The 56,930-nt window shown below is 65.1% G+C and carries 53 protein-coding genes and 1 tRNA gene (2 of these 54 only partly in view); 34 read left to right on the top strand and 20 right to left on the bottom strand.

Features of this window, described 5'->3' with window-relative positions:
* The 8 genes from FK527_RS05655 to FK527_RS05620 all read left to right on the top strand — a co-directional run.
* Positions 1-99, top strand: the 3' end of a protein-coding gene (locus FK527_RS05655) for a CcdB family protein (protein ID WP_144730925.1). It extends 219 nt beyond the left edge of the window; only the last 99 of its 318 coding nucleotides appear in the window; its start codon lies beyond the left edge, outside the window; it ends in the stop codon at positions 97-99.
* The gene (gene nudB / locus FK527_RS05650; protein ID WP_425460411.1) at positions 92-562 is read left to right on the top strand and encodes a dihydroneopterin triphosphate diphosphatase; all 471 of its coding nucleotides are present in this window, start codon (positions 92-94) and stop codon (positions 560-562) included. The genes FK527_RS05655 and nudB overlap by 8 nt, the downstream gene beginning before the upstream one ends.
* A 112-nt stretch (positions 563-674) precedes the next feature.
* A complete protein-coding gene (locus FK527_RS05645) occupies positions 675-1,436 on the top strand; it encodes an endonuclease/exonuclease/phosphatase family protein (protein WP_144730921.1) in 762 nt (253 codons plus the stop codon).
* A gap of 6 nt (positions 1,437-1,442) precedes the next feature.
* Positions 1,443-2,663 (top strand): cardiolipin synthase ClsB, encoded by a 1,221-nt coding sequence (gene clsB, locus FK527_RS05640; protein ID WP_144730919.1) that lies wholly within the window; start codon positions 1,443-1,445, stop codon positions 2,661-2,663.
* 105 nt (positions 2,664-2,768) lie between these two features.
* A complete protein-coding gene (gene folE, locus FK527_RS05635; RefSeq protein ID WP_246072681.1) occupies positions 2,769-3,500 on the top strand; it encodes a GTP cyclohydrolase I in 732 nt (243 codons plus the stop codon).
* Between the two features lie 2 nt (positions 3,501-3,502).
* The gene (locus tag FK527_RS05630) at positions 3,503-3,925 is read left to right on the top strand and encodes a BLUF domain-containing protein (protein ID WP_144730917.1); all 423 of its coding nucleotides are present in this window, start codon (positions 3,503-3,505) and stop codon (positions 3,923-3,925) included.
* A gap of 46 nt (positions 3,926-3,971) precedes the next feature.
* On the top strand, positions 3,972-4,688 hold the full coding sequence (locus FK527_RS05625) for a LysE family translocator (protein WP_144730915.1): 717 nt from the start codon (positions 3,972-3,974) through the stop codon (positions 4,686-4,688).
* Between the two features lie 20 nt (positions 4,689-4,708).
* Complete coding sequence (locus FK527_RS05620; RefSeq protein ID WP_144730913.1) at positions 4,709-4,969, top strand: YfhL family 4Fe-4S dicluster ferredoxin; 261 nt, start codon at positions 4,709-4,711, stop codon at positions 4,967-4,969.
* Positions 4,970-5,194: 225 nt separating this feature from the next.
* Here FK527_RS05620 and pth read toward each other — a convergent pair whose 3' ends face one another.
* The 7 genes from pth to FK527_RS05585 all read right to left on the bottom strand — a co-directional run bounded on the left by pth (position 5,195) and on the right by FK527_RS05585 (position 11,176).
* Positions 5,195-5,842: an aminoacyl-tRNA hydrolase gene (gene pth, locus FK527_RS05615; RefSeq protein WP_144730911.1), complete on the bottom strand. Its 648-nt coding sequence runs from the start codon at positions 5,840-5,842 to the stop codon at positions 5,195-5,197.
* A 92-nt stretch (positions 5,843-5,934) separates the two neighbouring features.
* Positions 5,935-6,567, bottom strand: a complete 633-nt coding sequence (locus tag FK527_RS05610; protein WP_144730909.1) for a 50S ribosomal protein L25/general stress protein Ctc — start codon at positions 6,565-6,567, stop codon at positions 5,935-5,937.
* 130 nt (positions 6,568-6,697) lie between these two features.
* Positions 6,698-7,672: a ribose-phosphate pyrophosphokinase gene (locus FK527_RS05605; RefSeq protein ID WP_144730907.1), complete on the bottom strand. Its 975-nt coding sequence runs from the start codon at positions 7,670-7,672 to the stop codon at positions 6,698-6,700.
* Positions 7,673-7,808: 136 nt separating this feature from the next.
* A tRNA-Gln gene (locus tag FK527_RS05600) sits at positions 7,809-7,885 on the bottom strand.
* 25 nt (positions 7,886-7,910) lie between these two features.
* The gene (ispE, locus tag FK527_RS05595) at positions 7,911-8,795 is read right to left on the bottom strand and encodes a 4-(cytidine 5'-diphospho)-2-C-methyl-D-erythritol kinase (protein ID WP_144730905.1); all 885 of its coding nucleotides are present in this window, start codon (positions 8,793-8,795) and stop codon (positions 7,911-7,913) included.
* A gap of 21 nt (positions 8,796-8,816) precedes the next feature.
* Positions 8,817-9,206, bottom strand: coding sequence for an outer membrane lipoprotein LolB (locus tag FK527_RS05590; RefSeq protein ID WP_342778958.1), 390 nt, complete (start codon positions 9,204-9,206; stop codon positions 8,817-8,819).
* Positions 9,207-9,400: 194 nt separating this feature from the next.
* Positions 9,401-11,176 (bottom strand): tetratricopeptide repeat protein, encoded by a 1,776-nt coding sequence (locus tag FK527_RS05585; protein ID WP_144730901.1) that lies wholly within the window; start codon positions 11,174-11,176, stop codon positions 9,401-9,403.
* A 47-nt stretch (positions 11,177-11,223) separates the two neighbouring features.
* Between FK527_RS05585 and mutM the strand changes: the two genes are divergently transcribed.
* The 3 genes from mutM (at position 11,224) to mutY (ending at position 15,171) form a co-directional block, all read left to right on the top strand.
* On the top strand, positions 11,224-12,039 hold the full coding sequence (gene mutM / locus FK527_RS05580; RefSeq protein ID WP_144730899.1) for a bifunctional DNA-formamidopyrimidine glycosylase/DNA-(apurinic or apyrimidinic site) lyase: 816 nt from the start codon (positions 11,224-11,226) through the stop codon (positions 12,037-12,039).
* A 103-nt stretch (positions 12,040-12,142) separates the two neighbouring features.
* A complete protein-coding gene (locus FK527_RS05575; RefSeq protein WP_144730897.1) occupies positions 12,143-14,104 on the top strand; it encodes a dynamin family protein in 1,962 nt (653 codons plus the stop codon).
* Positions 14,101-15,171 (top strand): A/G-specific adenine glycosylase, encoded by a 1,071-nt coding sequence (gene mutY, locus FK527_RS05570; protein WP_144730895.1) that lies wholly within the window; start codon positions 14,101-14,103, stop codon positions 15,169-15,171. Before FK527_RS05575 ends, mutY begins: the two co-directional genes overlap by 4 nt.
* Before the next feature lie 2 nt (positions 15,172-15,173).
* On the opposite strand, the gene rapZ is transcribed toward mutY, so the two are convergent.
* The 12 genes from rapZ to FK527_RS05510 form a co-directional block, all read right to left on the bottom strand.
* The gene (gene rapZ / locus FK527_RS05565; RefSeq protein WP_144730893.1) at positions 15,174-16,040 is read right to left on the bottom strand and encodes an RNase adapter RapZ; all 867 of its coding nucleotides are present in this window, start codon (positions 16,038-16,040) and stop codon (positions 15,174-15,176) included.
* Between the two features lie 121 nt (positions 16,041-16,161).
* Positions 16,162-17,382 carry a CaiB/BaiF CoA transferase family protein gene (locus FK527_RS05560; RefSeq protein WP_144730891.1) on the bottom strand — a complete coding sequence of 407 codons (1,221 nt, stop codon included), beginning with the start codon at positions 17,380-17,382 and terminating at the stop codon, positions 16,162-16,164.
* Between the two features lie 131 nt (positions 17,383-17,513).
* On the bottom strand, positions 17,514-18,680 hold the full coding sequence (locus FK527_RS05555; protein ID WP_144730889.1) for an acyl-CoA dehydrogenase family protein: 1,167 nt from the start codon (positions 18,678-18,680) through the stop codon (positions 17,514-17,516).
* Positions 18,681-18,784: 104 nt separating this feature from the next.
* Complete coding sequence (locus FK527_RS05550; RefSeq protein WP_144730887.1) at positions 18,785-19,588, bottom strand: enoyl-CoA hydratase/isomerase family protein; 804 nt, start codon at positions 19,586-19,588, stop codon at positions 18,785-18,787.
* A 58-nt stretch (positions 19,589-19,646) separates the two neighbouring features.
* Positions 19,647-20,504 (bottom strand): MaoC/PaaZ C-terminal domain-containing protein, encoded by an 858-nt coding sequence (locus tag FK527_RS05545; protein ID WP_144730885.1) that lies wholly within the window; start codon positions 20,502-20,504, stop codon positions 19,647-19,649.
* A gap of 13 nt (positions 20,505-20,517) precedes the next feature.
* The gene (locus FK527_RS05540) at positions 20,518-21,438 is read right to left on the bottom strand and encodes an SDR family NAD(P)-dependent oxidoreductase (RefSeq protein ID WP_144730883.1); all 921 of its coding nucleotides are present in this window, start codon (positions 21,436-21,438) and stop codon (positions 20,518-20,520) included.
* Between the two features lie 27 nt (positions 21,439-21,465).
* On the bottom strand, positions 21,466-22,635 hold the full coding sequence (locus tag FK527_RS05535) for a thiolase (protein WP_144730881.1): 1,170 nt from the start codon (positions 22,633-22,635) through the stop codon (positions 21,466-21,468).
* Positions 22,632-23,048: a Zn-ribbon domain-containing OB-fold protein gene (locus tag FK527_RS05530; protein WP_425460409.1), complete on the bottom strand. Its 417-nt coding sequence runs from the start codon at positions 23,046-23,048 to the stop codon at positions 22,632-22,634. The genes FK527_RS05535 and FK527_RS05530 overlap by 4 nt, the downstream gene beginning before the upstream one ends.
* A complete protein-coding gene (locus FK527_RS05525) occupies positions 23,045-24,220 on the bottom strand; it encodes an acyl-CoA dehydrogenase family protein (RefSeq protein ID WP_144730879.1) in 1,176 nt (391 codons plus the stop codon). Before FK527_RS05525 ends, FK527_RS05530 begins: the two co-directional genes overlap by 4 nt.
* A complete protein-coding gene (locus FK527_RS05520; RefSeq protein ID WP_144730877.1) occupies positions 24,217-25,383 on the bottom strand; it encodes an acyl-CoA dehydrogenase family protein in 1,167 nt (388 codons plus the stop codon). The genes FK527_RS05525 and FK527_RS05520 overlap by 4 nt, the downstream gene beginning before the upstream one ends.
* A 95-nt stretch (positions 25,384-25,478) precedes the next feature.
* Positions 25,479-26,645 (bottom strand): acyl-CoA dehydrogenase family protein, encoded by a 1,167-nt coding sequence (locus FK527_RS05515; protein WP_144730875.1) that lies wholly within the window; start codon positions 26,643-26,645, stop codon positions 25,479-25,481.
* Between the two features lie 19 nt (positions 26,646-26,664).
* A complete protein-coding gene (locus FK527_RS05510; RefSeq protein WP_144730873.1) occupies positions 26,665-28,701 on the bottom strand; it encodes an oxidoreductase in 2,037 nt (678 codons plus the stop codon).
* Positions 28,702-28,861: 160 nt separating this feature from the next.
* Between FK527_RS05510 and FK527_RS05505 the strand changes: the two genes are divergently transcribed.
* The 16 genes from FK527_RS05505 to FK527_RS05430 all read left to right on the top strand — a co-directional run bounded on the left by FK527_RS05505 (position 28,862) and on the right by FK527_RS05430 (position 47,555).
* The gene (locus tag FK527_RS05505; protein ID WP_144730871.1) at positions 28,862-30,025 is read left to right on the top strand and encodes an acyl-CoA dehydrogenase family protein; all 1,164 of its coding nucleotides are present in this window, start codon (positions 28,862-28,864) and stop codon (positions 30,023-30,025) included.
* On the top strand, positions 30,026-30,814 hold the full coding sequence (locus FK527_RS05500) for an enoyl-CoA hydratase/isomerase family protein (RefSeq protein ID WP_144730869.1): 789 nt from the start codon (positions 30,026-30,028) through the stop codon (positions 30,812-30,814).
* Between the two features lie 88 nt (positions 30,815-30,902).
* Positions 30,903-32,510, top strand: a complete 1,608-nt coding sequence (locus FK527_RS05495; protein ID WP_144730867.1) for a carboxyl transferase domain-containing protein — start codon at positions 30,903-30,905, stop codon at positions 32,508-32,510.
* Positions 32,511-32,590: 80 nt separating this feature from the next.
* Positions 32,591-34,597: an acetyl/propionyl/methylcrotonyl-CoA carboxylase subunit alpha gene (locus FK527_RS05490; protein ID WP_144730865.1), complete on the top strand. Its 2,007-nt coding sequence runs from the start codon at positions 32,591-32,593 to the stop codon at positions 34,595-34,597.
* Positions 34,598-34,626: 29 nt separating this feature from the next.
* Complete coding sequence (locus tag FK527_RS05485) at positions 34,627-35,592, top strand: hydroxymethylglutaryl-CoA lyase (protein WP_144730863.1); 966 nt, start codon at positions 34,627-34,629, stop codon at positions 35,590-35,592.
* Between the two features lie 161 nt (positions 35,593-35,753).
* On the top strand, positions 35,754-37,358 hold the full coding sequence (locus tag FK527_RS05480) for a carboxyl transferase domain-containing protein (protein WP_144730860.1): 1,605 nt from the start codon (positions 35,754-35,756) through the stop codon (positions 37,356-37,358).
* 27 nt (positions 37,359-37,385) lie between these two features.
* On the top strand, positions 37,386-38,183 hold the full coding sequence (locus tag FK527_RS05475) for a crotonase/enoyl-CoA hydratase family protein (RefSeq protein ID WP_144730859.1): 798 nt from the start codon (positions 37,386-37,388) through the stop codon (positions 38,181-38,183).
* A gap of 126 nt (positions 38,184-38,309) precedes the next feature.
* On the top strand, positions 38,310-40,379 hold the full coding sequence (locus FK527_RS05470; RefSeq protein ID WP_144730857.1) for an ATP-binding protein: 2,070 nt from the start codon (positions 38,310-38,312) through the stop codon (positions 40,377-40,379).
* Complete coding sequence (locus tag FK527_RS05465) at positions 40,376-41,527, top strand: acyl-CoA dehydrogenase family protein (protein WP_222116132.1); 1,152 nt, start codon at positions 40,376-40,378, stop codon at positions 41,525-41,527. Before FK527_RS05470 ends, FK527_RS05465 begins: the two co-directional genes overlap by 4 nt.
* Positions 41,524-42,603 carry an MBL fold metallo-hydrolase gene (locus tag FK527_RS05460; protein ID WP_144730855.1) on the top strand — a complete coding sequence of 360 codons (1,080 nt, stop codon included), beginning with the start codon at positions 41,524-41,526 and terminating at the stop codon, positions 42,601-42,603. The genes FK527_RS05465 and FK527_RS05460 overlap by 4 nt, the downstream gene beginning before the upstream one ends.
* A gap of 9 nt (positions 42,604-42,612) precedes the next feature.
* On the top strand, positions 42,613-43,095 hold the full coding sequence (locus tag FK527_RS05455) for a PaaI family thioesterase (protein WP_144730853.1): 483 nt from the start codon (positions 42,613-42,615) through the stop codon (positions 43,093-43,095).
* Positions 43,092-43,526, top strand: a complete 435-nt coding sequence (locus FK527_RS05450) for a PaaI family thioesterase (protein ID WP_144730851.1) — start codon at positions 43,092-43,094, stop codon at positions 43,524-43,526. The genes FK527_RS05455 and FK527_RS05450 overlap by 4 nt, the downstream gene beginning before the upstream one ends.
* A 34-nt stretch (positions 43,527-43,560) precedes the next feature.
* Positions 43,561-44,439, top strand: coding sequence for an SDR family oxidoreductase (locus FK527_RS05445; RefSeq protein ID WP_144730849.1), 879 nt, complete (start codon positions 43,561-43,563; stop codon positions 44,437-44,439).
* A 4-nt stretch (positions 44,440-44,443) separates the two neighbouring features.
* Entirely contained in the window at positions 44,444-45,136 is a 693-nt protein-coding gene (locus FK527_RS05440; RefSeq protein ID WP_144730847.1) for a transglutaminase-like domain-containing protein, read from the top strand.
* Positions 45,133-46,002 carry an alpha/beta fold hydrolase gene (locus FK527_RS05435; protein WP_144730845.1) on the top strand — a complete coding sequence of 290 codons (870 nt, stop codon included), beginning with the start codon at positions 45,133-45,135 and terminating at the stop codon, positions 46,000-46,002. The genes FK527_RS05440 and FK527_RS05435 overlap by 4 nt, the downstream gene beginning before the upstream one ends.
* Before the next feature lie 38 nt (positions 46,003-46,040).
* Positions 46,041-47,555: an AMP-binding protein gene (locus tag FK527_RS05430; RefSeq protein ID WP_144730843.1), complete on the top strand. Its 1,515-nt coding sequence runs from the start codon at positions 46,041-46,043 to the stop codon at positions 47,553-47,555.
* 10 nt (positions 47,556-47,565) lie between these two features.
* Here the strand turns inward: FK527_RS05430 and FK527_RS05425 are convergent, their stop codons facing one another.
* Positions 47,566-48,378 carry an SDR family NAD(P)-dependent oxidoreductase gene (locus FK527_RS05425; protein ID WP_186298391.1) on the bottom strand — a complete coding sequence of 271 codons (813 nt, stop codon included), beginning with the start codon at positions 48,376-48,378 and terminating at the stop codon, positions 47,566-47,568.
* 121 nt (positions 48,379-48,499) lie between these two features.
* Here FK527_RS05425 and FK527_RS05420 point away from each other — a divergent pair, with 121 nt between their 5' ends.
* The 7 genes from FK527_RS05420 to FK527_RS05390 all read left to right on the top strand — a co-directional run.
* A complete protein-coding gene (locus FK527_RS05420; protein WP_144730839.1) occupies positions 48,500-48,976 on the top strand; it encodes a MaoC family dehydratase in 477 nt (158 codons plus the stop codon).
* Between the two features lie 62 nt (positions 48,977-49,038).
* Positions 49,039-50,688, top strand: coding sequence for a cyclohexanecarboxylate-CoA ligase (locus tag FK527_RS05415; protein ID WP_144730837.1), 1,650 nt, complete (start codon positions 49,039-49,041; stop codon positions 50,686-50,688).
* Positions 50,689-50,808: 120 nt separating this feature from the next.
* Positions 50,809-52,461 carry a cyclohexanecarboxylate-CoA ligase gene (locus FK527_RS05410; RefSeq protein ID WP_144730835.1) on the top strand — a complete coding sequence of 551 codons (1,653 nt, stop codon included), beginning with the start codon at positions 50,809-50,811 and terminating at the stop codon, positions 52,459-52,461.
* 43 nt (positions 52,462-52,504) lie between these two features.
* Positions 52,505-54,160 carry a cyclohexanecarboxylate-CoA ligase gene (locus FK527_RS05405; RefSeq protein ID WP_144730833.1) on the top strand — a complete coding sequence of 552 codons (1,656 nt, stop codon included), beginning with the start codon at positions 52,505-52,507 and terminating at the stop codon, positions 54,158-54,160.
* Positions 54,161-54,245: 85 nt separating this feature from the next.
* On the top strand, positions 54,246-55,415 hold the full coding sequence (locus FK527_RS05400; protein WP_144730832.1) for an acetyl-CoA acetyltransferase: 1,170 nt from the start codon (positions 54,246-54,248) through the stop codon (positions 55,413-55,415).
* 5 nt (positions 55,416-55,420) lie between these two features.
* On the top strand, positions 55,421-55,822 hold the full coding sequence (locus FK527_RS05395) for a Zn-ribbon domain-containing OB-fold protein (RefSeq protein WP_144730831.1): 402 nt from the start codon (positions 55,421-55,423) through the stop codon (positions 55,820-55,822).
* 15 nt (positions 55,823-55,837) lie between these two features.
* Positions 55,838-56,930 carry the 5' portion of an acyl-CoA dehydrogenase family protein gene (locus tag FK527_RS05390; protein ID WP_144730830.1) on the top strand. Its footprint extends 140 nt past the window's final position, so 1,093 of the gene's 1,233 nt are visible here — the first part of the coding sequence; it begins with the start codon at positions 55,838-55,840; its stop codon lies beyond the right edge, outside the window.

The following is a 56,930-nucleotide window of genomic DNA, read 5'->3' as shown; positions in this document are numbered from 1 at the left end:
CCTGTCTCGGCACGACTGCTGCGCAATCCCGTGGTTTCGCTGCCGCACAGCGCCAGTGCGGTAAGCGCCGCAATGGATGCCGTACTCAGTGGTGTCTGAACCCCGCGCCTACAAAATCCCGGAGTCCGTGCTCGTGGTCATCCACACGCCGGCGCTCGAGGTGCTCTTGCTGCGGCGTGCCGACGCCGAGCTGTTCTGGCAGTCGGTCACGGGCAGCAAAGACCATCCGCACGAGAGCTTTTACGACACTGCCGTGCGCGAGGTGCGCGAGGAAACGGGCATCGATGCGCTCGCGCCCGGCTGTGTGCTGCGCGACTGGCAGCTCGAGAATGTCTATGCGATCTATCCGCAATGGCAGCACCGCTATGCGCCCGGCGTGTGGCGCAACACCGAGCACCTCTTCAGCCTGCAGGTGCCCGAAGGCACGCCTGTGGTATTGAATCCGCGTGAGCACACCGCATTTGCATGGTTGCCCTGGCGCGAGGCCGCCGAGCGCTGCTTTTCGCCGTCGAACGCCGAAGCGATCCTGATGCTTCCGCGCTTTGTCGGCCAGTCGTCGTGATTGCTATATGTTGCATAGTAAAAATACCGTCGCCGAATCGCCATCAAGCGCTCATTCAACAAGCGCAAGCAGCTCATTTTTTGATAGATAAATTCCAAAATTACGGGCAGCGATGCACAAACACAGCCACGACAGCGACCGCATTCTGCGCGTCGCCACCTACAACATCCACAAGGGCGTGCAGGGCTTGGGGCCGGCGCGACGGCTCGAAATCCACAACCTCGGGCAGGCGGTGCAGCAACTCGACGCCGACCTCGTCTTTTTGCAGGAAGTGCGCAAGCTGCATCGGCGCTATGCGCAGCATTTTCCACACTGGCCCGAACTGCCGCAGGCCGATTTTCTCGCGCCCGAGGGCTACCACGCGGTGTACCGCACCAACGCCATCACGCGCCACGGCGAGCATGGCAACGCGCTGCTTTCGCGCTGGCCCGTGCTGGGGCACCAGCACCAGGACATTTCCGACCACAGGTTCGAGCAGCGCGGGCTTTTGCACGTCGAGGTGCACGCGCATGGGCGTCGCCTGCACGCCATCGTGGTGCACCTGGGGTTGATTCCGGGCAGCCGCATCCGCCAGACGCAGCAACTACAGGAATTCATCGCGCGCGAGGTGCCCGCGGGCGATCCGCTGGTGGTGGCGGGGGACTTCAACGACTGGGGCGTGCAGACCAGGCACATGCTCGCGGAGTTCGGCCTCACCGAGCTCGACGCGCCGCGCGCCTACACCTACCCCGCGCGCCTGCCGCTGGTGCAGCTCGACCACATCTACGCGCGCGGCCTGCAGCCGCTGGGTCTGCTGGTGCCGCGCGGGCGCCTCTGGTGGCGCATGTCCGACCACCTGCCGCTGATCGCCGAATTCCGGCTCGATCCGCCCTGAGCAGCCATGGCGCCCACGGCCACTTTTGCAAAAGACCATCACTTGCGTCTGCTGCAAGGTGCGCAAGAGCTGTTTCCGGCGCTGGTGCGGGCGATGGACGCGGCGCTGTCGGACATCCAGCTCGAAACCTACATCTTCGACTTCACGGGCGGCGCAGTCGCGGTGGCCGAGGCGCTCGAGCGCGCGGCGCGCCGCGGCGTGCGCACGCATGTGGTGGTCGATGGCGTAGGCACGGGCCGCCCGCCGCGCGATTGGGCGCGGCGCTTCAAAGAGGCGGGCGTGCAGTGGCGCGTCTATGCGCCGCCGGGGCGCTTGGGCCTGCTCTCGCCGCGCCATTGGCGGCGCCTGCACCGCAAGCTCTGTGTGGTCGATGGCTGGCTGCTGTTTTGTGGCGGCATCAACATCCTCGACGATTTTCATGACCCCAACCACGGGCCGCTCGCTGCGCCGCGGCTGGATTTCGCCGTGGAGGTCGCGGGCAGCTTAGTCGCGCAGGCGAGCGAGGCGATGGAGCAGCTCTGGTGGCGCCTCGAAGCGGTGCGCGACCTGCGCCGACGCGACCTGCCCGAGGCTGTGCGCGCGCTGCGTGCGGCCAGCGCGGCGCGGCATGCGGCGCGCTTGCACCAGCGCGGCGCCACGGGCGTGCGCGCCGCGCTGGTGCTGCGCGACAACCTGCGCCACCGCCGGCGCATCGAACAACACTACCTGCGCGCGATCGCCATGGCGCGGCAGGAGATCGTCATCGCCAACGCCTACTTCATCCCGGGCCGCAAGCTGCGCCGTGCGCTCGTGCTCGCCGCGGGGCGCGGAGTGCGCGTGCGTCTGCTGCTGCAGGGGCGCTACGAATACTTCATGCAGTACCACGCGGCCAAGCCTGTCTATGGCGTGCTGCTCGAAGCCGGCGTCGAAATCCATGAATATGCACCGAGCTTTTTGCACGCCAAGGTGGCCGTGATCGACGCGCTGGGCGACAAACCCTGGGCCACGGTGGGTTCGTCCAACCTCGAACCCTTGAGCCTGCTGCTCGCGCGCGAGGCCAATGTGGTGGTGGAGGACGGTACGTTTGCGAGCGATTTGCGCGCGCGCCTCGTGCATGCCATGGAGCACGCCGGGCAGCAGGTCGATCCTGCGCGCTACCTGCAAAGGCCCTTGCGCGAGCGCGTGCTCGACTGGCTCGCCTACGGCCTGATGCGCCTTGCCTTGTGGGTGACGGGCAAGCGCTATTGACGTTGCTTGCTATTTATTGAGTAGCTGTTTGTGCCCACTAGGTATGCGTGAGAGCCGAAAAACCTTTGTAATCAGGGGGTTGCGATCACTGTTAACATCCCTGCCATGCTCAGACCCCTCGCCGCCACCATGACATCGCCGCCGCCAACCGAAGACGAAGGTACGCCTGTTTCTGTCAAGATCCGCGAGCGCCTCCTTGCAGCGCGCAAGCGTTTCCATGCCAACGACAACATCGCCGAATTCATCGAACCCGGCGAGCTCGAAAAACTGCTCGATGAAGTCGAACTCAAGATGCAGGGTGTGCTAGACAGCCTGGTCATAGACACCGACGGCGATCACAACACGCGCGATACCGCGCGCCGCGTCGCCAAAATGTACCTCAATGAGGTGTTCAAGGGCCGCTACGCGTCGCAACCAGCGCTCACCGAATTTCCCAACGCCGAGCACCTCAACGAGCTCATGATCGTCGGCCCGCTCACCGTGCGCAGCGCTTGCAGCCACCACCTGTGCCCGGTGATCGGCAAAATCTGGATCGGCATCCTGCCCAACGAGCACACCAACGTCATCGGCCTGTCGAAATACGCGCGTTTGGTCGATTGGGTCATGGGCCGCCCGCAGATCCAGGAAGAAGCCGTGGTGCAGCTTGCCGACCTCATCATCGAAAAAACCCAGCCCGACGGCTTGGCCATCGTCATGGAGGCGAGCCACTTTTGCATGTCCTGGCGCGGCGTGCGCGAGACGGACAGCAAGATGCTCAACTCCGTCATGCGCGGCGTGTTCCTCAAAGATGCGAACCTGCGCCGTGAGTTTCTCTCGCTCATCCCTGGCAGGAGCTGAACATGCTGGTGCGCCTGGTGTACGCGAGCCGCGCGGTCGATCCTTCCCCCGATGCCATCGAGGCGATCCTGGCCGAATCGCGCAGCCACAACCCCGCGAGCGGCATCACGGGCATCCTGTGCTATGGCGGCGGCATTTTCTTGCAGGCCATAGAGGGCGGCCGATCTGCGGTCAACAAGCTCTACAGCCACATCCTGCACGATGCGCGCCACCGCCAGATCGAGCTGCTGGCTTACGAAGAAATCTGCGAGCGGCGCTTCGGCGGCTGGACCATGGGGCAGGCCAACCTTGCCAAGATCAACCATTCCATCCTGCTCAAATACTCCGAAAAGCCCGAGCTCGATCCCTACGCAATGTCGGGCAAGGTGGCGCTCGCACTGCTCGAGGAGCTCATGGCCACGGCGTCCATCATCGGGCGCGCCTGAAAGGCTGCGGGCCAGCGTTTCTCCGCGTTTTCTTTTCTCGCCTTCTATGCCCAGCCTGCATACCTTGAGCACGTTTTTCGGCTTGGCCGTGCTGCTTGCACTCACGCCCGGCCCCGACAACCTGTTCGTGCTGCTGCAGTCCGCGCAACGCGGCTGGCGCGCAGGCATGGCCGTGGTGCTGGGCTTGTGCCTGGGGCTGGTGGTGCACACGGCGGCCGTGGCGCTCGGGCTGGCGGCGCTGTTCGCGGCCTCGCCCACTGCCTTCACAGTGCTCAAATTCTGCGGTGCGGCCTACCTCGCCTGGCTCGCCTGGCAGGCGCTGCGCGCACCCGCGGGCGCGGGGCAGGATGAAGGGCAGCAGGATGAAGGGCAGGATGCGGCCGAGGCTGGCAGTGCAGGCGATGCGGCGCGCGGCGAGCAAGAGCAGACCGCCGCGGCGCAAGCCGTGCCGGCCGTCGCGCCTGGCCTCCTGCGCATGGTCGGGCGCGGCATGCTCATGAATCTCACCAACCCCAAGGTGCTGATTTTCTTCCTGGCCTTTTTGCCGCAGTTCACCGATCCGGCGCGCGGCAGCGTGGCCGCGCAGACCATGGTGCTGGGGCTGGCGTTCATGCTTGCGACCTTGCTCGTGTTCGGCGCCATCGCTTGCTTTTCAGGCGCGTTCGGCGCCTTGCTGCAGCGTTCGGCACGCGCGCGCACGGCGCTCAACCGCGTCGCGGGGCTGGTGTTTCTGGGGCTCGCCGTGCGGCTGGCCAGCAGTTGAGTCTCTGAGCGAGGACGAGCATGGCGCTGATGATCACGCACGAGTGCATCAACTGCGACGTCTGCGAGCCCGAGTGCCCGAACGAGGCGATCTCGCTCGGGCCCGAGGTCTATGTGATCGACCCGGCACGCTGCACCGAATGCGTGGGCCACTTCGACGAGCCGCAATGCGCGCTGCTGTGCCCCGTCTCCTGCATTCCCGTGGACCCCGCGCACGTCGAAAGCCGCGAAGCCTTGTGGCAGAAATACCTGCGTCTGCACACGACGAAGCTCGAAAATTGATGGTGTTTTTGGCCTCTAGGAGCCTGTCGGACTTTGGAATCGTCGGCTGCGAATGCGCCGCAGCGGCCCATTTTTTACCGTCTTCTTGCCCCATAGTCCCGCTATGGGGCGGCGAATCCGGCAAAAACTGGCCTCGCCGGGGCGCATTCTCGCTTTCAACGCCCAAAGTCCGACAGGCTCCTAGCGCTTGATGGATAAGCGCGATAAGCTATCAAAATAGAATTTTCAAACGCCGGGCTCGGGCGCTGCTGCGGGGCCTGGATTGGGGCCTTGCTGCGGGCGCTGGGGTTTGCGGCGCGGCGCGGCGGTGGTGTGGACCTGCTGCGTGGCTTTTTCCATGTCGCCACTCAGCAGCGCGGGCATGGCCTGCAAACTGTGCGCGATGGCGGCTTCGATCAGCCGGCGCTGCTCCGGCGAGGGCTTTTGCAGCACCCAGTGGATCACCTCCGATTTCACGCCCGGGTGTCCTATGCCTATGCGCAGGCGCCAGTAGTCGGGCGAGCCCAGTTGCGCATGGATGTCGCGCAGGCCGTTGTGGCCCGCATGGCCGCCACCGCGCTTGAGCTTGACCTGGCCCGCGGGCAGGTCGAGCTCGTCGTGCGCGACGAGGACTTCTTCTGGCGCGATCTTGTAAAAGCGCGCGAGCGCAGCCACCGACTGGCCCGAGCGGTTCATGAAGGTCTGTGGTTCGAGCAGCCACACGCTGCGCCCCTCTACGCTGGTGCGCGCGACGAGCCCGTGGTAGCTGCGCTCTGGCACCAGCCGCACGCCCAGTGCCTGCGCCACCGCGTCCAGCCACCAAAAGCCCGCGTTGTGGCGCGTGCCCTCGTATTGCGGGCCGGGGTTGCCCAGGCCGACGAAGAGTTTGATCATGCAAAGATTATCGGGACAAAAACGACGGCGGCCCACGCTGTGGTGGGCCGCTTCGGGGAGAAGGGTAGCCTCTCGGCCGCCGTCAAAAAGGATTACTTCTTGCCCTTGCCTTTGCCCTTGGTTTCGGCAGCAGGTGCGGCCTCAGCCGGGGTCTCGATTTCGGCCGCGGGCGGCACGACCGACACCAACACCGGATTGCGATCACTACCACGCACCATGGCCGTCACGCCCTTGGGCAGTTTCACGTCCTTGAGATGCAAGGAGCCGCCTTTTTGCAGCGTGGAAAGATCGACAGCGATGAATTCGGGCAGGTCTGCGGGCATGCACGTGACTTCGATTTCAGTCACGATGGGCGTGACCATGCACTTGTCCACTTTCACGGCGGGCGATTCTTCGGCGCCGCTGAAGTGCAGTGGCACCTTCATGTGCACGCGGGTTTTCTCATCGACGCGCTGGAAGTCGATGTGCAAGACCAGCTGCTTGAAAGGGTGGTACTGCACGTCGCGCAGCAGCACCTTGCTGGTCTGGCCGTTGAGCTCCATGTCGAGCACGCTCGAATGGAAGGCTTCTTTTTTGAGCGCGTGCCACAGGGCGTTGTGGTCGAGCTCGATCATTTGCGGCTCGGCTGAACCGCCATAGACGATGCCGGGCGTCTTGCCCGAGTTGCGCAGGCGGCGGCTCGCACCCGTACCTTGCTTGCTGCGCTCGAAAGCGACGAATTGCATGACTGACTCCTGAAAAATGGGTGGGCCGCGACCAACCTCACCCCGTTACTGAAAAACCTGCAGCATTGCAGGCTTGCGTGCCGTTCTCGCATCCGCCTGCCAGCCCGAACGAACGGGCAGACAGTGAAAATCAGAAAAGATTTTCCTGGTCGGAGAACAAACTCATGACCGACTCGCCCGTGGCGATGCGCTGTATCGTCTCGGCGATCAGCTGCGCGACGGAGAGCTGGCGAATCTTGGAACATTCCTTGGCCGCGTCGCTCAAGGGAATGGTGTTGGTGACCACGACTTCGTCGAGCGCCCGCCCCTGGCTGAGGCGCTCTATGGCCGGGCCGGAGAAGATCGGGTGCGTGCAGTAGGCATAGACGTTTTTCGCGCCGCGCTCCTTGAGCACTTCGGCGGCTTTGACCAGCGTGCCGGCCGTGTCGATCATGTCGTCCATGATGACGCAGTTGCGCCCGTCGATCTCGCCGATTACATGCATGACCTCGGACACGTTGGCCTTGGGGCGGCGCTTGTCGATGATGGCGAGGTCGCAGTTGAGCTGTTTGGCGAGAGCGCGCGCACGCACCACGCCGCCCACGTCGGGCGACACGACGATGAGGTCGTCGTAGCTTTTCTGGCGCAAGTCGCGCAGCAGCACCGGCGAGGCGTAGATGTTGTCCACCGGAATGTCGAAAAATCCCTGGATCTGGTCGGCGTGCAAGTCCATGGTCAGCACACGCGCCACGCCCACGGCTTGCAGCATGTTGGCCACGACCTTGGCAGAAATCGGTACGCGCGAGGAGCGCGGGCGGCGATCCTGGCGCGCATAGCCGAAGTAGGGGATCACGGCGCTGATGCGCTCGGCCGAGGCGCGCTTGAGCGCATCGACCATGATCAGCAGCTCCATGAGGTTTTCGTTCGTGGGCGCGCAGGTGGACTGCACCACGAAGACGTCACGCGCACGCACGTTTTGCTTGATTTCGACGGCCACCTCGCCGTCAGAAAACCGCCCCACATCGGCTGCGCCCAGGCGCGTGCCCAGGTGGTGCACGATTTCAGCGGCCAAGCCGGGGTTGGCATTGCCCGTGAAAACCATGAAATCGGGTTGATTGGCTTGCATGTGCGTCCCAGCGATCGGAGAGAGGGCCCGCGCGTAGATCACAGCTGGTGCAACGCTGGGCGCACTTGCAGCGCGAAGCCCGTTGCTACAAGCGGATCAGACATGGTTGCGTGTGCTCTACAGGTTTTGGAAGATTTGGCAGGGGAGGAAGGACTCGAACCCTCGCATGCCGGAATCAAAATCCGGTGCCTTGACCAACTTGGCGACTCCCCTACACAGGTCAACTGCCGAAGGCAGCTCACCGCAAACTTTCATCGGACGCCCAGTCCACCAGCGGATGGAGCATCAGATTTTCACATACTTTGACTTTCCACCCTTTTGGGGCCTGGGCGACGTCCAAAAAGACGTCGCCAGGGTCTGGCGTATGGGCCCATTGCGCAAACACCGCACTGCCAGAGCCTGTCATCCTGGCCTGCAAGCCCCGCGATTGTAGCCATGCAATGGCTTGGTTTATCTCGGGACACAGTGCCTGGGCAACCGGTTGCAGGTCATTGCGACCATAGCTGTAGGGTGCTGCAGCAAAGCCCAAGATTGTAGCAGCTTCGCAGTTACGTTGAAGGCTGGGCGAGGAAAAAATTACGCGCGTGTCCAGCCCCACCGTGGGCTTGACGACTACGAAGCGGGCGCGCGGCAGTTGCACCGTGGGCGCGAGCGGCGTGATCTGCTCGCCTATGCCTTCGACCCAGGCGTTGCGCCCGCGCAGGAAAAACGGCACGTCCGCGCCCAGCGCCAGCCCAATGCGCTCGAGCGCCGCGCGCGGCAGGCGCAAGTCCCACAGCCGGTTGAGCGCCAGCAGCGTGGTGGCGGCGTCCGAGGAGCCGCCGCCCATGCCGGCCTGAGCCGGGATGCGCTTGAGCACGCTGATCTGTACGCCCGCGCTGCAGCCCGTAGCAGCCTGCAGGGCCTGCGCGGCGCGCACGCTGAGGTCGAGCGCGGGCAGCGGCTCACCGAGATCGGTGCGCGCGATACGGCCGTCGGTGCGGCGCTCGAAATGCAGCGTGTCGCACCAGTCGATCAGCATGAAAACGGACTGCAGCAGGTGGTAGCCATCGTCCCGGCGGCCCGTGATGTGCAAAAAGAGGTTGAGCTTGGCAGGGGCAGGTACGTCGTACAGGGCTTGCATGGCAGGGCAGCTTAGAACAGGTTAGCGCGAGAGCGCGATGCGCAGCGTCGCGGGTGGCGGCGGGGCGCTGCGCTGCGCGAGCACGCGGCCCTCTGGCAGGGCCGAGAGATCGACCTGCCAGCCCGCCGCCGGCGTGTTAATGCCTTGCAGCCAGTCGAACAGGGCCGCCACGGGGATGCGGCTGCCAGCAGCGTCTTGCAGCAAGGCGTCTAGCGATGTGGCCTGCCGCGTTTGTTGGCCCGTTTGCAGCGCGGCTTCGCCAGGCTGCCAGCGCAGCACGGCGAGGGTGCTGCCGAGCGGGCTCGAGAGCACGAGTTCGCCATGCTCAGGTGAGCCGCGCAGCTCGAACAGCGCGGAAAAAGACTGTGCTTCGTCACCTTGCACCTGCAGCGCCAGACGCCCGGTCCACACGGATGAGGCCCCTGGCGGTGCGCTGGCGCGAGGTGGCTGCGCGCAGCCTGCGAAGGCAAGCAGCAGACCCAGGCAAAGCGCCCACATTCCCATGCGCAAGGAGATGGTGCGCCCAGGCAGATGTGGGCCTTGGCTCGCCGTTTGAAGCATGTATGGCGGACGGCGCGCGGCTCACGCGGCCTCAGAACAGGCTCTCACAGGCGCACGCCCAGGCGCTTGAGGGTCGATTGCAAAGTCTCATTGTCGGGGTTCAGGCGCCGCGCTTCTTTCCAGATGCTCAAGGCGCGGTGGCGCTCGCCCATGCTCCAGAGGACTTCACCGAGGTGCGCGGCGATTTCCGCGTCGGGGCGGGTTTTGTAGGCTGACTCGAGCAGGCGCAGCGCCTCGGCATGGTTGCCGAGGCGGAACTCCACCCAGCCCAGGCTGTCGGTGATGAAGGGGTCGCCAGGCGCAAATTCGAGCGCTTTGCTGATCAGGCGCTTGGCCTCTTCGAGCTGCACGCCTCTATCGGCGAGCGAATAGCCGAGCGCGTTGTAGGCATGAAAGTAGTTGGGGCGGCGCGCGATGAGTTCGCGCAGCAGCTTTTCCATGAGCTCCGGGTTGCCGGCCTTTTCGGCGAGCACGGCCTGGTCATAGACGAGGTCATCGTCCTGCGGGTAGAGCGCCACCAGTTGGCTTTGCACCTCGAAGGCTTCGCGGTACATGCGCATTTCTTGCAGCAGCTGCACCTCGGCTTGGAGCTTCAGGCGCGCGGCCTGCGGCGTCGCGCCGGGCAGGTTTTGCAAGAGTGCGCGCGCCTGCTCGATCTTGCCCTGGTGTGCGAGCACGGATGCACGCTGGCGCTGCACGCTGAACATCTCGTCGGCGTTGTCTATGCGTTTGAGCCAGGATTCCGCGGCAGCATAGTCGTGCTTTTTCTCGGCAATTTGCGCTTGCATCAAATAAGCCTGGGTCAGGCCGCGCTGCCGGGTCTGTGGGTCGAGGTCGGCGCTGGGGACGAGCTCCAGAAAGCGCTGTAGGGATTTTTCTGCGTCGCCCAGCTGGTTTCTTTGCAGCTGCAGCGCCGCGAGCAGCAGCCAGGTGTCGGGAAAGTCCGGCTTGGCGCGGGTTACGGCCCGCAACTCTTTTTCCGCATCCGCATTGCGCTGTAAGTTCAGCAACACTCCGGCATACGCCAGACGCAACTCGGGCTTGGGCTGGCCGGCCAGGTAGTGGTTGACCAAGGCTTGCGCCTGGGTTTGCCCGGATTCGAGCAATTCCAGCGCGAGCAGCATGGCGCCGTCGTTCGTGGGGGCGAGCGCTTGCGCGCGCTGTGCGGCCTCTAGCGCACCGGCGCTGTCCCTGGCGGCGAGCCGCATGCGCCCCACCGTCACCCACGCAGCCGGCGCGACCGCAGGATCGGCGAGCATGTCTGCGAGTGCCTGCTCCACCACCTGCGCGGCCAGGGTTTTGTCGCTGGCACGCGCATAAAGTTGCGGCACCATGGTGAGCAGCGCAGTTTTGTCCTGCGCCGCGGCCTGCGCGAGCTCCTGGCGCAGCAGTTGCGGAGTTTCGTCGATCCGATTGAGCGCCACCAGAATCTGCAGCAGGTAGCGGTTGGCCTCGCGCGAGTCTGGATGCGCCTCCTTCCAGGCCTGCACGGCCTGGAGCGCGTAGTCGCCCGAGCGCGCCTGCAGGGCGATGTCAGCCGCGCGGCGGTAAAGCTGCTCGTCACCACTGCGCCGCGCGGCTTCGAGCATGAGCGCGTAAGCGGCACCCGGGTCGCCGGTGCGCAGGTTCAATTCGCCCAGGAAGACTTCGTAAAAAAGCTCGGCGTCCAGCGCCGCCTGCGCGTCGGCGGCGCTGGACGCCGCGACGCGTTTGTCTTGCTTTTCCGCGGCTGCATGGGCATGGTTGGTCAAGCCCGCAAAAGCAGCCAGCGCGAAGGCTGCGGCAATGGCGGTGGTGCGCAAGCGAAGGGATCGAATCATCGGGCCATAATAATCGAAGCATCCCCACTGAACCTGAATGCCCCCGCATGCCTGAGTTGCCCGAAGTCGAGGCCACGCGCCGCAGTTTTGCCGATGCCATCGTGGGCGCACGGGTGCAGGGGCTATGGCTGGGCAAGCCCCTGCGCTGGCCGCTCGGGTGTGTGCCGCAGGCGCTCGTGGGGCTGCGGGTGTTGGGGGTGCGCCGCCGCGGCAAGTACCTTCTCATCGATCTTGAGCGGGGGCTGCTGCTGCTGCATCTGGGCATGTCGGGCAGTCTGCGCTTTGCCATGAACCTGCCGCCGCCAGGAGGCCACGACCACTTCGACCTTGTGACTTCGCGCGGCACTCTTCGCCTGCACGATCCACGGCGCTTCGGGGCGGTGGTGTATGCGCCGAGCGAGCAGCATCCTGCAGCGCAAAAGCTGCTCGCAGGGCTCGGTGTCGAGCCTCTGTCCGAAGCCTTCACGGTGGAGCAGTTTGCTTGCGGGCTGCGAAAGAGCAGAGCGCCGATCAAGCAGGTTTTGCTCGCGGGGCGGCTGGTGGTGGGCGTAGGCAATATCTATGCGAACGAGGCCTTGTTCCTGGCAGGGATACGGCCCACCACGCCAGCGATGCGGCTGGGGCTCGCGCGCGTGCGCAAGCTCCATGCTGCGATCCGCGAGGTGCTGGCGCAGGCCATCGCGCTGGGCGGTACCACCTTGCGCAACTTTTCCAATGCGGCGGGGGCAGCTGGGCATTTTCAGCATGCGACACAGGTCTATGGCCGCGCGGATGCGCCGTGCCGGGTGTGCGGTGCGCCGATCCGCTGGCTTCAGCAAGGCCAGCGCAGCAGTTATTTCTGTCCGCGTTGTCAGCGTGCTTGAGATTCTGCGTTCGGCCGCGCGAGGAAAGGGCAGGATGCTATATATTGCGTTGACTATTGCGTTAACCTCCGCATAGGCGGCATTCATCCAAGTCGGGAGCAACGTGGGGCCATCCTTCAACGAACAGTTCGACCAGCATGGGGTGTGGCGGCGCGGCTTCGCGCAGCAGTTGCGCGCCTTGTCCACCTGGCTGTTGGACCATGAGCTCATGGATGCGGCCATCGAAGAGCAGCTGCAGCAGCTCGAGGCGCAGGTGCGCAGCGACCAGGTGATGGTGGCCTTCGTCGCGGAGTTTTCGCGCGGCAAGTCCGAACTCATCAATGCGATTTTTTTTGCCGGTTATGGGCGCCGTATCATGCCCGCCAGCGCCGGGCGCACCACCATGTGCCCTACGGAGCTGGCCTACGATCCTGCAGCGCCTGCGAGTTTGCGTCTGCTGCCGATCGAAACCCGCCTGCAGCCGCAGGGGCTGACGGAGTGGCGCCAGCGGCCCGCGCACTGGACCGAGCTGCCCCTCGATCCGAACGACGCGAACCAGATGGCCCAGGCCATTGCCAAGGTGGCGCAGGTGCGCAAGGTCACGCAGAGCGAGGCCCGGGCCCTGGGGTTCTGGCACGATGACTTGCCCGAAGAAAACCCTTTGCCCGACGCGCAGGGCCTGGTTGAAGTGCCCATGTGGCGCCATGCGTTGATCAATTTTCCGCACCCTCTGCTCAAGCAGGGGCTGGTCATCCTCGACACGCCCGGCCTGAACGCCGTCGGGGCCGAGCCCGAGTTGACCGTGGGCCTGATTCCCCAAGCCCACGCGGTGGTTTTCATCCTCGGGGCGGATACCGGCGTGACGCGTTCGGACTTGGCGATCTGGCGTGAGCATCTGGCGCCGGCGGCCGACAGTGCAGCGGCACGGCTGGCCGTGCTGAACAAGATAGACACTCTGTGGGACAGCCTCGATTCCCCTGCCCAGGTGCAGGCACAGCTGGAGCGCCAATGTGAAACCGTGGCGCAGGTGCTCGATGTGCCGCGCACCCAGGTGGTGCCCATCTCGGCGCAAAAAGGCCTGATGGCCAAGATTGCCTGCGATGACCTGTTGCTCGAATCCAGCGGTCTGCCGGTGCTCGAGGATGCCCTGGCGCGAGGAATCATGGGCCAGCGCCAGGCCATTTTGCGTGCCGCCGTGGCCGCGGGAGTGGCCAAGCTGCAGGCCCAGGCGGTGCGCCTCCTCCATATCCGCCAGCGCGACCTCGATGATCAAATGGCCGAACTGCGCAGCCTGCGCGGCAAAAACGCCTCGGTCATAGGCGTCATGCGCAAGCGCATCGAGCAGGAGCAGCATGAATTCGATCAGAGTGCGGCCAAGATTCAGGCCGTGCGTTCCGTGCACCTCAAATTGCTGCGCGACATGTTCCAGCAACTTGGCACGAAAGCGCTCAAAGCAGAATTGGCCGAATTGACGCAAGCGCTGCAACAAAAAGGGGTCAAGCTTGGCGTGCGCAAAATTTACGCGCATACCTTCGAGCGCTTGCGCGCCACGCTCGACAAGGTGCAGGCCGGCGCGGCGGAAATCCAGGCCATGCTCGAAGGCACGTTCCGCCAGTTGAACGCCGAATTTGGTTTTTCGCTGCAGGTGCCGCCGACGCCGCAACTCAGCGCCTTTGCCCAGGAGCTTGCGCGCATCGAACAAAGCCACGTGCAGTATCTGGGTGTGGGCAATGTGCTCAGGCTGGCGCAGGGCGCGTTTGCCGAGCGGCTGGTGCGCGCACTGGGTATGCGCTTGCGCACGGTTTATGAATCCGCGGCGAACGAGCTCGAGCTTTGGAGCAAGTCGGCCACGGCGCAGCTCGACGCCCAGTTGCGTGAGCGCCGGCGCAGCTTCGCACGGCGCCTGGAGGCCGTGGAGCGCATCCAGCAGGCCGCGAGTGGGCTTGTGGAGCGCATCGCCGAGATCGAGGCCAGCGAGCAGGAGTTGATTGACCTGGAGCGCGAACTTGCCCAGCGTGTGGCGCTGCTCACCGCCTTGGGTACTCCCGGGCAAGCCGCGGAAGGTGCGCGTTTCTCGCTGGCATGAATTCCGCCCACAGCGAATTTGCCGAGCGCATGCTGCACTGGCAGCTCGCGCATGGCCGCCAGCACCTGCCCTGGCAGCAAACCCGCGATCCGTACCGCGTCTGGCTCTCCGAGATCATGCTGCAGCAGACCCAGGTGACGACCGTGCTGGGTTATTACGCGCGCTTTCTCGAGCGTTTCCCCGATGTGCAGGCGCTGGCCGAGGCGCATCCGGACGAGGTCATGGCGCTGTGGAGCGGGCTCGGTTACTACAGCCGCGCACGCAACCTGCATCGGTGCGCGCAGCAGGTGGTGGCTCAGCACGGGGGCGCATTTCCGCGCACGGCCGAGGAGTTGGCGCGCCTGCCCGGCATAGGGCGCTCCACCGCGGGGGCCATCGCGGCCTTTTGCCATGGACAGCGCGTACCCATTCTGGATGCCAACGTGCGCCGTGTGCTGACGCGGCTGCTCGGCTTTGGCGCAGACCTGTCGAGTACGAGCAATGAACGTATTTTGTGGATGCACGCCGAGGCATTGCTGCCGCATACCGATTTGCAAACCACCATGCCGCGCTACACCCAGGCCTTGATGGACCTGGGGGCGAGTCTGTGCGCGCCGCGCAATCCTTCTTGTAGCCAATGTCCGGTGCAGGACTTGTGTGTGGGCCGGCAGGAGGGCGCGCCCGAGCGCTACCCGGTGAAGACGCGCAACTTCCTGCGGCGGGCGCAGTCCTGGTGGTTGCTGGTGCTGCGCGATGCAGGCGGGCGCATCTGGCTGCAACGGCGACCGGCGCGTGGCATTTGGGCCGGTTTGCACTGCGTGCCGGTGTTTTCTTCGCGCGCCGAGCTGATGGTGGCTTTGCGCGAACATGCCTCGCATGCCGCGCCACGGGAGCTTGCGCCTTTTGTGCATGTGCTTACACACAGAGAATTGCACCTGCACCCCGTGCTCGCGGTCGTGGACGAGCCGCAGTTGCAGCGCGAGGTGCATGCAGCCAAGGGCGACGCAGGAGCATGGTTCACCGTGCAGCAAAGTAGCGCATTGGGCTTGCCGGCGCCGGTGCGCAGGTTGCTCTATGGACTGGTGTAAAGCTACTTTGCTCCGTCCAACTCGCGGTGGCGCCGCAGCACCTTCCAGCGTGTGCTGAAGGTTCGGGCGAGCTGCTCCACCAGGTACACCGAGCGGTGCTGGCCGCCCGTGCAACCAATGGCCACAGTGACGTAGCTGCGTTGGCCGCTGGCAAGTGCATCGAGCCACTGGCTCAGAAACTGCGTGATGTGCTCCTGCATCTGTGCCACATCGTCATGTTCGCGCAGGAATTCGATCACCGGCGCATCGAGGCCCGTGAGTTCGCGCAGCGATGGCTCATAAAAAGGGTTGGGCAGCATGCGCACGTCGAACACGTAATCGGCATCAAGCGGAATACCGCGTTTGAAGGCAAAGGACTGAAACACCAGCAACAGCGCACTGGGCGCGACGGCCATCAGACTCTTCACGTAACGTTGCAACTGTGCGGTGCGTATGGTGCTGGTGTCGATGACATGGGCCTGCTCGCGCAGAGGGGCCAGCAACTCGCGTTCGCGCTCGATGATCTGCACGAGCGCCCCCCTGCCGAGTGGGGAGTTTTCGTTGGACAAGGGATGACGCCGGCGCGTCTCGGAAAAGCGGCGTACCAGCGTGTCGGTGGAGGCGTCAAGGAAAAGTGACTGCACAGGAATGCCCTGGGCACGCAGTTTTTGCAGCTGCTGTGGCAATTGCGGCAGTGAGGAGGCGCTGCGCACGTCCATGGCGATCGCGACGCGGTTGCCATGGTGTTTGTGTTCGAGGGCGACAAAGGCGCCGAGCAATTCCGGCGGCAGGTTGTCCACGCAGTAGTAGCCCGCATCCTCGAGCGCATTGAGGGCCACCGATTTTCCGGATCCGGACATGCCGGTGATCAGGACGATTTCTAGTGTCATGGAGCCGGCCTTTGGGGATAAAAAAAGGGGGAAACCAGACTCTAACAAGGTGGCGAGACGACAAGAATTTCCTTGCGCACAGCGGTGCCATCCGCTGTCGCCGCGGGTTTCGCGTCGGGCTCTACGCGGCGGGCGATCCATCCATGACCGTGCCTTGCGCCAGCAGGGCATCGATGGCGGCTGCATCGAAGCCGTATTCTGCGAGCAATGCACGGGTGTGTTGCCCGAAGCGGGGCGGCGCACTGAGGGCCTGGCCTGGCGTGCGCGATAGTTTGATGGGGATGCCTATGGCGCGCTTGCCCTCGACCTCGACGACCATTTTGCGGTGCAGGGTGTGTGCGTCGGTGAGCACTTGGGGGATCGGGCGCACCGCGCCGGCCGGAATGCCCGCGGCCAGCAGATTGCGGCACAGCTCCTCGCCATCGACCTGCTGCAAATGGCCTTCGAGCAGGGTGCGCAGTTGCGGGCGATGGCGAAAGCGCTCGGCGTTGGTGACGAAGCGCGGGTCTTCGGCCAGTTCAGGGTGGCCGAGAAACTCGCAGAGCTTTTTCCATTGCCCGTTGTTGCCTATGCCGAGGAACACCTCGCAGGTCCTGGTCGGGAATTTGTCGTAGGGCACGATGTTGGAGTGGGCATTGCCGCTGAGCTGCGGCGTCTTGCCCGATTCGAGCCAGTTGGCGCTTTGCGGGTGCAGCAATGCCACGGTGCTGTCGTAGAGCGTGGCTTCGACGAACTGGCCGCGACCAGAGCGTTGGCGTTCGATCACGGCGAGCAAAACGCCGATGACGGCGGAAAGCCCCGTGGTCATGTCTACCACGGGTACGCCGACGCGCAGTGGGCCGGTTTCGGGGGTGCCGTTGACGCTCATGAGGCCGCCCAGCGCCTGCGCCACGGCGTCGTAGCCAGGCGCACCGCCGAGCGGGCCGTCGGCGCCGAAGCCGCTCACGCGGCAATGGATGAGGCGCGGAAAGCGCTCGCGCAGCAGCTGTTCATAACCCATGCCCCAACGCTCGAGCGTGCCGATCTTGAAGTTTTCGATCAGCACGTCGCAGTCTTCCAGGATCTTGAGAACGATCTCCCGCCCTGCTGGCTGGGACAGGTCGATCACGATGTCGCGCTTGTTGCGGTTGAGCCCATTGAAGTAGGCCGCCGTGCCGTCCGCGGCAAAAGGCGGCCCCCAGGAGCGGGTTTCATCACCTGCGGGCGGCTCGACCTTGATGACCTCGGCGCCGTGGTCGGCCAGGATCTGCCCGCAATACGGGCCGCCGAGAACGCGCGACAAGTCCAGCACCTTCAGGCCCGCAAGGGCGCCAAAGCTCGGCAGGGGAGGGAAAGAACTCATGGATATGCGAAAAAAGAAGCGCGCTGGATGCAGACCGGGCCCGCACAAGGTGTCCGCGCGGTAGCGCAACACCTTGGCGAAGCCGGGTGCATCGTTGTTGGCGTAAGTCCCAGAAAGAAAACCGTGCAGACTCAGTATGAGCGTGGCAAACCGAGCACGTGCTCGCCAATGTAGTTGAGCACCATCTCGCGGTTCAGCGGTGCCGTGCGCAGCAGACGCACGAGGCCGTGCAGATCGTAGATGCCATACTCTTTGGTGAAGCCATTGCCGCCGTGTGTCTGTATGGCGGCATCGACTGCGTGGATGCCGGCTTCGGCGCCCGCGTACTTGGCGATGTTGGCGTATTCGCCGCAGGGCAGGTTCTGGTCGAAGGCCCAGGCGGCCTTGCGTGCCATGAGCGAAGCCATTTCGATTTCGCTGTAGGCAATCGCCAGCGGATGCTGCACGCCCTGGTGCGCGCCAATCGGGGTGTTGTTGAACACCTTGCGGTCGTTGGCATAGGCCACAGCTTTTTTGAGTGCGAAACGACCGACGCCGGTGCACAGGCCTGACAAGATGATGCGTTCGGGGTTCAGGGTGTCGAACAGAATCCCGAAGCCCTTGCCGACTTCGCCGAGCACGTCGTCCTCGGTCAGTTGCACGTCGTCGAAGAATAGTTGCCACTGCGTTTCGGGCACGGGGAAGGCCACGGGGATCAGCGTCTTGCTGATGCCTTTTTTCTTCATGTCGACCATGAAGATCGTGAAGCCGTCGGTCTTTTTCTTGACTTCGGCGCGCGGCGTGGTGCGCGTAATCACCATGGCATAGTCGGCACGGTTCGCGTCGGTGATGAACACCTTTTGTCCCGTGAGACGAAAACCGCCCTTGCCATCGGGCTTGGCGATGGACGTGATTTCCATCGAGTTCGAGCCGGCGTTGGGTTCGGTGATGGCGAAGCAGAATTTGATTTCATTCGCGCAGCCGCCGGGCAGCAGGCGGCGCTTCATGTCTTCGCTTGCGTGCTTGGCGATCAGGCCCATGGTCATGGTGGGGCCGACCACGAGGTTGAGCAGCGGGATGCCATTGTTCGAGAGGCCTTCCATGAACAGCAGCATTTCCGTCATGCCCTGGCCGGCACCGCCGTAGGCTTCGGGCACCATGATGCCCAGGAAGCCGTCATCGGCAATCTGCTTATAGAGTTCAGCCGGGGGTTCGTTCTTTTCGGCGTAGGTGCGCCAGTAGCTGTGGTCGAACTGCTGCGAGATACGGTCGCCGTACTCGTAGATCATCCGCTGTTCTTGGGTGAGTTGAAAGTCCATGGTGGTCTTTCCTTGGTGGGGTTATTGGGGTAGGGCTGAGAAAAAAGGCCTCGTCCGGCAATACACCGAGAGAAGCCTTTTGCTTTTGTGCGGCAGGGCTGGATTCAATCCTGTGCCGAGGGGAACTTGGGCGCGCGCTTCTCGCGCACCGAGGCCACGCCTTCCTTGGCGTCTTCGCCGAGGAAGCACAGCATCTCCATGGCGAGCGAGCTCTCGAAGATCGGGCGTGCAACGTTCATCCAGCCGTTCAAGGAGCGCTTGGTGAAGCGGATGGCTTGCTGGCTACCGGTGGCGAGCTTGTTGGCCACTTCCAGGGCTTTTTCCATGAGTTGCGCGCGCGGCACACACAGGCTCACGAGGCCGATGCGCTCGGCCTCTTTGCCCGAGACGAACTCGGCCGTCATGAGGTAATACTTGGCCTTGGCCATGCCGCACAGCAGCGGCCAGCAGATTGCGGCATGGTCGCCTGCGGCGACGCCGAGCTTGACGTGACCGTCAGTGATCTTGGCTTCTTCGGCCATGATGCTGATGTCGGCCATCATGGCCACGGCCAATCCTGCACCCACGGCCACGCCGTTGATCGCGGAGATCACGGGCTTGTCGCAGGCCATGACGTTATAGACGATGTCCGAGGCCTCGTTCATCACGTTGTTGATGGTCTTGGGGTTGCCGACCATGTCGGTGATCCAGCTCAGGTCGCCCCCCGCCGAAAAAGCCTTGTCGCCGGCGCCCGTGATGACCGCGACGCGGGTCTTGGGATCGTCGTTCACGACGCCCCAGATTTTGGTCAGCTCCCAGTGCAGCCGGCCATTGGTGGCGTTCATGACCTCGGGGCGATTGATGGTGATGACCAGCACGCCATTGGGCTTGTTTTCGAACTTGAGGAATTGGAAGTCAGAGTAGTTCATCGAAGTCTCCTTGGAGAGAGGGCAAAACGAGGGGATAGGTTGAAAAAAGAAGGCGCTCTCAGCGCAACTCGGCGCGGCCGTTGTTGAGCACCACGACATTGCGCTCCACGGCGAGCGCACGGAAAGAAACCGCCTTGCCATCGATCCACATTTCGGTGCGGATGGTCTCGCCCGGATAGACGGGCGAGGAAAAGCGCACATCGATGGAGCCTATGGCATGTGGATCGCCACCACACACGGTCTTGACGATGGCCCAGCCTGCGATCGCGTAAGTGGCGAGGCCGTGCAGGATGGGACGTTCGAAGCCCGCAGCGCGCGCCACGGCGGGCTCGGCGTGCAGTGGGTTGTAGTCTCCCGAGAGGCGGTAGATCAGCGCCGCGCGCGGCTGCGTGGCGAAGTCGCAGCTGTGGTCTATGGCGCGCGTCGGCAGTTCATGCACGCTCTTGACCGGCCCCGAAGGGCCGCCAAAACCGCCGTTGGCGCGGCAGAAGGTGGTCGAGCTCAAGGTGGCGAGCAAGTCCCCGCTCGCGGCATCGACGACGCTGCGCTCGGTATAGATCAGCGCGCCCTTGCCCGGCCCTTTGTCGATGATGCCGGTCACGCGCGTGCGGCCTATCACTTCTCCCTCGGCCGGGATGGGTCGGTGCAGCTTCAGCCCTTGCTCGCCATGCACCAGCCGCACCCAATCGACGCCTGTTTCAGGGTTTTTGAGCCACATGCCGGGGTAGCCCAGCACCACAGGCAGCGTGGGCAGGGCGAGCAGGTTTTTCTCGTAGACGAAACGCAGCTCGGTCTCGTCACACGGGTCGGTACCGAGACCGACGCCGAGCGCATAGAGCATGGTGTCGCGCTGCGTGTAGCGGTGCCGCACGTCCTCGAAAGGCCATGCCATCAGTTTTTCGTAATTGATTGCCATGGCGGCCTCCGCGTCAGACCGGATCCCACGAGAACACGATGTTCGAAGTCTCGAGCGGGAAGAAGTTGGGCTTCATCGCGGGCAGCACGCGCTCGGCGATGGTTTCGGGCGTCCAGCCTTCAGAGGTGTGCATGCCGCGGATCGGGCGCGGCTGGCTCATGAGGAAAATCTCGTTGCCGCGCACCGCGAAAATCTGCGCCGTGCACTCGGCTGCCGCGTCGCTCGCAAGGAAGGCGGCCATGGGTGCGATCTGTGCCGTGCCGAGCTTTTGCAGCTTGGCCACGCGCGCCTGCTGCTCGGGCGTGTCGGTCGGGATGGAGCCAATCATGCGGCTCCAGGCGAAAGGCGAAATGCAGTTGGAGCGCACGTTGTAGCGCTTCATGTCGCCGGCGATGGAGCGCGACAGCGCGACGATGCCGAGCTTGGCTGCGCCGTAGTTCGCTTGCCCGAGGTTGCCGATCAGCCCCGAAGTCGAGGTCATGTGCACGTAAGCGCCCGACTGCTGCGACTTGAAGTGCGGTGCCGCCGCGCGCGAAACGTAAAAGCTGCCGTTCAGGTGTACGTCGATCACGGCTTTCCATTCCTCGGGCGACATCGCAAAAAACATGCGGTCGCGCAGGATACCGGCGTTGTTCACGACGATGTCGATGCGGCCGAAGTTGTCGAGCGCGCACTGGATGATGCGGTTGGCCGAGTTCCACTCGGACACGCTGTCGGTGGAGAGCGCCGCCTGGCCGCCCATGGCCTTGATCTCATCGACCACTTGCTGGCCGGGGCTGGCGTCGCTGCCTTCGCCGGTGACGGAGGCGCCGATGTCGTTGACCACCACCTTGGCGCCTTGCGCCGCCATTTCGAGCGCGATGTCTCGCCCGATCCCGCGGCCCGAGCCGGTGACGACCGCGACCTTGTCCTGCAGCATGATGCCTTTGTGCATGTGTGAACTCCTGGTTGTTGAGAAAAATCAGACGGTGGCTGCTGTGCCCAGCAGCGCCGTCACCTGGCTGGAAAGAACGCCGCCATTGCCATGGCACAGCGCGACTTGCGCATCGGCCACCTGGCGCGCGCCGGCTTCGCCGCGCAGCTGCTGCACGGCCTCGATGAGCAGGAACATGCCGTACATGCCTGGGTGGCAGCAGGAAAGTCCGCCGCCGTTGGTGTTGACCGGCAGTTCGCCGCCCGGTGCGATGCGCCCGCCGCGCACGAAGGCGCCACCCTCGCCCTTGGCGCAAAAGCCCAGGTCTTCGAGGAACAGCAGGGTGTTGATGGTGAAGGCGTCGTACAGCTCCACGACGTCCACATCGTTGGGCTTGAGGCCCGCCATGGCGAAGGCGCGCGGGCCGGATTCGGCGGCGGCCGTCACCGTGAGGTCGGGCATGGAGGCGATCTGGCGGTGCCAGGTGGCGGCTGCCGCGCCCAGCACATACACCGGCGGTTTGGGGAAGTCTTTGGCGCGCTCGCTGCGCACCAGCACCAGCGCGCCACCGCCATCGGTGACGAGGCAGCAGTCGAGCACCGAGAGCGGATCGCTCACCATGCGCGCGGCCAGCACCTGCTCGACGCTCAGCGGATCGCGTGCGTAGGCCAGCGGGTTGCGCTGCGCCCATTGGCGCGCCGCCACCGCGATGTGCGCGAGGTCTTCGCGCGTAGTGCCGTACTGGTGCATGTGGCGTGCTGCCGCAAAGGCATAGCTCGAGATCGGGTAGCGCGGCGCGTAGGGGGCCTCGTAGGGGGGCGTCTCGGCCATGGACTTGAGCTTGCCATGGCCCGAACCCTGGTTGCTGCCGTAGCACACCAATGCCACCTCACACTGCCCAGTGTGCAGCGCCATCGCCGCGGTGAGCAGGTGGCCGACGTAGGACGAGCCACCGACCATCGTGGCCTCGCAGAATTTGGGGTGTAGGCCCAGGTATTCCGCCACCGACAAGCCAGCGAGAAAGTGGTAGGCCGAGCCCGTGAACAGGCCATCGACGTCTGAGAGCTTGAGGCCGGCGTCTGCCAGGGCACCGTGCACGGCTTCGGCCAATATCTCGAGCGGGCTGCGCCCCGGCGCCATGGGCACGCCGCCCAGACCGGCGCCTACGATCGCAGCCCTGCCGCGCAGCAAGGAGTTGCCAGAAGATGTTGCGCTCATGGTTTGGCTTCCGCTGCGGTTTGCGGCACGAAGACGAGCAGCTTGCCCTGGGCCGGATCGTCTATGACCTGCGCTTGCACGGGCATGCCGATGCGCACCTGCGCGGGGGCAATGCCATCGACGCGCGACATCAGCCGCGGGCCTTCGGCCAGGTCGATCAGTGCCACGTTGTAGTCGCCGCCCGCCTCGGGCTTGCGCCGCACCACGGTACTCGAATAGACCACACCCGCCCCGCTGGGCTGCACCCAGTCGAGCTGGGCCGAGCCGCAGTGCGTGCACAGCGCGCGCGGGTAAAACACATGCTCGCCGCATGCGGCACAGCGCTGGATTTCAAAGCGCCCTTGCGCCAGCGCCGCGGCAAAGCGCGCATCCGGGCCGGGGCCGGTGAAGGGGTTGGTCTGCACGGCGGTCACGCGGGCAGCTTGAGCACGTTGGCCGCGAGGATGTTGCGCTGGATTTCGTTGCTGCCGCCGTAAATCGTGGCCGGGCGGGCGTTGTAGAACGAAGTCAGCGCATCCACCGGGCCGCCAGGCAGTTCGATCGATCCCGGCGTGCCGCCGTTGGCGCCCAGGATGTCCACGAGCAGGTCGGCCAGGCGTGAATAGGTTTCGGTGCCGAAGATTTTGAGCATGGACACATCCGGCCCCAGGGCTTCGCCGCGCTTGACCTGCTCGATGAAGCGGCCGTAGAGCGTACCGAGGTCGGCCACGTCGAGCGCGAGCTTGGTGTAGCGATCGACGAAGCCGGCGTCGTCGAACAGGCCCAGGCGTTCGGCGGCCTCTTGCACGCGCGCCAAGGCGTATTGGCTTTGCTTGGGGCTGCCGAGGAAGATGCGCTCGAAGCCGAGCAGGGCCTTGGCGATCGTCCAGCCTTTGTTGAGCGCCCCCACGATGTTGGCGCGCGGCACGCGCACATTTTCGAGGAACACCTCGCAGAAGTCCTCACCGCCGGCGATGTTGCGGATGGGACGCACGCGGATGCCGGGGATGCTCATGTCGGCCAGCAGAAAGCTGATGCCTTCCTGCTTCTTGGCGGACTTGTCGGTGCGCACGAGCAGGAAGATATGCGTCGCGTCCTGCGCGAGCGTGGTCCAGATCTTTTGCCCGTTGACGATGAAGTCGTCGCCGTCCACCACGGCCTCGGTGCGCAGGCTTGCGAGGTCGGAGCCTGAGTTGGGCTCGGAATAGCCCTGGCACCAGATGTTCTCACCCGTGAGGATTTTGGGCAGGTAGTGCGCACGCTGCTCCTCGGTGCCGTACTGGATCAGCAGCGGGCCGACCATGGTAATGCCCATGTCGGGCGCGCGGCCCACGCCCCAGCGCTCCTGCTCTTCGATGAAGATGATGAGCTTTTCGGGCGACAGGCCCATGCCGCCGTACTGCGTGGGCCAGCTCGGCGCCACCCAGCCTTTTTGCGACAGTTTGAGGAACCAGGGCTTGATCTCGGCCCAGCGCAGGCGGCGCTTGGGGTAGCGCAGTTCGCTCGGGTATTCGGCTTCGAAAAATGCGCGCACCATGGCGCGGAAGCTCTCGTTGTCCAGGGCGTTCCAGTCGGTGCTGGAAGCTGCTGCGGTCGCGGTGTTCATGCGTGTTCCTGCTCGGTGAGGTTGCGGGTGAGGGCGGCGTAGCGGCGGCGCTGCTGCGTGCCGTTGCCCAGCCAGGCCGAGAGCACCAGGGCGCGCTGCAGGTACAGGCCCAGGTCGTACTCGTCGGTAACGCCGATCGCGCCATGCAGTTGCACGGACTCGCGCGCCACTTGCAGGCCGGCGTCGGAGGCGCGCGCCTTGACGCGGCTTGCCATGGCCGAGCGCGCCGTGGCCGAGGTGTTGGGGTCGTCGAGCAGGGTCAGGGCCTGCGCGAGCACGCTTGCCGTCAGCTCCTGCTGGATCAGCAGGTCGGCAGCGCGGTGCTGCAGCGCCTGGAAGCTGCCGATCGGCTTGCCGAACTGCACGCGCGAACGCAGGTATTCGAGCGTCATGGCCAACATGCTGCGCACCAGGGCCAGCAGTTCGGCGCTCGTGAGCACCAGGGTTTCGTCGTAGGCGCGCGTCAGCGCGGCAACCGCGGCAGGGCCTTCGGCCAAAAGGTTTTGCGCCGGCACACGCAGGTTGGCGAGTTCGATTTCGGCGGCATAGCTGCCGTCGGCCAGGGGCCGGCTGTGCAGGCTGAGCCCTGCGGCATCGGCGGGCACCCAGACCAGCGCCAGGCCCTGCGCACCATGGGCGCTGACGATGAAGCCGTCGGCGCCCGCGCCGGGGCGCACATGGCGCTTGCGGCCCTGCAATTGCAGGCCATCGGCCGTGCGCTCGAGCCGCGTGCTGGCGTGCTCGGGCTGGTCTTTTGCCCCGGTGAGGTCTTCTTGCCAGGCTACCGCGGGCAGCAGCGTGCCGGCAGCCATGTCGGACAGCAACTTGCTGGCGAGCGCGCCTGGGCCAGCGTGCGCAAGCAGGCGGCCAGCGAATACGAGCACCGGCACGACGGGCTCGGGCGCTACCTGCGCTGCGAGTGCGCCGGCAACCTCGGCCATTTCGGTCAGGCCCTGCGCGTAGCCACCTTGCGCCTCGGGCACCAGCAAGCCCGTCCAGCCTTGTTCGGCGAGTGCGGCCCAGAAATTACGGTCGAACCCTGGCGGCTGCTGGCGCAGCGCACGCGCACGCGTGAGCGGAGATTCTTTGCTGGCGAAACTGAGGGCACTTTCGCGCAAGAGGGAGAGTTGTTCAGCGCGATCGCTGTCGGCGGAAATGCTCATGGTCGGATTGGTTTGGACATGGATGAAAAAAGCTGCGAAGGGCTGTCATGGTGGGACAGCAGCAAGCAGTGGGACGCAGAAAGCGTTCGCATCGGTCAGTAGGATTTCGGCAGCCCGAGCACCTTTTCGGCGATGAAGCACATGATGAGCTGCGGGCTGATGGGGGCAATGCGCGGGATCATGATTTCGCGCAGGTAGCGCTCGACATGGTATTCCTTGGCGTAGCCGAAGCCGCCCAGCGTGGCCATGGCGCGCTGGCAGGCGTTGAAGCCGGCTTCGGCGGCGAGGTACTTGGCGGCGTTCGCATCGGCGCCGCATTCGAGTTTGTGGTCGTACTTCCAGGCGGCGCGCATGGCCACGAGCTCGGCGGCTTCGAGTTCCATCCACGACTGCGCGAGCGGGTGCTGAATGCCCTGGTTTTTGCCGATCGGGCGGTCGAACACCTCACGCTCCTTTGCATACTGCACCGCGACTTCGAGCGCCTTGCGGCCCAGGCCGATGGCTTCGCCCGCGATCAGCACGCGCTCGGGGTTCATGCCGTGCAGGATGTATTCGAAGCCGCGGCCTTCTTCGCCGATGCGGTCTTCGACGGGCACGCGCAGGCCGTCGATGAAAACCTGGTTCGAATCGACGGCCTTGCGGCCCATTTTGTCGATCTCGCGCACCTCGACGAAACGGCGGTCGAGGTCGGTGTAAAACAGGCTCAGGCCGAAGGTGGGCTTTTTGCACTCCTCGATCGGCGTGGTGCGCGCGAGGATGAGCATTTTGTCGGCCACCTGCGCGGTCGAGATCCAGACCTTCTGGCCGCTCAGGATGTAATGGTCGCCGGCGCGCTCGGCGCGTGTCTTGAGGCGCGTGGTGTTGAGGCCGGTGTTGGGTTCGGTGACGGCGAAGCAGGCCTTTTCCTTGCCCTGGATCAGCGGCGGCAGCATGCGGCGCTTTTGCTCTTCGGTGCCGAAGACCGCGACGGGCTGCAGGCCGAAGATGTTCATATGCACGGCCGAAGCGCCCGAGAGGCCCGCGCCCGACTGGGCGATGGCCTGCATCATCACCGTGGCCTCGGTGATGCCCAGACCGCCGCCGCCGTATTCGGGCGGCAGGCAGATGCCCAGCCAGCCGCCATCGGCGAGCGCGCGGTGCAGCTCGTGCGGAAAGCCGCCGACGCGGTCACGCTCGAGCCAGTAGGCATCGTCGAAGCGGGCGCAAACTTTGCCTATGGCTTCGCGGATGGCTTCGTGCTCTTTCGATGCAGAAAAATCCATGGGATGCGCTCCTGAGAGGTCAAGTGATGCTGTCAGCCAGGCGCATGCCCTGGTCGATCGCTCGCAGCGCATCGAGCTCGGCGGCCACCTCGGCGCCGCCGATGACGTCGGCGGCCATGCCTTGTGCGCGCAGCGCCGTGGCCAGGGCGTTCTCACTCTCTTGGCCTGCGCATAGCACGATGGTGTCCACGGCGAGTGTTTGCGGCGCGCCATGGACGCTCAGGTGCAGACCTTCGTCGTCGATGCGCTCATAGCTGCAGCCCGAAAGCGTGCGCAGCTTGCGCTGCGCGAGTTCGGCCTTGAGCGCCCAGCCCGTCGTGAGACCCAGGGAGCGGCCGGGCTTTTCAGGTTTGCGCTGCAGCAGCGTGACTTCGCGCGGCGCTTTGACGGGAGCTGGCGGCTTGAGCCCCCCCGGGGAGTTGGGCGAGGTGTCCACGCCCCATTCGGCGAAAAAGGCTTGCACGCTCTGCTGTGCCTCTTGTGCGTCGTGCAACAAAAAGGCCGCGACGTCGAACCCTATGCCACCCGCACCTATGATGGCCACGCGCCGCCCCGCTTGCGCCTTGCCCGAGAGGATGTCGGCATAGCCCACGACCTTGGGGTGGGTTATGCCAGGGATTTGCGGAACGCGTGGGCGCACGCCCGTGGCCACGATGATGCGCTCGTAGCCGCCCGCGGCCAAAGTGGCGGCGTCGGCGCGCGATTGCAGGCGCAGATCGATGCCATGGCGTTCGATGCTGTGCGCAAAGTAGCGCAGCAGTTCGTCGAACTCATTCTTGCCGGGTACGGCTTTGGCCAGGTTCAGCTGGCCGCCAATTGACGAGCTTGCTTCATAGAGCGTCACCGCGTGGCCGCGCTCTGCTGCCGTGATCGCGCAGGCCAAGCCCGCTGCGCCGGCGCCTACGACGGCGACCTTGCGCCGCGCTTTGGGCTGCGGCATTTGTGCAAACTCGATTTCATGGCAGGCGCGCGGGTTCACGAGGCAGGTCGCCGGACGCTCGGCGAAGATGTAGTCGAGGCAGGCCTGGTTGCAGGCGATGCAGGGCGCGATCTCGTCGGCGCGGCCTTGCGCAGCCTTGCTCACGAAGTGGGCGTCGGCAAGGAAAGGGCGCGCCATCGACACCATGTCGGCGTCACCGCTCGCGAGGATTTCTTCGGCCAGCGCGGGCGTGTTGATGCGGTTCGAGACGATGACCGGGATGTTGACCGCTTTCTTGATGCGCGCCGCGGCAAAGCGCCAGGCTGCGCGCGGCACCACGTAGGCGATCGTGGGGATGCGCGCCTCGTGCCAGCCTATGCCAGTATTGAGCAGGTCGGCACCCGCGGCCTGGATGGATTGGGCGAGGTGCAGGATTTCATCGGCAGGCGCGCCGCCCTCGACGAGGTCGAGCGCCGAGATGCGGTACATGAGCAAAAAGCCCGGCCCCACGCGCGCGCGGGTGCGGCGCACGATCTCTACGGGCAGGCGGTGGCGGTTTTCCATGCTGCCGCCGAATTCGTCCGTGCGGTCGTTGGTGCGTGTGACCGTGAACTGGTTGATCAGGTAGCCCTCGGAGCCCATGATCTCCACGCCGTCGAAGCCTGCGCGCTGGGCGAGTTCAGCGCAGCGCGCGTAGTCGTCTATGGTCTGCCAGACTTCTTGTGTGCTCAGGGCGCGCGGTGCGCGGGGATTGATCGGCGAGGGGATCGCGGAGGCCCCCACGGGGCGGGCGATTTTGGCGTAGCGCCCCGTGTGCAGCACCTGCAAAAGAATCTTGCCGCCCGCGGCGTGCACGGCGTCGGTGATGGGCTTGAGCTCGTCGGCCTGTTCGGGCGACACGAGCATCGGCCCATTTTCGTCGAGCCGACCATCTGCGCATGGCGCATAACCGCCCGTGACGATCAGGCCGGCGCCGCCGCGCGCACGCTCGGCGTAGAACGCGGCCAGGCGTTCGATGGGGCGATCGAGCGATTCGAGCCGCGTGTGCATGGAGCCCATCAGGGTACGGTTGCGCAGCACATGGGCACCAGCCTGCAGCGGGGACAGCAGCGTTGGAAAGGCGGTGGCGTTTTGCATTGCGAAAGTCTCCTGGGGCGATGTCTAACTAACAACTGTTCGATGATATTATAGAGCTTAGCTTTGCGCTCCAGCGCGGCGCCCGTGCTGTGAATGTTGCATGCCGGGCGGCTGGGTGGCCGCAGGTGGTTTCAGCAACACTTCTCCAGGAGACCCTACGATGATCTTGACCGAAGACCAGATTGCGCTGCGTGACGTGGCGCGCCGCTTTGCCCGCGAAAAACTGCGCCCTGACTACCAAAAGCGGGAATCCGAACCGGGCATAGACCGGGCCCTGTTCCGCGAAATGGGTTCGCTGGGCCTCATCGGCGTCGATCTGCCGCAGGAATATGGTGGCCTGGGTGAAAGCGGCGTTACTGCGGGTGTGATCATCGAGGAAATCGCCTACGCCGACTTCAATGTGAGCTATCTGCAGCTGCTCGGCTCCTTGATGGGCGCGATCATCCACGCCAATGCCTCGCCCGAACTCGCGCGGACCTGGAACAGCCGCCTGGTGGCAGGCGAGGCCATCGTGGCGCTGGGCCTGACCGAGCCGCGTGGCGGCTCCGACGCAGCCAACCTGCAGCTCAAGGCGCGCCGCGACGGCGATGAATACATCCTCTCGGGTGAGAAAACCTCGATCACCCTGGCCGACCAGGCCGATGCCATCATCCTTTTTGCCCGCACTGGCAAGCCTGAGGACGGCGCACGCGGTATCAGCGCCTTCCTCGTCGACTTGAACCAAAAGGGTGTGCAGCGCACGCGCTTCAATGACCTGGGCAGCAAGATCATCGGCCGCGGTTCGGTCTTTTTCGATGACGTGCGCGTGCCCACGGCCAACCGCCTCGGCGCCGAAGGCAAGGGCTTCACACAGGTGATGCAGGGCTTCGACTTCAGCCGTGTGCTGATCGCGCTGCAGTGCATTGCCGCCGCGCAGGCCTCGATCGACGAAGCCTGGGAATACACCAAGGAGCGCCACGCCATGGGCGCCCCGCTGGCGCAGTACCAGGGCGTGAGCTTTCCGCTCGTCGAGTTCGAGACGCAGATCGCCGCCTGCCGCCAGCTCTGCTACCACGCGCTCGCCCTGCGCGACGCAGGCATGCCGCACACGGCCGAGGCCGCGATGGTCAAGTGGATGGGCCCGAAAACGGCGTTCGACACCATCCACCAGTGCCTGCTGACTTTCGGTCACTACGGCTGGTCCATGGACTTGCCGCACCAGCAGCGCCTGCGCGATGTGATGGGTCTGGAGATCGGCGACGGCACGGCGCAGGTCATGAAGCTCATCGTGGCGCGCGAGCGTGTGGGCCGTGCGGCGGTGCAATACGCGAAGGAGAACAAATAAATGAGCGAAGCCCCCCCGGTGATCGTCAGCCGCAGCGGCGCGGTGGGTGTGATCGAGCTCGCGCGGCCGGACAAGTTCAATTGCCTGTCGCTGGCCGTGCACGCCGCGCTCGAAGCCGCCATCGATGACTTCGAAAAGCCCGACTCCGGCGTGCGCGCCGTGTTGATCCGTGCGCAGGGCAAGCATTTTTGCACCGGCGCCGACCTCGACGAGGTCAAGTCGCTGCGCAGCGACCAGGCCAAGATCGAGCACTTCATCCGCTACGGCCACAGCGTGCTGCGCCGGCTCGAAGCCAGCCCCTTGCCCATCGTGGCCGCCTGCCAGGGACTGGTGCTGGCCGGTGGCACCGAATTGATGCTCGCGTGCGACGTGGTCTTTGCCGCCAAGGACGCGCGTTTCGGCGACCAGCATGCGCAGTTCGGCCTGGTGCCGGGCTGGGGCGGCAGCCAGCGTTTCCCACGCATCGTGGGCCTGCGTCGTGGGCTGGATCTGTTCTTTACCGCGCGCTGGATAGACGCCGACATGGCGCTGCAGTGGGGTGTGGTGAACTACGTGGTCGAGTCAGAAAAACTCGCGGAAGCCGCGCTCGAATACTGCACCAAGATCACCACCCGCAGCCGCGCCGGCATCGCCACCATGAAGCGCCTGGCGCGCGAAGGGCTCGAGGGCTCGCTCGCTGACGGGCTCAAGCTCGAGCAAGACATCGTCACGGGCGCTTTGCTCAGCGACGATGTCAGTGAAGGGCTTGCGGCCTTCGAAGGGCGCCGCGCGCCTGTTTTCAAGTCCTGATCAGGACGCCCAGTCGAGCGCTCATGGTGTCCCCGGCCTGCGCCGCGTGCCATGCGCGCTTTGATACCGTGCTTTTTGACACCCCACCATGACCATTCTTTCTTCGCGCATTTCCACGTCGGACGAGGAGTTCCGGCGCAACCAAGAGGCCTACGAGGCGGTGATCGCCGACCTGCAGGCGCGGCGCCAGCGTGCGCTCGCGGGCGGGCCGCCCAAGGCGCGCGAAAAACACCTTGCGCGCAACAAAATCCTGCCGCGCGAGCGCGTGGAGGTGCTGCTCGACCCGGGCTCGCCGTTTCTCGAAGTCGGCATGCTCGCGGGTGAAGACATGTACGAGGGCGTGCCGCCCGGCGCGAGCATCATCACCGGCATAGGCCTGGTGCAGGGGCGCCCCTGCATGATCATCGCCAACGATGCCACCGTCAAAGGCGGCACCTACTACGGCATGACCTGCAAAAAGCACGTGCGCGCGCAGCAGATCGCCTGGCAGCACCGGCTGCCGTGCATCACGCTGGTGGACAGCGGCGGCGCCTTCTTGCCCGACATGGCCAACATCTTCCCGGACGTCGGGCAGTTCGGCAGCATCTTCAACAACCAGGTACGCATGTCGGCCGAGGGCATACAGCAGATCGCCGTGGTGCTGGGGCCTTGCACGGCCGGCGGGGCCTACATTCCGGCGCTGTGCGACGAGGTCGTGATCGTCAAGGAGCAGGGCTACATGTACCTCGGCGGCCCCGAGCTCACGTTTGCCGCCACGGGCGAGACCGTGGATGCCGAGTCGCTCGGCGGCGCCAAGATGCACTGCAGCGTGAGCGGCGTGACCGACCACATCGCCGAGGACGACCGCCACGCGCTCGCGATCACGCGCGAGATCGTGCGCGATCTGGGCGAGGTGCCCAAGCCGCGCTGGACGCGCCAGCCCTCGCTGCCGCCGCGCTACGACCCGCGCGAAATCTACGGCATCATCAGCCGCGACCCCAAATTCCCCACCGACACGCGCGAAATCCTCGCGCGCTTCGTCGACGACAGCCGCTTTCAGGAGTTCAAGCCCATGTACGGCGACACCCTGCTCACGGGCTTTGCGCGCATCCATGGGCACGAAATCGGCATCCTCGCGAACCAGGGCGTGCTGTTCCCCGAAAGCGCGATGAAAGCGGCGCATTTCATCGACCTGTGCTGCCAGCGCGACATCCCGCTGCTGTTCATGGCCGACGTCACGGGCTTCATGGTCGGGCGCGCAGCCGAGCAGGCTGGCATCGCCAAGGCCGGCGCGAAGATGATCACGGCCATGGCCTCGGCCAATGTGCCCAAATACACCATCATCATCGGCGCCTCGTATGGCGCGGGGTATCTCGCCATGTGCGGGCGCCCGTTCAATCCCACGGCCATGTTCGCCTGGCCCACGGGCCGCGCCGCAATCATGGGGCCCGAGCAGGCCGCGACCGTGATGGCGCTGGTGCGCCGGCAGATCAACAAGAGCGAGGGCAAGGAGTGGACGCCCGAGGAAGAAGAGGCTTTCAAGGCGCCCGTGCGCAAGATTTACGAGGACTTCCAGCCCGCGAAGAACTTTTCTTCCAACTTGTGGGCGGACGGCATTCTCGATCCGGTCGAAACCCGCGACGCGATGGGCCTGCTGCTCGACCTGGCCTCGCGCACTGCGGCCAAGCCGACGCCGTTCGGTGTCTTCCGTTTCTGAGTTTTGCTTACGGGCAGCGCCGACGCATCGGAAATGCATGCCGCAGCGTCGGTTCTCTTCGATCCACAGAGTTTCACGAGATGATCAAAAAAGTCCTCATTGCCAACCGCGGCGAAATCGCGTGCCGCATCGCGCGCACCTGCCGCAAGCTGGGCCTCGAAGTGGCCACCGTGCATTCGAGCGCAGAGCGTTTTGCGCGCCACGTGCGCGAGATCGGTGAGTCGGTCGAGATCGGCGGCGCTGCGCCCGCCGAGAGTTATCTGCGCATAGACGCGATCGTGGCGGCCGCGCGCCGCGTCGGCGCCGACGCGGTGCACCCGGGCTACGGCTTTTTGTCCGAAAACGCCGACTTTGTGCGCGCGCTCGACGCCGCGGGGCTGACCTTCATAGGCCCGCGCGCCGAAACCATGGAGCGCATAGGCGGCAAAGCCAGTGCCAAGATCGAGGCGCAGCGCGCCGGCGTGCCGGTGATTCCCGGCAGCCCCGGCGGCATGAAAGACCCGGCCGAGGTGTTGCGCCTGGTGCAAAGCATGCCGCTGCCCGTGCTGCTCAAGGCCGTGGCCGGGGGCGGTGGCCGCGGCATGGCCGTGGTCGAAACGCTGGACGGCCTCGAAGGCCGCATCGAGAGCGCGATGCGCGAGGCCGAAAAGGCTTTCGGCAATGGCGAGCTGATCGTCGAGCGCTACCTGCCGCGCGTGCGCCACATCGAGGTGCAGGTTGCTGGCGACGGCCAGGGCCAGGCGATCCATTTGTTCGAGCGCGAGTGCACGCTGCAGCGCCGCCACCAGAAGGTCATCGAGGAGGCGCCCTCGGCCGGTTTGCCCGAGCCGCTGCGCCAGGCGATCCTGGCCGACGCGGTCAAACTGGCCGCGAGCGTCGAATACCGCGGCCTGGGCACGGTGGAGTTCGTCGTCGCGGGTGACGAATATTTCTTCCTTGAAGTGAATCCGCGTCTGCAGGTCGAACACCCGGTGACCGAAGAAGTCACGGGGCTCGATCTGGTCGCGCTGCAGCTGCAGATCGCCGACAGCGGCGCCTTGCCGCTCAGCCAGGCCGAGGTGCGCTGCACGGGCCATGCGTTCGAGGCACGGCTGTGTGCCGAAGACCCGGCGGCTGGCTTTTTGCCGGCCACGGGGCGTTTGCAGCTCGTGGATTTTTCGCGCGCCGGGGTGCGCATCGAGTCGGGCGTGGAAAGCGGCGATGAGATCTCGCCGCACTACGACTCGATGATCGCCAAGCTGATCGCGCACGGCCCCGACCGCGACGCCGCGCGCCGCGCTTTGCTCGCCGGCCTGCGTGGGAGCACGGTGATCGGCCTGCCGACGAACCTGCAATTTTTGCAAGAGCTGCTCGAATGGCCGCAGACGCGCGACGCGAGCTTTCACACGCGCCTGATCGACGAGCGCTACGCGCCCGCTGGGGCTGCAGCGGGCGCCGCCGCTACGGGAGTCGTGCCCATCGAACATCTCGCGGCTGCGGCGCTGTATTGGCTTGCGCAATGGCGCGCGCAAACGCCCGAGCTTGGTTGCTGGACGCTGGGCGAGCTTACGGGCTGGCGCGTGAACACGGGTGCCTTGGTGCCCGCGCCGCAGCCGGCGCTGCTGCTCAAGCAGGGCGCGAACGAGTGGCCCGTGCGCTTTTCGGGCCTCTCTGCGCAGGGCAGTTACCGGCTGCGCATCGCCGAGGAAGAAATCGAGGCCACCCAGCGCCAGATCGGCGCGGGCCGCTATCTTTTGCTGTGCAAGGAGCATGCGCTGGAGCTTACGATCTGCAGCGCCTCTGAGCAGATCGAGCTCGCGAGCGCGCTGGGCACGGCGGTGCTCTCGGCCACGTCCTACCTCGGCGGCGTGGCGAGCGACGCCGCAGCCGGCGGGCAATTGCTCGCGCCCATGATGGGCAAGGTCGTGGCCGTGAAGGCGCAGGCCGGCGACGCCGTCGTCACTGGGCAGACCGTGGTCGTGCTCGAATCGATGAAGATGGAGCTGCACGTCACGGCGCCTTTCAACGGCAACGTGAGCAGCCTGCGTTGCCAGGTGGGCGACATGGTCGAGCGCCACCAGGTGCTGGCCGAGGTCAGCCCGGTCTGAAGCTGAAAAAATCACCGAAGGAGACGACCATGAGCGACTTGCCCCGTTCCGTAGAGTTCCACGAAGAAGGCCCGCGCGAGGGTTTTCAAATGGAAAAGCAAACCTTTCCACTGTCCGACCGCGCGGCGCTGATCAACGCCTTGTCGGCGGCGGGTCTCAAGCAGATCCAGGTGGCTTCGTTCGTGAGCCCGCGCGCGGTGCCGCAGATGGCCGACGCGCCCGAGTTGTTCGCCGCGATCACCAAGCGCCCCGGCACGCGCTACACGGCGCTGTGGCTCAACGACAATGGCTTCGAGCGCGCACGCGCCTGCGAACAGGTGGACCTCGACGGCAAGCTGATGTTCTACACCACCGAGCCGTTTTCGCAGCGCAACAACAACTGCAGCGTGGCCGAGGGGCGCGAGCGCCAGCTCGGCTGGCTGGACCGCTACATCGCGCTGGGGATTCCGGTCGAAAAGGCCTACGTGATCACGGCCTTCGGCTGCAACCTCGGCGGCCCGGTGCCCGTGTCGGCCGTGACCGAGCACATCCGTTGGCTCATCGACGCCTGCGCCGACCGCGGCGTGCCGCTGCCTGCGATCTACCTGGCCGACACCATGGGCTGGGGCAACCCCGAAGAGATCAAGCGCCGCATCGGTGCGGTGCGTGAGCTCGTGCCCGATGCCGCCATCGGCCTGCACCTGCACGACACGCGCGGTGCGGGCGGCGCCAATGTTTACGCGGCGCTGCAGATGGGCGTGCGCCTGTTCGACAGCTCGGTCGCAGGCCTGGGTGGCTGCCCGTTCGCGGGGCACAAGCACGGCGGCGCGGCGGGCAACATCTGCACCGAAGACATGGTGTTCATGTGCGAGGAAATGGGCATAGAAACCGGCATAGACCTCGAGGCGCTGATCGAAGCCGCGCGCCTGGCCGAGCGCATCATCGGCCGTCCGCTCTCCGGGCACATCATGCACAGCGGCTCGCTCAAGGAGTTCCGTGCAGCCGCAACGCATTGATTCCAAGGTTTTTACTCTCAAATGAGAAGCTGCTAGCGCTTTTTTATCAAGCGCAAGAGGCCAATTTTATGCATCTGTTTTTGCAATGAAAAATATAGCAAATGCCGGCGCCCGGCAGCGTGCATCGCAGCGCCGGGCATGCAGCCCGAAAGGTGGTGACCATGGCCGTGCTTGAATCGCACATCGACGTGCGCGGCGCAGGCTTCGCCGAGAATCTGCGCTTTCACCGCGAAGAAATTGCCCTTTTGCAAGAGCGCTTGCGCGAAGCCGCGACGGGCGGGCGCGACGCGCACATCGGGCGCCACCGCGCGCGCGGCAAGTGGCTGGTGCGCGAGCGTATCGATTTCATCGTCGATGACGGCACGCCTTTTCTGGAGCTTTCGCCGCTCGCGGCCTGGGGGCAGTACGGCAACGAGGTGCCGGGCGCGGGCATCGTCACCGGCGTCGGCATCGTGGCCGGACGGCCCTGCATGTTCATCGCCAACGACGCGACCGTGAAGGGCGGCTCGTTCTTCCACGAAACCGTGAAAAAACACCGGCGCGCGCAGGAAGTCGCCTGGCGTCTGCGCCTGCCCTGTCTGTACCTCGTCGATTGCGGCGGCGCTTTCCTGCCCGAGCAGGACCGCGTCTTCCCCGACCGCGACCACTTTGGCAACAACTTCTTCCAGCAGTGCCGCATGTCGCAGGACGGCATCCCGCAGCTTTCCGCCGTGTTCGGCGGCTGCACGGCGGGCGGCGCGTACATTCCGGCGCTCTCCGACGAAGTGATCATGGTGCGCGGCAACGCGCGCATCCACCTGGGCGGCCCCTCGATCGTGAAGATCGCGATCAACGAGACGGTCGATGGCGAAACCCTGGGCGGCGCCGAGATGCACACGCGCGTCTCGGGCGTGAATGACTACCTCGCCGAGGACGAGGCGCAGGCGCTCGCGCTGCTGCGCCAGGTGGTGGACAAGCTGCCGCCCGAGCCGGGCGCGTTGTCGCTCATGCCGCCGCTGCCACCGCGCCCGCCGCGCTACGACCCGGCCGAGCTCGACGGCATCGTGCCCGCCGACCCCAAGCAGCCCTACGATGCACGCGAGATCATCGCGCGCCTGCTCGACGGCAGCGAGTTCCACGAATTCAAGCCGCAGTGGGGCGAGACGCTGGTCACGGGTTTCGGCGCGCTGCACGGCCAGCCCGTGGCCGTGCTCGCGAACAATGGCGCGCTCGTCGCCGAGGCCGCGCTCAAGGGCGCGCACTTCATCGAATTGGCCAACCAGCGCGGCGTGCCGCTGCTTTTTTTGCACAACATCGCGGGCTTCATGGTCGGCACCGAAGCCGAGCGCGCCGGCATCGCCAAACACAGCGCAAACATGGTCTATGCGCAGTCGTGCGCGCGCGTGCCCAAGCTTTCGCTGGTCGTGGGCGGTTCGTACGGCGCGGGCAACTACGGCATGTGCGGGCGCGGCTTCGAGCCCGAATTTTTGTTTGCTTGGCCGAGTGCGCGCGTGGCCACCATGAGCGCAGACATCGCGAGCAACGTCATGACCGAACTCGCACGCTCCAACCTGCGCGGCCCGGCCGACGAGGCGCATGTGGCCGAAGTCGAGCGCCAGGTGCGCGAGCAATACGCGCGCCAGAGCGACCCGTACTACGCCACCTCGCGCCTGTGGGACGACGGGCTCATCCAGCCCTCGGCCTCGCGCGACGTGCTGGGCCTGGCGCTCGCGCTCGCGGTGCGCCGCAGCGTGCCGCAGACGGCCACGCCCGTGTACCGCATGTAAGCAAAAACAGAAAAGAAAGTCCGATCCATGAGCATTCCGCATTTCGAAACCCTGCTGCTCGACATTGACGCGCGCGGCATCGCCCGCCTCACGCTGAACCGCCCCGACACGCACAACGCGCTCAACGCCACGCTGATCCACGAATTGCGCAGCGCCGCCGAATGGCTGGGCCGCGCTGACGGACTGCGCGCCGTGGTGCTCACAGGCGCAGGCAAAACCTTCTGCGCCGGCGGCGACCTCGGCTGGATGCAGGAAAACACGAAAAAAACGCGCGCCCAGCGCGTCAGCGAAAGCGGCGACCTCGCGCGCATGCTGCGCGCCCTGAACGAGCTGCCGCTGCCGCTGATCGGGCGCATCAACGGCCCCGCGTATGGCGGCGGCGTGGGCATGATCTCGGTGTGCGACATCGCCATCGGCGTCGATACGGGGATTTATTCCTTGAGCGAAACGCGCCTGGGCCTGCTGCCCGCGAACATCGCCCCCTACGTGGTCGCGCGCATGGGCGAGGCGAACGCGCGCCGCACCTTCCTCACGGCGCGGCGCATGAGCGGGGCCGAGGCGCGCAGCCTGGGCCTGCTCTCCGACGTGGTGAGCGCAGACGAGCTCGACGCTGCTGTCGAGCGCGAAATCGCCGACCTGCTGCAATGCGCGCCTGGCGCCGTCGCCGCGACCAAAAAGCTCATCGCCTACGTTGATGCGCACGACCTCGACACCAACATGATTTACACCGCCGACAAGCTCGCCGACGCCTGGGAAACCGACGAAGGCCGCGAAGGCATCACGGCATTCTTTGCCAAACGCGCGCCGTTCTGGCGCAGGGGCTGAGCATGTTCGGCACCTTGTTGATCGCCAACCGCGGTGACCAGCCGGCCTTGGCCGGCGCAGCAGTGCAGCCAGATTGCCTGGCGCGCATGGCGCGTGGGGCAGGCGAATGCACCGCGGGAGCTCACCTTGTTTGATACCTTGTTGATCGCCAACCGCGGTGAAATCGCTTGCCGCATCGCGCGCACTGCGCGGCGCATGGGGCTGCGTACGGTGGCGGTGTATTCCGACGCCGACCGCGACGCGCTGCACGTGCACGCCTGCGACACGGCCGTGCGCATAGGCCCGCCCGAGGCCGCGCGCAGCTACCTCGACGCTGCAGCCATCGTCGCCGCGGCGCGCGCGAGTGGGGCGCAGGCCATCCACCCTGGCTACGGTTTTCTCTCCGAAAGTCTCGCGCTGATCGAGGCTTGTGAAGCCGCGGGCATCACCTTCGTCGGGCCTTCGCGCGAAGCGATCCGGCGCATGGGCTCCAAGATCGAGTCCAAGCGCATCGCACTCGAAGCCGGCGTGCCCGTGGTGCCGGGCTACCACGGCGACGCGCAGGACGAGGCCACGCTGGTCGAAGCGGCTGCGGCCATAGGCTACCCCGTGCTCATCAAGGCCTCGGCGGGCGGCGGCGGCAAGGGCATGCGCGTGGTGCGCAGCCCGGCCGAGTTCGCGCCGGCGCTCGCCACCGTGCGGCGCGAGGCGCAAGCCGCGTTCGGCGACGACCGCGTGCTGCTCGAACGCTACCTCACGCTGCCGCGCCACCTCGAGGTGCAGCTGCTCGGCGACAAGCACGGGCATTTGGTGCATTTGTTCGAGCGCGAATGCTCGATCCAGCGCAACCACCAGAAGGTCATCGAGGAGGCCCCCGCGCCGCACCTCGCACCTGAATTGCGCGACGCGCTGCTGCAGCACGCGCTGACCATGGGCCGCGCCATAGGCTACGACAGCACGGGCACGATCGAGTTCATCCACGACAGCCACAGCGGCGAGAGCTTCTTCCTCGAAATGAACACGCGGCTGCAGGTCGAGCACCCCGTGACCGAGCTCACCGTGGGCATAGACCTGGTCGAATGGCAGCTGCGCGTGGCCGCGGGCGAGGCGCTCGCATTCACGCAAGCGGACATTGCACAAAACGGCTGCGCGATCGAGGCGCGCGTGTGCGCCGAAAACCCCGCCGCCGGTTTCGCGCCCGAAATCGGCCGCCTGATCCGCTACGAGGAGCCCCGCGGCCCCGGCATCCGCGTGGACAGCGGCGTGCGCACGGGCAGCGAGGTTTCGCTGTTTTACGACTCCATGCTAGCGAAAGTAATAGCGCATGCCGCAGACAGGACGGGCGCTGCGCGCCGATTGGTGCATGCACTCGAGCGCACCGTGGTGCAAGGTGTGCACAGCAATCTGGAGTTCCTCGCCGACCTGGTGCGCCACCCGCACTTTGCGCAGGTGCTCTCGACCAACTACATCGCAAACGCTTTCCCGCAGGGCTGGGTGCCGCAGCCCGAAGGCGATTTGATGCGCGTTGCCGCGGCGCTGCACGGCGTGCTCGCGCGCCAGGCGGCGGCCAGCCCATCGCCGTGGCAGACGCTGGGCGCCTGGCGCCTGCCCACTGCCGCCAAGCCCACGGGCACCCGCGTGCTGCTGCAAGACGCCGCAGGCCAGATGGTGCAGGCCCAGGTGTGGCCCGAGGATGCGCATTGGTGCGTGCGGCTCGATCCGACGGACGCGACTGAAAAATCGTCCGAAGAGGGCGCAGGCGCAGAAAAAGAGGGCGGTGCCACCTACCGCGTGCAGGCGCGCTGGACGCCCGATGCGCTCGAGCTGCGCAGCGATGACGCGTTCGTGCGCTATGTGGTGACGCAGCAAAAAGGGGAGCAAGGCGAGCAGCTCTGGCTCACCGCAGAGGGCGCGACGCGCGCCTGGCATTGCGTCGATCGCTGGCAGCGCGCGCTGCATGGCGCTGCGGGGCAGCAAGAGCACAGCGGCAGCCACCTGCGCGCGCCCATGCCGGGCATGGTCACGCAGGTGCCCGTGCAGGTCGGCGCGCAAGTGCAGGCCGGCGAGGTGCTGGTGCAGATGGAAGCCATGAAAATGGTGCACACGCTGAGCGCGCCCGCGCCCGGACGTGTCGCCGAGCTGCGCTGCCGCGCGGGCGACGCCGTGCGCGGTGGCGACGTGCTGGTGGTATTGGAAACAACAGAGGAAAACCCATGATGAACAACGACCCGATTTATTTCGACGAGCCGCATCGGCAGTTCCGCGACAACCTGCGCCGCTTCGTCGAGCAGGAAATCGTGCCCAAGGCCCTGCCCTGGGAAGATGCAGGCATGGTGCCGCGCGAGGTGTTGCGCACCATGGGCGAGCTCGGCTACCTGGGCATACGCTACCCCGAGCAATACGGCGGCTCCGCCCTCGACACCGTCTATAGCGCGATCCTGGCCGAGGAGCTGGGGCGCTCGACCTTCGGCGGCTTTGCCGTCACGGTGCTCGTGCACACCGACATGGCCTCGCCGCACCTGGCCAACTACGGAAACCCCGAACAGCTCGCGCGCCACCTGCCGGGCGTCACGCGCGGCGAAAAGATCTGCGCCGTGGCCGTGACCGAGCCTGACGCCGGCTCTGACGTGGCCGGCATACGCACGCGCGCCGTGCGCGATGGCGACCACTGGGTGCTCAACGGCAGCAAGATATTCATCACCAACGGCGTGCATGCCGACCTGTATTTCGTCGGCGCCAAGACCGACACCACGGCCAAGGGCTCGCGCGGCATTTCGATCTTCATCGTCGAAAAGGGCACGCCGGGCTTTCGCGTCGGGCGCAAGCTCAACAAGAGCGGCTGGCTTTGCAGCGACACGGCCGAGCTCGTGTTCGAAAACTGCCGCATCCCTGCCGCGAACCTGCTGGGGCAGGAGAACAAGGGCTTTTACCAGATCATGCGCAACTTCCAGAACGAGCGCATCGTGCTCGGCGCGCAGGCCGTGGGCGAGGCCACGCGCGGCATCGAGCTGACGCTCGATTACGTGCGCCAGCGCAAGGCTTTCGGCGCCACGCTGTGGGACAAGCAGGCGATTCGCCAGCGCCTGGCGATGCGCGCCTCGCAAGTCGCCGCGGCGCGCCAGCTCGTCTACCACGCGGCCTGGCTTGATGCGCAGGGGCGTGAATGCATCAAGGAAGTCTCCATGGTCAAGTCCTTGTGCGGCGAGCTCGTGAATGACGTGCTCTACGACTGCCAGCAGTTCCACGGCGGCTTCGGCTACATGCGCGAGGCCGCGATCGAGCGCATGGTGCGCGACGCCCGTGTCCAGGCCATCGGCGGCGGCGCCACCGAGGTGATGCTCGAAGAAGTGGCGAAAAGGCTATGAACGCCCCCGCTGCTCCTGCCGCCGTCGCAGGTGCCGCTGCCGACGACGCAGCGCCTGCCAACACCGTCGCAGGTCTGCCGCTGCGCGAGGTCTTGCCTGGCATTTTGATGTTCACCCTGCCGGTCGAGTACGGCATAGACCATGTCAACGTCTATCTGATTCAGGACGGCAAGGGCTGGTGCCTGTTCGATACCGGCTCGGACTGCGCTGCGGCGCGCAAGCTCTGGGAGCAGGCGCTCGCCGGGCCGCTGCAGGCCGGTTTGACGCGCATCGTCGTCTCGCACCACCACCCCGACCACATGGGGCTGGCCGTGTGGCTGCACGAGCGCACGGGCGCGCCGATTTGGATGCGGCCCGAAGAAGCGCACGTGGCCGAGCAGATGCACGTGAGCCGCGTTGAGGATCAGGCCGAGTGCGTGCGCTTCATTTGCCGCCATGGTCTTGGCGAGGCGGATGCCAAGGCCGTGGTGCACGACGTGCTGCAGGCGAGCATGGCCTGCGCCGTCCCCGACCATATTGAAACCATAGCGCCGAATGCAAAGATCGCCATCGGCACACAGGTGTTCGAGGCCCTGGTGCTCGGCGGCCACAGCGTCGCACAGGTGTGCCTGTACGAACCGAACCTCAAGCTGCTGCTCACGGGCGACCAATTGCTCGAACGCATTACGCCCAACATCGGCGTCTGGCCCTACGGCGAGACCGATCCACTGCCGCGCTACCTCGACAGCCTGCGCACCATCGCCCGGCTCGACATTGCCCATGTGCTGCCCGCGCACCACCGCGTGTACCAGGCCGGCGTGCAGCGTGCCCACGCGCTCGTGGCGCACCACGAGCGCGCCTTGCGCAAATTCATGGCCAAGCTCGGCCCGCAAGGCATGACCGCGGCCGAACTCGGTCTGGCCGTCTATGGCGACCAGCACGAGGTCTTGCATGCCTACTTGGCCATGGGCGAGACGCTTGCGCACCTGCTCTGGCTCGAACGCCAGGGGCACGTGCGGCGGGAAGAAACACCCGCCCTCATACGCTGGTATCCGGGCCCCAAGGCGGCAGAATTGCCTACCCTCACACTTTCTTGAAGGATTGCGATGACAGACACGACGGCAACGTCCGCTGAACAAGACTTGGTGGCGCGGTGGCAGAAATACATCCACGCCTCTCCCTACAACCGCGAGCTTGGCGTGCTCCCGCAGGCTGCGCAGCCCGATTGGTTCGTGCTCAAGGTCGATTACAAAGATTTTTTGGTCGGCGACCCGAAAACAGGCGTGATCCATGGCGGCGTCATCACGGCATTGCTCGACGCCGCCTGCGGCTTTTCCATCTTCATGAAGTTGCCGGAACTCAAACCCATGGCGACGCTGGACTTGCGCATGGACTACCTCAAGCCTGCAACGCCGGGGCGCACGATCCTCGGCGGGGCGGTGTGCTACAAGCTCACGTCCGAGCTCGCCTTCGTGCGCGGCGCGGCCTACCACGAGACGCCCGACGAACCCATTGCCATGGCAGTGGGCATTTACATGTTCACCTCGGGGCGCCCGGTGATCACGCAGAAAGTGGAGGGCGTGCAATGAGCTGGGCCGAACGTATCAACCAAGCCTGCGCCAACAACGACTGGCGCCCGCTGATCGACGCCGTGCCGTTTGCGCGTTTTCTGGACCTGCGCATAGACGTCAAGGGCGAAGAGTTCACCTGCATCCTGCCGTTCCAAGAAAAACTCATCGGCAACCCCATCCTGCCGGCCTTGCACGGCGGCGCTACGGGCGGTTTTCTCGAATGCGCAGGGATTTTTTACCTGCTGTGGCACATGGACAGCCAAGAGCTGCCCAAGACCATAGACTTCAGCATCGACTACCTGCGCTCGGGCCGGCCCAAAGACACCTACGCCAATGTCTTCATGGTCAAACAGGGCCAGCGCGTCGCCAACCTGCGTATCCAGGCCTGGCAGGAAAGCCCCGACAAACCCATCGCCCTCGGCCACGGCAATTTCATGCTGCGTGGCTGAGCGCCCACTACAAGTCCAAACCCAGGAGATTTTCATGGCACAAGCCACTTATCGTTCCGTCTTCCGCCCCGGCCTTTTTGCCGGCCAGACCGTGATCGTGACCGGCGGCGGCAGCGGCATAGGCCGCTGCACCGCGCACGAGCTCGCTAACCTCGGCGCCACCGTGGCGCTGGTGGGGCGCAGCATGGACAAACTGCAGAACGTGCAGGCCGAGATCGAGGGCGCTGGCGGCAAGGTCAGCATCCACTCGTGCGACATCCGCGACGAGGCCGGCGTCAAGGCCATGGTGGCCGACGTGCTCGCGCGCCACGGCAAGATCGACGGCTTGGTGAACAACGCGGGCGGCCAATACCCGCAGCCGGCCAAGGACATCAGCTTCAAAGGCTGGGAGGCCGTAGTGCGCAACAACCTCACGGGCGGTTTTCTCGTTGCGCGCGAAGTGTTCAACCAGTGCATGGAGCAGCACGGCGGCGCCATCGTGAACATCATCGCCGACATCTGGGGCGGCATGCCCACCATGGCGCACAGCGGCGCGGCGCGCGCGGGCATGCTGTCGTTCACGGAAACGGCGGCCTGCGAATGGTCGTCTTCGGCAGTGCGTGTGAATGCGGTCGCGCCCGGCTGGATCGCAAGCAGCGGTTTCGACACCTACAGCCCCGAGATGCAGGCCAACTTGCGCTCGCTCAAGACCAAGGTGCCGCTGCAGCGCTACGGCACCGAGGCGGAAATTTCCGCCGCCATCGTGTTCCTGCTCAGCGAGGCTGCGGCGTTCATCACGGGCTCTTGCATCCGTGTCGATGGTGGCGTGCCCAACGCGCGTCCCACCTGGACGCTGCAGCCGCACGACCGCTCCAAACCCTTCGAAGGCTTTTTGCTCGCCAAGCCGCCCAAGTGCTTGAGCGTCAAGGATTGATGCCATGGAAACACAAACATCGCAAGACCTTTCGGCCTATCTGGCGCCAGGAAAATTCGTCGATAGCGACCACCCAGACGTCGTCGCCTTTGCGCGCCGTGTGGCCGACCCTGCCATGTCGCCGCGCGAGATCGCCGTCAAGCTCTACTACGCAGTGCGCGACGAATTCATCTACGACCCGTATTACTTCGACGTTTCCGAGCAGGGACTCAAGGCCAGCCATGTGATCGAGGCCGGGCGCGGCTTTTGCGTCCCCAAGGCCGCCTTGCTTGCAGCCGCCGCGCGCGTGCTCGGCGTGCCGGCGCGCCTGGGCTATGCCGACGTGCGCAACCACCTCACGAGCAAGCGGCTCTACGACATGATGGGCACCGACCTGTTTGTTTTCCATGGCTTTACCGAGCTGTGGATCGACGGTCAATGGCTCAAGGCCACGCCGGCCTTCAACCGCTCGCTATGCGAAAAAGCCGGTATCCATCCGCTCGAGTTCGACGGCAGTGCAGATTCGGTGTTCCACGAGTTCGACGTGAGCGGGCGTAGGCACATGGAATACGTGCGCGATCGCGGCAGCTATGCCGACTTGCCGCGCGAAGAGCTCCTGAAGGCCTGGAGCGAGCACTACAAGTCCTTCTCTGAGTGGGGACAGGTCGCGGCCGAGGCCGGCGCCGACTTCGAAAAAGAGGTGAGGGCTGGGGCGTGAGCGGCCGTCGCGAATTTTCCGGCTTTCCCGGAGGTCCGCTGGTGGCGGACGTGTATGGGCCCGAGGGTGCGCCCGCGGTGCTGCTGCTGCACGGCGGCGGGCAGACGCGCCATGCCTGGGGCAACGCGGCCCAGGTGCTGGGCGCCGCGGGCTGGTACACGGTGGCGCTCGACCTGCCGGGGCACGGCGAAAGTGCCTGGGCGAGCGACGGTGACTACCGCATCGAAACTCTGGCACGCACCATGTGCAATGTCTGGCGCCAGCTCGGCCGGCCGCTCGCCGTGGTCGGCGCCTCGCTCGGCGGCTTGGCGAGCATGGCGGCCGTGGGCCTGCCCGATGCGCCGCCCATCAACGCGCTGGTGCTTGTGGACATTGCACCGCGCATGGAAGAGGCCGGTGTCGATCGCATCGTCAGCTTCATGCGCGCAAAGCCCGAAGGCTTTGTCTCGCTCGAAGAGGCTGCGCAGCACATCGCGGCCTACCGCGGCAAGCCCATGACGGGCCCGCTCGAGGGCCTGAAGAAAAACCTGCGTCTCAATGCGCAGGGTCGCTGGATATGGCATTGGGACCCGCTCATGATGAGCGAATCCAATCACAACCACCGCCGCGATGCAGAAAGCTACGAGCGCGCCTTGCGCGGCCTGCAGGCTCCGACCTTGCTGATCCGTGGCCAGCGCAGCGACGTGATCACCAAGGAAGACGCCGAGGCTTTGGTGAAAACCCTGCCGCAGGCGCGCTTCGTGGACCTGCGCGATGCAGGCCACATGATTGCGGGCGATGCAAACGACGCCTTCACTGCGAGTGTGAGGGACTTTTTGTCCGAGGTGATGCCGCCGTCGTCGGTGCCGGCCGCGGCAATGAACTAGGCGTTCGAGCCGAAACCAGAACATTGGAGGAGACGAACATGGACTTGCGATCTTTCGGTTTGCACGATGCGATTGCGCGCAACGCCTTGGTGCACGGCGCGCGCACGGCGCTGGTATTTGAAGGGCAGCGCAGCACCCACGCCGAGTACGCCGCGCGCGTGGCGCAGCTTGCGGCGGGGCTTGCAGCTGCGGGCGTGGGGCGCGGCGATCGCGTCGCGATCCTGGCGCAAAACTGCCCCGAATACCTAGACCTGTTCGGTGCCGCGGCATCCCTTGGCGCGATCCTCGTGCCCATCAACTGGCGCCTGTCTGCCGAAGAAGTGGCCTACATCGTCGGCGATGTCGCGCCCAAGCTGCTGGTGGCGGCAGACGAGTTCAAATCCCTGCTTCCGGAAAGTCTGGAGGGCGTGGCGTGCTATGGTTTTGGTGGGCAGCAGGCGCCTTGGGGGGCGCTACAGTCGCTGTATGCGCATGATGCAGGCGCGGCAAAGGCACCGCTTGCCCCGCTGAGCGACGACGATGGCGTGGTCATCATCCACACGGCCGCCGTGGGCGGGCGCCCGCGCGGGGCGCTGCTGTCGCACCGCGGCCTGATGCTTGCCGCGATGCAGACCCAGCTCGCCTGGGGCCTGACGCCCAAGGATGTGAACCTGGGCGTGCTGCCGCTTTTTCATGTCGCGGCGATCGGCTTCTGGCTCGCGGCGCAGCTCGCCGGCGGCAGCACGCTGCTGCTCACGCGCTTCGATCCGGCAGCGCTCGTGCGCCACATCGACGCGGATGGCGGCAGCCTGATCGGCACGTTTCCACCCATGCTGGGTGCCTTGCTCGATGCGGCTGCGGCGCAGGGCTCGGCGCTGGCGCATCTGCGCATCGTCTCGGGCATAGACGCGCCCGAGACCTTGCAGCGCTTGCGCACCGTGTGCCCGCATGCGCGCTTTTGGAGCGCCTACGGCCAGACCGAAACCTCGGGCTGGGTCAGCATGGCGCCTTTCGACGAATGCCCGGGCAGCGCGGGACGGCCCGCGGGGCTGAACCGCGTAGCCATCGTCGATGATCTGGACCAGGAGGTGCCGCTGGGCGAAACGGGCGAAATCGTGGTGCGCGGCCCCATGGTGTTCGAGGGCTACTGGCGCCTCGATGAAGACAACGCCTTCACGTTTCGCAACGGCTGGCACCACACGGGCGACATGGGGCGCCTCGATGCCGAGGGTTATCTGTGGTACAGCGGCCGCTCGCCGGCCAAGGAGCTCATCAAGCCTGGTGGTGAAAACGTCTATCCGGCCGAAGTCGAGCGTACCTTGCTCGAACACCCGGCGATCGCCGAGGCCGTAGTGATCGGCGTGCCCGACGCGCAGTGGGGCGAGGCGATCAAGGCGGTCTGCGTGCTCCAGCCGGGGCAGATGGTTTCGGCTGAGGCGCTGATCGAATTCGTCGGCGCCCGCATCGCACGCTACAAAAAGCCCAAGCACGTGGTGTTCGTGCCGGAGCTTCCCAAGGATGCGGCCGGTAAAACCGACCGCACGGCCGTGAAAACCAAACACGGCGGCTTGTGAGTCGGTGATGTCAACCCGGCGTGCTCAAACCGCCATTGACGCTCAGCGTCTGGCCGGTGATCGCGTCGGATTCCGGCCCGGCAAAGAATGCCGCCGCGTTCGCAATGTCCTGGCAATACACCGGAAACAGCATGCGCTTGCGCAGGTTGTCGAGCATGCCTTTGCCGTGGGCGCCGGCTTCGAGGGCTGCCGAGCCCTTGCCCCAGCGCGGCTCGGCGTCCCAGATGTAGCTCATGGCCACGGCGTTCACACGGATGCCGTCGCGCCCAAGCTCGCGCGCGAGCACGCGGCACATCTGCATCATGCCGGCAGTGGCGCCGCCGATGAACGATTCCCCCACCGTGGCCACACGCCCGGCGTCGGTGCCGATGGCGACGATCTTGCCGTGTTTATGGCCTGCCATGACCTGCGCGCAGGCCTGGATCAGGTAGGCGCGCGTGAGCCAGTGGGCGCGGATGTAGCTGTCGAAGTCCTGGTCGCTCATCTCTTTGAAGAGTCGAAACGAGGGCGAATCCGCACTCGCACCCGCGCCGCTGGCCACGAGGATGTCGATGCGACCGTGCTGCTGGGCAACGCGCCCGACCATCGCACGCACGGCCTCGCTCTGGCCCAGGTCGGCAGCCTCGAACGAGGCTTTTCCGCCCTGCGCGGCAATTTCATCCACGACGGCCTGGCCAGCCACGGCATTGCGGCCGTTCACGACCACATGGGCGCCGCGGCGCGCGAGTTCGACGGCGGTGGCGCGGCCTATGAAGGCCGTGGCACCCGTGACGAGGGCAATTTTTCCTTCGAGCGCGCGTGCAGCGCCAGGGCTTGGATGCATGGTGTGTTGTCCTTGACTGGTAGAAACGCCCGATTGTGTGCAAAACGGTGCAATTCGACATAGGGTTTGCCCCAGGATCATCACCAAATACCTTTTTTCAACCACGCACAGGAGACATGCCATGACCCCAACGAACAGCGCTCGGCGCTACAAAACCCACCGCCGCACCATTACCGAGACCGACATCGTCACCTTCGTCAACGTCGTCGGCCTGCATGAGCCTTTTTTCATCGATATGGAATACATCCAGAAGAACATGGAGGGCGCGCACCGCAAACGTTTCGCGCCCGGGCCCATGATCATCTCTCTGGGCATGGGGCTCTTGGCAACCTACGTCTCCGAGATCATCGCAAACACGCTCAAAGAGCAGGATGTGGGCCCGTTTGGCGGCATGACGGGGCTGCAGGCGCGCTTGCGCGGGGCGCTGTTCCCCGGCGACACCATCCACGTGGAATGCGAGCCGCGGCTGCTGCCCAAGACCTCGCGCGGCTACACGCTGATGGAGTTGCAGCATTGGGTGATTAACCAACATGGTGAGGCGATCGCGGACTTCACGGAAACCCTGACTTTCCTTCCAAAGGAAAGCCATTCATCATGAGGTTCCCTGTGTTTTTCACATAGGGATACTGACCGGACCATCACAAAAAAGGAGACAAGCCCATGTTCACATCCCAACTCAGCCCCCAGTTGCAAGCGCGCTATCAGGCGAGCGGCCACTGGCACAACAAGACGCTGCTCGACTACCTCGACGAAGTTGCTCCCTCGCGCCTCGACAAAGTCGCGGTGACCGACATCAACAGCATGACGGGGCGCAAAAACTCTGTCTCTTACAGGCAGCTGCTGCAAACCTCCAAGCGCATCGCCTTGGGGCTGATCTCATTGGGCGTGGAGCGCGGCGACGTGGTTTCTTACCAACTGCCCAACTGGTGGGAATTCGTTGCGCTGCACCTGGCCTGCCTGCACGTGGGCGCCGTCACCAACCCCGTGATGCCGATCTTTCGCCATCGCGAGCTCACTTTCATGCTGGGCCTGGCCGAGAGCAAAGTCATGATCGTGCCGCAGAACTGGCGCGGCTTCGACCACCTGGCGATGGTGCGCGAAATCCAGCCCAACCTGCCCAAGCTTGAGCACGTGTTTGCGATCGGCGGCAGCGGCGACGCCTCGTTCGAGAAATACTTTTTGGAGCGGCGCTGGGAACAGGAAACGCCCGACGCAGAGAAGATGCTCAAGGCGCGGCGCATGCAGCCCAACGAGGTGATGCAGTTGCTCTACACCTCGGGCACCACGGGCGAGCCCAAGGGGGCGCTGCACACCCCGAACACTCACTATGCGAACCTGACGCAGATTGCCAAGCGCATGGAGTTGACGGGCGACCGCGTGTGCTTCATGCCCTCGCCGATGGCGCACCAGACGGGTTTCGGCCTCGGTATGGAGACGCCGCTGATGCTGGGCTGCAAGATCGTTTTGCAGGACGTCTGGGACGCCGAGGTCGGCCTGGGTCGCATCCAGGACGAGGGTGTGAACTTCATGATGGCGGCCACGCCTTTTCTGGCCGACCTGACCGACCATCCGGCGCTGCCAAAGTACGACATTTCTTCGTTGAACGTATTCATCTCCGCTGGTGCGCCCATTCCGCGCGCGCTCGTACAACGCGCGACCGAGCGTCTCAAGGCCCACATCGTCTCGGGCTGGGGCATGACGGAAAACCTGCTCGTGACCACTACGCGCCTGAACGATCCGCCCGAAAAGGTCTTTGGCACCGACGGTGTGCCCATGCCGGGCATGGAAATTCGTGTCATCGATCCGACCGGTCAGGTGCTGGGCGTGGATCAGGAGGGCGAATTGCAGTCGCGTGGCCCTAGCAATTTCGTGGGCTACCTCAAGCGCCCGGAAAAATTCGACACCGACGCCGAAGGCTGGTTCAAGACGGGCGACCTCGCGCGCATAGATGCGGATGGCTACGTGCGTATCACCGGGCGCGCCAAGGACATCATCATCCGTGGCGGCGAGAACGTGCCCGTGGTCGAGGTCGAGCAACTGCTGCACAAGCACCCGGCGATCCAGGTGGCAGTCGTGGTCGGCGTGCCCGACCCGCGCCTGGGCGAGCGCGCCGCCGCCTATGTGATCCTGCGCCATGGGCACAGCTTTACGACGGAAGAGATGCAGCGCTTTTTTGCCGAGCACCAAATGGCCAAGCAATACTGGCCTGAGTTCCTATCCGTTTCTGAAGACCTGCCGCGTACGCCCAGCGGGAAGATCCAGAAATTCCGTCTGCGCGAGATGGCCAAAGAGCAGTTCAAGGCAGCCTAGTAGGTTGTGCATGGCTTGCGCGAACCGGCTTCAGCCAAGGCGTTTGCTTCGTGGAAATACCTCGGCACCCTGGCTTGCGTGAGTCCCATTCCCTTTCCAACATTCCAAGGAGATCAAAAAATGATGGCTTCGCAAATGAGTCAGGACTTGCAAAAAACCTACCAAGCCAGCGGCCACTGGCACAACAAGACGCTGCTCGACTACCTCGACGAAGTTGCTCCCTCGCGCCTCGATAAAGTCGCGGTGACCGACATCAACAGCATGACGGGGCGCAAAAACTCTGTCTCTTACAGGCAGCTGCTGCAAACCTCCAAGCGCATCGCCTTGGGGCTGATCTCATTGGGCGTGGAGCGCGGCGACGTGGTGTCGTACCAGCTGCCCAACTGGTGGGAATTCGTTGCGCTGCACCTGGCCTGCCTGCACGTGGGCGCCGTCACCAACCCCGTGATGCCGATCTTTCGCCATCGCGAGCTCACTTTCATGCTGGGCCTGGCCGAGACCAAAGTCATGATCGTGCCGCAGAACTGGCGCGGCTTCGACCACCTAGCGATGGTGCGCGAAATCCAGCCCAACCTGCCCAAGCTCGAACACGTGTTTGCGGTGGGTGGCAGCGGTGATGCCTCGTTCGAGAAATACTTTTTGGAGCGACGCTGGGAGCAGGAAATCCCCGACGCAGAGAAGATGCTCGCCGCGCGGCGCATGCAGCCCAACGAGGTCATGGAGCTGCTCTACACCTCGGGCACCACGGGCGAGCCCAAGGGGGCTTTGCATACGTCCAACACCCATTTTTCGAACGTCATGACCCTGAGGGAGCGTTTTCGCAGGACCGGAGATCAGGTGTTCTTCATGCCCTCGCCGATGGCACATCAGACGGGCTTCCTCGTGGGTATAGAGCTACCGTTGGCGCTCGGCGGCAAACTGGTGCTGCAGGACGTGTGGGATGCAGAAGTGGGACTCGCCCGGATCCAGGATGAAGGCGTGAATTTCACGATGGCCTCGACGCCCTTCCTCGCCGACCTGACCGATCATCCGGCGCTGCCCAAATACGATTTGTCGAGCTTTGAGATTTTTCTGTGCGGCGGCGCGCCGGTTCCGCGCGCGCTCGTGCAGCGTGCCACTGAGCGTTTGCAGGCGAACATCGTCTCAGTCTGGGGTATGACGGAAAACCTGATCGTGACCACCACGCGCCTCGACGATCCGGCAGAGAAGGTCTTTGGCACCGATGGTCTACCGTTGCCGGGCATGAAAATCCGTGTCGTCGATCCCGCGGGCAGGGTGCTTGGGGTGGATCAGGAAGGTGAGTTGCAATCCTGGGGCCCGAACCACTTCGTGGGCTATTACAAGCGCCCCGAACTTTACGGCATGGACGAAGAGGGTTGGTTCAAGACGGGTGACCTTGCGCGCATAGACGCTGACGGGTACGTGCGCATCACGGGACGCGCCAAGGACATCATCATTCGTGGCGGTGAGAACGTGCCCGTGGTCGAGGTCGAGCAACTGCTGCACAAGCATCCCGCCGTGCAGACTGCAGCGGTGGTGGGCGTGCCCGACCCGCGCCTGGGTGAGCGCGCCGCAGCCTACGTGATCCTGCGTCCTGGGCACAGCTTCACGATGGAGGAGATGCAGCGCTTTTTTGCTGAGCACCAGATGGCCAAGCAATATTGGCCCGAGTTTCTCGCGGTATGTGAAGACGTTCCGCGCACACCCAGCGGCAAGATCCAAAAATTCCGCTTGCGTGAAATGGCCAAAGAGCAGTTCAAAGTGCCCCAGTAATGTAGGCAGTGTGTTTTTTCATTGTCCAAGGAGACTTTTGCATATGTTCGAATCCCAACTGCCCCCCCATCTGCAAGCGCGCTACCAGGCCAGTGGCCACTGGCACAACAAAACGCTGCTCGACTTCCTCGACGAAGTCGCGCCCTCGCGCCTCGATAAAGTCGCGGTGACCGACATCAACAGCATGACGGGGCGCAAAAACTCTGTCTCTTACAGGCAACTGCTGCAAACCTCCAAGCGCATCGCCTTGGGGCTGATCTCATTGGGCGTGGAGCGCGGCGACGTGGTGTCGTACCAGCTGCCCAACTGGTGGGAGTTCGTTGCCTTGCACCTGGCCTGCCTGCACGTGGGCGCCGTCACCAACCCCGTGATGCCGATCTTCCGCCACCGCGAGCTCACTTTCATGCTGGGCCTGGCCGAGAGCAAGGTCATGATCGTGCCGCAAAACTGGCGCGGCTTCGACCACCTGGCGATGGTGCGCGAAATCCAGCCCAACCTGCCCAAGCTTGAACACGTGTTTGCGATCGGCGGCAGCGGCGACGCCTCGTTCGAGAAATACTTTTTGGAGCGGCGCTGGGAGCAGGAAATCCCCGACGCCGAGAAGATGCTCAAAGACCGGCGCATGCAGCCCAACGAGGTCATGGAGCTGCTCTACACCTCGGGCACCACGGGCGAGCCCAAGGGGGCTTTGCATACGTCCAACACCCACTTCGCCAACTTGATGCAGATCGTGCAGCGCAACAAGTTGACCGGCGACCACGTGTTCTTCATGCCCTCGCCGATGGCGCACCAGACGGGCTTCCTCGTGGGCATGGAGTTGCCTCTGTCCCTGGGAGGCAAGATAGTGCTACAAGACATCTGGGATCCAGAGGTCGGCCTGGGCCGCATCCAGGACGAGGGTGTGCACTTCATGATGGCGGCAACGCCCTTCATGGCCGATCTGGCAGATCATCCGGCACTGCCCAAATACGACATCTCCACTTTCGACATCTTTCTGTCCGCCGGTGCACCGATCCCGCGTGCACTCGTGCAGCGTGCTACCGAGCGCCTCAAAGCGCACATCGTCTCGGCCTATGGCATGACGGAAAACCTGCTCGTCACCTCGACCCGGCTCGACGATCCACCCGAGAAAGTGTTCGGCACCGACGGTGTGCCGGTGGCAGGCATGGAGATGCGCATCGTCGATCCCGTGGGCAAGGTGCTGGGTGTCGATGAGGAGGGGCAAATCGAGTCGCGCGGCCCCGGGCAGTTCGTAGGCTACCTCAAGCGCCCGGAAAAATTTGACACCGACGCCGAAGGCTGGTTCAAGACGGGTGACTTGGGCAGGCTCGACGCCGACGGTTACGTGCGCATCACAGGGCGTGCCAAGGACATCATCATCCGCGGGGGCGAAAACATCCCCGTGGTCGAGGTCGAGCAATTGCTGCACAAGCACCCGGCGATCCAAGTCGCTGCCGTGGTCGGCGTGCCCGATCCGCGCCTGGGCGAGCGTGCCGCAGCTTATGTGATCCTGCGCCCCGGACACAGCTTCACGATGGAGGAAATGCGGCGCTTTCTCGAAGAAAACGGCATGGCCAAGCAATACTGGCCCGAATTTTTGGCCGTGTCCGAGGCTTTGCCAAGCACGCCCAGCGGCAAGGTGCAGAAGTTCCGCCTGCGCGAAATGGCCAAGGAGCAGTTCAAGGCCGCGTCCGCATAAGAGCGCCAGTTGTTCCGGCCTGCGTGCTCCCGATGGAGACACATGGGTCGGACGCGTTGCAGTGAAGCCAAGGAGCAAACAAGGAATGACAAAAAGAGAAGCCGTGATCGTCGGCGTGGCCGACTTGCCGCTCAAGGATGGCAAGGTGTGCCGGCCCATGTCGGTGCTCGAAGCGCAGGCGCTGGTGGCGCGCGATGCGCTCAAGGATGCCGGCATTCCCATGAGCGCCGTCGATGGCCTGCTGACGGCGGGCCTGTGGGGCGTGCCCGGGCCGGGCCAGCTGCCGACGGTGACGCTGTCGGAGTATCTGGGCATAACCCCGCGCTTCGTCGATGCCACGAACATCGGCGGTTCGGCCTTCGAGTCGCATGTGGCCCACGCGGCGATGGCGATCGAGGCGGGGCGCTGTGAGGTGGCCCTGATCACCTACGGCAGCCTGCAAAAAAGCGAGCTGAGTCGCAACCTCGCGGGCCGCCCCGCCGTGCTGACCATGCAGTACGAAACCCCCTGGGGCATGCCCACGCCCGTGGGCGGCTATGCGATGGCGGCGCAGCGCCACATGCACGAGTACGGCACCACGTCCGAACAGCTGGCCGAGATTGCCGTGGCCACACGCAAGTGGGCAGCGCTGAACCCTGCCGCCACCATGCGCGAGCCACTCACCATAGACGACGTGCTGCGCAGCACCATGGTGGCCGACCCGCTGCACCTGCTCGACATCTGTCTGGTGACCGATGGCGGCGGCGCCGTGGTCATGACCACAGCCGAGCACGCCAAATCCTTGGGGTGTAAAGCTGTGCACGTGCGCGGCTACGGCGAGTCGCACACGCACTGGACCATCGCCGCCATGCCCGACCTCGCGCGCCTCACGGCGGCCGAAGTCGCGGGGCGTGACGCTTTTGCCATGGCCGGCATAAGCCACGAGGCGATCGACGTGGTGGAGGTGTACGACTCCTTCACCATCACCGTGCTGCTGACGCTCGAGGCGCTGGGCTTTTGCCGGCGCGGCGAAGGCGGGGCTTTTGTCGCGAACCAGCGCACCGCGCCGGGCGGCGCATTCCCGCTCAACACCAACGGCGGCGGCCTGTCTTATGCGCACCCCGGCATGTATGGCATTTTTCTGCTGATCGAGGCCGTGCGCCAGCTGCGCGGCGAATGCGGCCCGCGCCAGGTGCAGGGCGCGCAGACGGCGCTGGTGCACGGTACCGGCGGCACGCTCTCGAGCGGCGCCACCTGCATTCTTTCCACGCGGTGAAGACCATGTACGACAAACCATTGCCCGTCATCGACAGCGAAAGCCGCCCCTACTGGGATGCCCTCAAGCAGCACCGCCTGACGCTCAAGCGCTGCCAGGATTGCGGCAAACACCACTTCTATCCGCGCGCCCTGTGCCCGCATTGCCACTCGGACGCCCTCGAGTGGGTCGATGCGCGCGGCACGGGCACGATCTACAGCTTCACCATTGCGCGCCGCCCGGCCGGGCCGGCTTTCAAGGCCGACACGCCCTATGTGGTAGCCGTGGTCGAGCTCGACGAAGGCGCGCGCATGATGACCAACATCGTGACCGCCGACGTCGATGCCGTGCGCATAGGCCAGCGCGTCAGCGTGCAGTACGAGGATGTGACCGACGAGGTCACGCTGCCGAAATTCCGGCTTGTCTGACCTAAAGGTAACTTCATGGACTTTACGATCGATTCCGACACCCAGGCGATTGCTGAGGCGCTGCTGCGCTTCGTCGAGCGCGAGGTGCTCCCGCTCGAGGAGCAGCACCGTGAGCTGCTGGGCAGCGAGCGCACCATGTTCGACGCGCGGGGCCGTTATGTGCCCGAGGTGCTTGCGCTGCGGCGCCAGGTGCGCATGCGCTCGGCCGAGCTGGGCTTTTACAACCTGTTCGGCGCCGAGTCGCTGGGCGGCGGCGGGCAGGGCGCGCTGGCAATGGCGCACATCCAGGAGGCGCTGAACCACCGCGTGGGGCCGGCCCATCCGCTGGTGCAGACCGTGGTGATTTCGTCCCCCTTCACCAACGGCTTGTCGCCGGTGCTGCGCTATCTGAAGCCCGAAGTGTTTGCGCTCTATGGCGCAGGCATTGCAAGCGGCGAAAAAACGCTGTGCTTCGGCCTGAGCGAGCCCGACGCGGGGTCGGACGTGTTCGGCATGAAGACGCGCGCTGTGCGCGATGGTGATGAGTGGGTGATCACCGGCACCAAGCAGTGGATCACCAATTCGCCCTATGCCGACTACGCGATGGTGTTCGCGCTCACCGACCCCGAGGCCGCGGCGCGCCACAAGGGCGGCGTGACGGGGTTTTTCGTCGATACGCGCGCGCCGGGCTTTGCCGTGCCGCGCGTCATCAACACCATGGGGCATCTGGGCGGCGACACGGGCGTGATCGTGCTCGAGGGCGTGCGCGTGCGCGATGACCACCGGCTCGGTGAAGTCGGTCGCGGCCTGCAAGTGGCCATGGACGGCGTCAACACGGGGCGCATGGGCATGGCAGCGTCGTGTCTGGGGCTGGCGCGCTGGGCGCTCGACCAGGCGACCGAATACGCCAAGGTGCGCAAGACCTTTGGTGTGCCGATTGCCGAGCACCAGGCGATCCAGTTCATGCTCGCCGAGAGCGCGATGGACATCTACGCGGCCAAGAACATGATTCAGAACTGCGCCTGGCGCCTGGACACGGGGCGCAATGCGACCGCGCAGGTCAGCATGGTCAAGGCCTTCTCGACCGAAATGCTGGGCCGTGTGATGGATCGCAGCATCCAGATCCACG

Source organism: Extensimonas perlucida (assembly GCF_007655255.1).
Taxonomy (GTDB): Bacteria; Pseudomonadota; Gammaproteobacteria; order Burkholderiales; family Burkholderiaceae_C; genus Extensimonas; species Extensimonas perlucida.
This window is presented reverse-complemented; position numbering and strand designations above follow the sequence as displayed.

Coding starts and splice junctions, on each gene's coding strand:
- FK527_RS05500 (WP_144730869.1), top strand. CDS start 30,026: ATGAGCGAAGCCCCCCCGGTGATCGTCAGCCGCAGCGGCGCGGTGGGT.
- FK527_RS05405 (WP_144730833.1), top strand. CDS start 52,505: ATGTTCGAATCCCAACTGCCCCCCCATCTGCAAGCGCGCTACCAGGCC.
- FK527_RS05495 (WP_144730867.1), top strand. CDS start 30,903: ATGACCATTCTTTCTTCGCGCATTTCCACGTCGGACGAGGAGTTCCGG.
- FK527_RS05415 (WP_144730837.1), top strand. CDS start 49,039: ATGTTCACATCCCAACTCAGCCCCCAGTTGCAAGCGCGCTATCAGGCG.
- FK527_RS05485 (WP_144730863.1), top strand. CDS start 34,627: ATGAGCGACTTGCCCCGTTCCGTAGAGTTCCACGAAGAAGGCCCGCGC.
- FK527_RS05630 (WP_144730917.1), top strand. CDS start 3,503: ATGCTGGTGCGCCTGGTGTACGCGAGCCGCGCGGTCGATCCTTCCCCC.
- FK527_RS05515 (WP_144730875.1), bottom strand. CDS start 26,645: ATGGATTTTTCTGCATCGAAAGAGCACGAAGCCATCCGCGAAGCCATA.
- FK527_RS05625 (WP_144730915.1), top strand. CDS start 3,972: ATGCCCAGCCTGCATACCTTGAGCACGTTTTTCGGCTTGGCCGTGCTG.
- FK527_RS05455 (WP_144730853.1), top strand. CDS start 42,613: ATGACAGACACGACGGCAACGTCCGCTGAACAAGACTTGGTGGCGCGG.
- FK527_RS05510 (WP_144730873.1), bottom strand. CDS start 28,701: ATGCAAAACGCCACCGCCTTTCCAACGCTGCTGTCCCCGCTGCAGGCT.
- FK527_RS05425 (WP_186298391.1), bottom strand. CDS start 48,378: ATGCATCCAAGCCCTGGCGCTGCACGCGCGCTCGAAGGAAAAATTGCC.
- FK527_RS05475 (WP_144730859.1), top strand. CDS start 37,386: ATGAGCATTCCGCATTTCGAAACCCTGCTGCTCGACATTGACGCGCGC.
- FK527_RS05550 (WP_144730887.1), bottom strand. CDS start 19,588: ATGAACTACTCTGACTTCCAATTCCTCAAGTTCGAAAACAAGCCCAAT.
- clsB (WP_144730919.1), top strand. CDS start 1,443: ATGGCGCCCACGGCCACTTTTGCAAAAGACCATCACTTGCGTCTGCTG.
- rapZ (WP_144730893.1), bottom strand. CDS start 16,040: ATGACACTAGAAATCGTCCTGATCACCGGCATGTCCGGATCCGGAAAA.
- FK527_RS05555 (WP_144730889.1), bottom strand. CDS start 18,680: ATGGACTTTCAACTCACCCAAGAACAGCGGATGATCTACGAGTACGGC.
- FK527_RS05410 (WP_144730835.1), top strand. CDS start 50,809: ATGATGGCTTCGCAAATGAGTCAGGACTTGCAAAAAACCTACCAAGCC.
- FK527_RS05480 (WP_144730860.1), top strand. CDS start 35,754: ATGGCCGTGCTTGAATCGCACATCGACGTGCGCGGCGCAGGCTTCGCC.
- FK527_RS05540 (WP_144730883.1), bottom strand. CDS start 21,438: ATGCACAAAGGCATCATGCTGCAGGACAAGGTCGCGGTCGTCACCGGC.
- FK527_RS05525 (WP_144730879.1), bottom strand. CDS start 24,220: ATGAACACCGCGACCGCAGCAGCTTCCAGCACCGACTGGAACGCCCTG.
- FK527_RS05520 (WP_144730877.1), bottom strand. CDS start 25,383: ATGAGCATTTCCGCCGACAGCGATCGCGCTGAACAACTCTCCCTCTTG.
- mutY (WP_144730895.1), top strand. CDS start 14,101: ATGAATTCCGCCCACAGCGAATTTGCCGAGCGCATGCTGCACTGGCAG.
- FK527_RS05460 (WP_144730855.1), top strand. CDS start 41,524: ATGAACGCCCCCGCTGCTCCTGCCGCCGTCGCAGGTGCCGCTGCCGAC.
- FK527_RS05465 (WP_222116132.1), top strand. CDS start 40,376: ATGATGAACAACGACCCGATTTATTTCGACGAGCCGCATCGGCAGTTC.
- FK527_RS05560 (WP_144730891.1), bottom strand. CDS start 17,382: ATGAGTTCTTTCCCTCCCCTGCCGAGCTTTGGCGCCCTTGCGGGCCTG.
- FK527_RS05605 (WP_144730907.1), bottom strand. CDS start 7,672: ATGCAAGCCAATCAACCCGATTTCATGGTTTTCACGGGCAATGCCAAC.
- FK527_RS05420 (WP_144730839.1), top strand. CDS start 48,500: ATGACCCCAACGAACAGCGCTCGGCGCTACAAAACCCACCGCCGCACC.
- FK527_RS05535 (WP_144730881.1), bottom strand. CDS start 22,635: ATGAGCGCAACATCTTCTGGCAACTCCTTGCTGCGCGGCAGGGCTGCG.
- FK527_RS05645 (WP_144730921.1), top strand. CDS start 675: ATGCACAAACACAGCCACGACAGCGACCGCATTCTGCGCGTCGCCACC.
- ispE (WP_144730905.1), bottom strand. CDS start 8,795: ATGCAAGCCCTGTACGACGTACCTGCCCCTGCCAAGCTCAACCTCTTT.
- FK527_RS05505 (WP_144730871.1), top strand. CDS start 28,862: ATGATCTTGACCGAAGACCAGATTGCGCTGCGTGACGTGGCGCGCCGC.
- FK527_RS05440 (WP_144730847.1), top strand. CDS start 44,444: ATGGAAACACAAACATCGCAAGACCTTTCGGCCTATCTGGCGCCAGGA.
- FK527_RS05585 (WP_144730901.1), bottom strand. CDS start 11,176: ATGATTCGATCCCTTCGCTTGCGCACCACCGCCATTGCCGCAGCCTTC.
- mutM (WP_144730899.1), top strand. CDS start 11,224: ATGCCTGAGTTGCCCGAAGTCGAGGCCACGCGCCGCAGTTTTGCCGAT.
- FK527_RS05445 (WP_144730849.1), top strand. CDS start 43,561: ATGGCACAAGCCACTTATCGTTCCGTCTTCCGCCCCGGCCTTTTTGCC.
- FK527_RS05545 (WP_144730885.1), bottom strand. CDS start 20,504: ATGGCAATCAATTACGAAAAACTGATGGCATGGCCTTTCGAGGACGTG.
- FK527_RS05620 (WP_144730913.1), top strand. CDS start 4,709: ATGGCGCTGATGATCACGCACGAGTGCATCAACTGCGACGTCTGCGAG.
- FK527_RS05450 (WP_144730851.1), top strand. CDS start 43,092: ATGAGCTGGGCCGAACGTATCAACCAAGCCTGCGCCAACAACGACTGG.
- FK527_RS05430 (WP_144730843.1), top strand. CDS start 46,041: ATGGACTTGCGATCTTTCGGTTTGCACGATGCGATTGCGCGCAACGCC.
- FK527_RS05400 (WP_144730832.1), top strand. CDS start 54,246: ATGACAAAAAGAGAAGCCGTGATCGTCGGCGTGGCCGACTTGCCGCTC.
- FK527_RS05395 (WP_144730831.1), top strand. CDS start 55,421: ATGTACGACAAACCATTGCCCGTCATCGACAGCGAAAGCCGCCCCTAC.
- folE (WP_246072681.1), top strand. CDS start 2,769: ATGCTCAGACCCCTCGCCGCCACCATGACATCGCCGCCGCCAACCGAA.
- FK527_RS05610 (WP_144730909.1), bottom strand. CDS start 6,567: ATGCAATTCGTCGCTTTCGAGCGCAGCAAGCAAGGTACGGGTGCGAGC.
- FK527_RS05490 (WP_144730865.1), top strand. CDS start 32,591: ATGATCAAAAAAGTCCTCATTGCCAACCGCGGCGAAATCGCGTGCCGC.
- pth (WP_144730911.1), bottom strand. CDS start 5,842: ATGATCAAACTCTTCGTCGGCCTGGGCAACCCCGGCCCGCAATACGAG.